This is a genomic window from Idiomarina sp. UBA3176, from assembly GCF_002364295.1.
In the GTDB taxonomy this organism is placed as follows: domain Bacteria; phylum Pseudomonadota; class Gammaproteobacteria; order Enterobacterales; family Alteromonadaceae; genus Idiomarina; species Idiomarina loihiensis.
The window spans coordinates 1-54,385 of the sequence record NZ_DEXU01000007.1; the positions used below are offsets into that span (position 1 = coordinate 1).

Genomic DNA, 54,385 nt, shown 5'->3' on the forward strand with positions numbered 1-54,385 from the left:
TCCAACGCTACCCAGGTTCATAGAAAAAACAATTTAACTTTTACACTGCTGGTTCAAATAAGGTTGACACGCTCCGCCTTGTTGCTTATAGCCACTATTACATGACCAACCTTGTGGCGCGAATTGATTGGAGTGCGCGTTTTTTGGCATGTCTTGAGCTGAGGCTACTCCAGTAGCTAGAATGAGTAAAATAAATGAAAGCCTTTTCATAATCTTAAGTCCCTGTTAGGTTAATATAAAATAATTAATTGTAATTTTCTTTGAATTCTAAGTATTACCAGAATTATTGTCATTCAACTTTTTAATATAACCACTATTACCATATCATTCCTCGACAAAAGCCTCTTTACCCCATGGCTCTTACTCTAATAAGCGCTAGTTATAGGAATGAAACATTACTCGGAATCACTAAATGGTTAAGGGTTTCGAATAGAACTTATCTTATGACTTCCAAAACGGGTATCCGAGATACTACAAAGCTACACCTCTAGACTTAGTATATATTCAGTCCGAGCCGGAACGAAGCTAAGACAGAGATATTTACCTCTATCGAGACGCTTTACACCCCCAAAAAGCGTCATTCTTATACAGGCGAAGTATCCTCTGCGAACTTTGAAAAGGCGTACCTTGAGAATCTACCAACTGTTCTAGTGAAAGCTGGGAGGTCTAGATGGATGTCCGCTCGTCGCTCAAAGCGGACCGATATCTGAGAGCCATAAGTTCAATCGGTAAATGTAATTTTTTCGTTACTAAATGCGCTTACATACTAGGGCACCGCGTTATCTGATACTTGTATATTATTTTATTTAAGCCTGGCCGACTGTAGACGCTCCCGCCAAAGATAGATGTTTTATTCTAGGGTTGCTTTATTGTTGCATAGGAGTAGTTTAGTTGGTTGATAATTAACAAGTCTTCAAGGAAGAAAAATGAAATATTGTCGTGTAATGTTTGCTTTGCTACTGCTCTCTAACGTTGCGTTCGCAAGTGACTTGACCGCTAAAGTAAGCCAGTATTTCGAAGCGCAAGAAGCAGTGGAGCATAAAAACTCAACAAAAAACGATGTTAGTAACTTACTGGCACTGCTCACCGAAGATGCAACATTTGAGCATCCCAAGTTTAATGCCGTGCAATCAAAAGACGAATACAGAAAAGGCCTGCTTGCCTATTTAGGAAAATATGGTGAATGCAATATCCAGGTAAAAAATGTCATTGAAGGACTTAATGCTGTCACCGTCGAATATTTACATCCTTGCACTGATAAAAACGGAAACTCTGAACCTGAAGATAGTAAACAAAAACTGGTTACTTTATTCGAATTCGAAAACGACAAAATAAAACTTATTAGGCACTACTTCTAACGAGCAATTAAATGGCATCTCAAATGAAAAATATCTCAGGTGAGAGTTTATCTGCATTACAGAGCGAGATGAAAAATGCCGGAGTTAGAGAAAACGACAACAGGAGGCAGTTATGCCAGGTGCATTCGCTCACTTAAGTGTTGCTAATGTTGCAAGAGAACTTAAAGGGCTCAAAAATTTAAATATTGATTCAAAAGTTAAAGCGCAACTAGGAAGTCATCTAGAACTCATTGAACTGGGCTCCGTCAGTCCGGATTATCCATATCTGACATTAAAGCTGTTTGGCCGTAATAAGCAAACTGAATGGGCTGACTACATGCATCTCGGTGAGACAAAACGAATTGTTAAAGCTCTTATTGAAAAAACAAAGGCGCTAAGTGACGAGAATAAGTTGTTCGTTTTTCCGTGGTTAGCCGGATACATTTCGCATGTTATTGCTGATGTAACGATTCACCCAGTCGTTGAATGTCGGGTTGGCCCTTACGAGGGTAATGAAAAAGCACATCGAATTTGCGAAATGAATCAAGATACCTACATATGGTTTGAAAGAACGGGGCTGGGTGAACCTGGTTACTGTGAGCGTATTTCTGAGAATTTAACCAAGTACGACGTCGATGAAAAATTTAATCCCACTATTCAAAAAGTTTGGTTGGCTGCACTCAGAGACGTATACCCAGAAGAGTTCGAACAATCGCCGCCGAATATTGAAAGTTGGCACGATGGCTTTAGAAATATTACCGGTACAGCTGAAGAAACGCACAAACTTTTTGAGTGGGCTCGGCATGTTGCAGTGGACTCCGGCAGTGGCTACCCCTTGCGCGAAGAAGTCGACTTTACTTATATCCACAATTTGGAAACCCCAGTTAGCAATAAAGATTACGACGAAATCTTTGACCTGGCAGTTGATAATGTCCGGACGTATTGGGAGTTTTTGGCCGCTGCGGTATTTGATGATGGAGATACCAGTATGTTCAAACACTGGAATTTAGATAACGGTGTCGATAGAGACTCGGGCAAGCAGACTTTATGGGAGAACATACCATGAAACTATTACTGATTATCATAGCTTTATTAATGACTAATGCTTGCGCAGCTGAAAATCAGGCTTTATGCGATACGGAGGACCGTTATGAAGCAGCGTCTCATTTTTCTGATTTTGTGCAAAAAGTGAATTTTAAATATGCACTTGAGGACATTGAAGGTCTGAACAACGAACAAATTATTGAACAGGTTGCACGTACAGACGAAGATTACCGCGCTATTCTCAATAATTTTAACGTTAAATCATACTTTGAAGACGACAATGTGGTGATGTTGATGTGCGAAGGGGATTCGCTGATTATTGAGGACGCTGGGTGTACAGCAAAAGTTGAAAAAGTTTTTGAGTGCGGAGAACGTCCAGCATGTGCTTTATCTACCAATGCTTTTAAAGTTTGTAATTGAGATGAGCTCATTAACAGCACTTTTGAAGTCATCAAAATGATATGACTATTGCCCTCAACTCTTTCTAATTATGTAGACTTTAGTTAAGTATGTCTGGCGTCAAATTTTAGTCTGCTTTGAGCGAAAAGCGGACCATGGACTTTTTGCCTAATTCAACGAGTAACTCGCGTCGCTGTTTTTAATAAGTTTGGATGGCTCGAACCAGATACAGCACACTTATCTCAGCAATAGTGCGCGTTTTATTATTGTGTTGTTTATTCAAGTCGTTTACTGTCAATGGCATAACAAAAAATAAAGGTTAGGTATTGTGCGCTCGGCAGAGTGTAACTGAGCATGCTCAAATTGCCTCTGCTAACTTGTAGACTCTCAAGGCAGGAATGTTAGCTTGTTGAGCTGTATTGCAAGATATACCAAGCAATCAATCAAAAGGAAATTGTAGTGATAAATGAGTTAGAAATATCTGAAGGGGCATATTTCTATAGAAAAAAGCCAAATAAGCAGCTCTCTAACACTGCTGTATCTAAGATATTTAGAGACTTGTCAAAAGATAGGATGACCAGAAGCGTTACACTACAAAAGATTAGAGATGAAGTTGTCATTAACGGACATCCTTCAAAGCTATCAATTTGTGTCTTTAAGATAAAGTCAAAACCTAGTTTCTTCAAAAACTACATCGAAGATGAGCATGAGATAAAATTTTGCTACATTGTTGTTTTCGAATATAGAGACTACATAGTCATAAGCAAAAAAAACGTATCATCTTCAACGGATCTTGATGCATACCTTGATGATGTGGACTATTCAACACTTTCAAGGCTATATGCAGATAGTGACTCCAAATTCCACAAATTGGCACTCGACAACCTGGATGTGTCAGACTCTGCCATAAGAAGTAAATCCTTAGAAGCTAGAGCCCTTGAAGACTCGTACTCTACATTTGGAGCTAATAATTACGCAGTGAGAAATATGCGTATAACTTCTAGAGGACACCTATATAGTTTAACCCTTAGCACTGCGAGAATTAATAGACACAATGGAAAGGTAAGTGTTCAACAGCTTAGAGAGTGGATGGCAGATGTATGCAATGATATTGAAAACTTCTCTGCAACTGATAGTTTTATTGATAGCTTTGCGCTTCCCATTAGCTTTGAAGATCGGATTTGTTCTTTAACGCCAAATGGGATCCTTTTAAAATTAAATTCTTTAGTTGACGCGACTAATGAACAGAGTTTGGTTCGATCATATATCAAAGCAGATCCTCAAGATATTGATTTGGAACTAGGCAGGTACATTACGAAATACGATCAATTTCTTGATATTGAGGCGGACGAAGGCAGATATTTTGCCGTGTCTTCGAGGAATAAATATCTCTTTAATTTAATCGGAATTGAAATAAAGATATTAAAGAAATCGATAAAGATAAAATCGAATGCTTTTAGGTCCATATTACTTGAATTCGCTAGTGGTGAAACTCAATCCTTAGAAGAATATATCAATAAAAACCACTGCTTTGTCATCACATTTGATAATCCTGAAGTAGCATACAATTCGAAAAAGCTTTTTGAAAATACTCAGCTATTATCAAATATCAGCTCGTTCATGAGTATTTTTGAGCCTTGTGAAGAGTTAAGTGACGCAAGCTCTGAAAAAGGCATATTTAGTACTGCTAGCGTTAGCTTTAGTCCTTGTTCGATCTTTAACAAAGTAGAAAATGTAATTGATACAAATTCTACTTATCTATTTTTGGATGATCTTGGTAATGAATGGGCTGACCATATATCAGTGTCAGATGGAATAATTGAGTTTTATCATTCCAAATCTGGCGATGAAGGTCTCTCAGCATCCAAGTTTCAAGATGTCGTCGGACAAGCCCAGAAGAACTTGGGGAATCTTGTTCCTCCCCACCATAGGATCGATGGAAAAAGAACGTTATGGAGTCGAACGTATATCGCTAAAGTTGGAAATCAGAGTGTAGACACAAATATCTCGCGACTAAGAAAATCGCCTGCAGATTTTACTATTGATGACGGCCTTGAGTTTTACAAAAAACAAACACGAAAGCCTAACTTAAGAAAGGCTGTTTACTTAGTAGTTAACTTTATATCCAAGTCAAGGCTTGAAAATAATCTAACTGCATTGCAAATGGGAAACCAAGTAGAACGGCGTAATGAGGTAATACAAATACTATGGTTCATTTCGTCACTAATCTCTTCCTGCAAAGAGCAAGGTACTGAAATTAAAATAATATGCTTGAGATAAATAAGCTACCGCTTCAGCCAGAACTAGAATTTAAGATATGGACGATTATCAAAACCCGAAAGAAGGGAAAACCTACATAAGCCCAAGGTTGGATGCCTTCGGCGACTCTGACAAAAAAGTGCGAATTGCCTCTAAGGTAATTGAATCTCCAGACTCATATGCATTCGTGAAGATCAAAGATGAAGTAGTACTCAGGCATAAAGAGGACGCTAAGTCACATATCACGGCAAAGTTTCTAGAAGATAGTCGAGGAATATTTGTACTTAATATTCAGGGATACACTGTCGCAACAGGGAAGCCTCATAATGCCAGCTTCTCTTTTGTTGGAGAGGAAATTGGAAAACTCCTAGAGTTTATACGAAATATCCAATCGGTAAACTTAGATGATCCTTCAAGAGTCAATATTAATGATGAAGAGCTAAACCGAATTGTATTGAACGACAGGCAGGCAAAAAGTTTGCTACATGAAAACCAAGAACTTTTTGCTGAAGTTCTGAAATCAGAGGTCACTACAGAAGACCTGATTGCAGTCGGTTATAGAAAAAAGCAATTAGATGTGTACGAGAAGCTTCTATCTGATCAAAGCTACTTTGAATCAATTAAGGCTAAGAAAAACACTACTAATGAAGGTTTATGGCAAAAGTATTTTGAAAAGAATCCGTGGATATTTGGTTATGGGCTGGGGTACATATTCTTATCTTCCCTTGATGACAAAAAGTTGGAGCAGGTTGTGCAAGGATATAGTGTTGCTTCGAACGGAAAGCGTGTTGATGCGCTAATGAAAACGAAAGGTGTAATTTCGAACCTTTGCTTTGTTGAAATTAAAACTCACGCTACTGAGCTTCTTGATTCCAAATCATATAGGTCTGGCTGTTGGGCGCCGTCAAAGGAATTGGCTGGGGCTATAGCGCAAGTTCAAGGTACGGTCTCATCTGCTGTTGAAAGCTTATCTAGCAAAATTAACCCTAGTGACAGTGACGGCAATCCTACCGGAGAAGAAATCTTCAATTATCAGCCTAAATCATATCTTGTGATTGGTAGTATGAATGAATTTGTTTCAGATGGCGGGGTAAACAAAGACAAGTTACGGTCATTTGAACTTTTGCGTAAAAATACAACAAACCCAGAGATCATAACTTTTGACGAACTATATGAACGTGCAAAGTTTATCGTGCATAACAATGAAAGCAAATAAGGCGCTTCTATCGGTCAAGTTTTCCCCTGCGCTCCAAATTTTCCGCAGAGAGCGGTGTTAACGTCCGCTCTTGGCACGAAGCGGACTATCAATTCATACTCAAATCAAGTGTTATTAACAACCCTATTTGAAATTTTTATAGCCCTTATAAAGTATTTTAGTTTGAATTAAACACTTTATAGTCCATATAAGGGCTTTTATGTAAATATAATTGCGTGCCTTAAACAGTCTGCTACACTCTATTTATCAGTTTAAAGCCTATTTAAGGTTCGTTATATGAATTCAGAACGCGTTTCAACCATCATTGGTCAGCGAGTCAGGCAGTATCGGCTGAACCAGGATTTAACTCAGGAGGACGTAGCGACCTTAGCGAATGTCTCCCTTAATGCGGTTAAATCCGCCGAGAATGGTAAAAGCACCTTACCCACCTATGTCGCAATTCTTCAGGCGTTAGGGCATATCGACAATTTATTGGCTGCATTCCCGGACGAGGGCGTTTCTCCTGTGCAACTACTCAAAAGTAGCACCAAACAGAAGAAACGAGCGAGCGGGAAAACGCGTGTGAAACCTGCTGACAAAGAGGAGCTGGACTGGTGATTAATACCATTGAAGTTCGCTACAAAGGTGAGCCTGTCGGTGCCTTAAGTTATAACAAAGGCGACACAGCTGCACGGTTCGAGTACTTATCTGAATTTGTCGAAAAAAACATTCCGCTGGCGCCTTTAACCATGCCTGCCGAGAAAGGACGAATTTACTCTTTTCCGGGGTTAAATTGGGATACCTTCAGAGGTCTGCCGGGAATGCTGGCCGACTCTTTGCCCGACGACTTTGGTAATGCGGTACTGAACCAATGGGTTGCGCAACAGCCTGATCGCACCGAGCCTCTGAGCCCGCTTGAGCGGCTTCAGTATACCGGTGAGAGGGGTATGGGCGCTCTTGAGTATCACCCCGCGCGTAAGAACCAAACCAATGCCAAAAACAAAGACATTGAGCTTGAGAGCTTAATGAAATTAGCGCAGGAAGTGCTGGATGCACGAAAGGGCTTTCGTCAGCGCACGCACTTTGATGACGCGGCGGACAAAGAAATGATGCAGGCCTTATTAGCGGTTGGTACCAGCGCCGGTGGCGCAAGGCCAAAAGCGGTTCTGGCGTTTAATAAGGATTTCAGCCAGGTGCGTTCAGGGCAGGGGCTTGTGCCCGAAGGGTTTGAGCATTATCTGCTGAAGTTTGACGGGGTAAAGGAGCGCGACCCATCTCAGCAAACTTTTGGCGATCCGCTCGGTTACGGTGCCATGGAGTATGTGTATTACTTAATGGCCACGCAAGCCGGCATTGATATGATGCCATGCCACCTGCTGGATGAAGGCAACAGACGCCATTTTGTGACCAAACGCTTTGACAGAATAGGCAATGAGAAAAAGCACATTCAAACGCTTACCGCTATTAAGCACGTGAACTATCACGACATTGGCGCGTTTTCTTATGAGGAGCTGTTTCAGGTTGCCCGCCAGCTACGGCTGCCACGGGCGGACGCTATAGACTTGTTTCGCCGTACGGTCTTTAACCACGTAGCCACCAACCATGATGATCACTCCAAGAACTTTGGCTTTATGCTGGAGGACAAGCAATGGCGGTTGAGCCCGGCTTACGACGTTGCCTTTAGCTACAAACCCGGAAACCCCTAGGTAGAGCAGCATTGGATGTCTTTAAATGGCAAGCGCAGCGGCCATACCCGCGCCGATTTTTACGCACTGGCGGACGTTCAGTTACCAAAGGTAGAGCGCAAAGAAATTGATGCCATTATTGATGAGGTGATAAACGCGGTGTCTCAGTGGCGGGAGTTAGCCACTGAAAATGAGGTGCCCAAAGCGCTTGCCGACTCAATAGAGGGTCATCTCAGGCTTAAAGATTTTGCCTGAGAGACGCTTAGGCGTTATCTGACTTAACTTTATGAATGAGCTCGCGCATAACGTTATTGTTGTAAGCATGAACAATTTGTTGTGACTTAAACAATTGCGGCAGCTCGACAATAACAATGCCGAGCAGAACGATAATTCCGACGATAGGAAAGAAAGGCAATAGAACCAAACCTAACAGCATGACGCAAAGGTTGATAAGGCCACGTGGTGTGTTACCTAAATAAAAATGATGCAGACCGGCCATAATGAACCAGTTCAGTACCGCGTAGGTGTCCGGGTCTTTAATTTTCTGACCTTCAAGGCGGTAGTATTCTTTTCGCTGCTCAGGCGTTAGCTCACGTATTTGGTTACGCAGGGCTTCTTCTTCATCACGTAACTGCTCGGAAGACATTTCGTAAGACATAAGGGCTACCTTATTTAGGGAACTGGGTCATGTTTTTTATGAACGCAGTCAGGGTCGTTACAACGCCTCATGCGCGCTACACCAAGCTTTATACCGTGCCAGGTACCGTATTGGCTGATGGCCTGATAAGTATAGTGCGAACAAGACGGCTCAAAATTGCATTCGGTATTAAAGAAGTGGCGCGAACCGCCACGACGCTGATACCAACGAATTGAAGCTAAAATGAGCCGCTTTATCATGCTCGGTTTTATCGACCCAGAGTGACAATGGCCGCTTCACGTGTCCAGAACAGCCAAAAGCGTTTTTGCTCAAGTACCTGAAACACCATTTGCCAGCCGTCGGCAGCTTCCTGGTTCAAAGTCGATTCAATTTTCTTTAACGGCAGACCACTTGAGCCCAGAAGCAAAGTGCCACAGCCACCTTCCGCAATATGAATGACTTTGTATTCCGTAAACTTAGACATGCTTTCTTCCTTGTTTCAATTAAGTTGTAAGTAACTTACGTAAAAAGCTATGTAGCGTCAATTTTTATGAAATTGTGAATGGCACCTAATGAGCGATAGCCCAGAGATTGATAAAGTGGCTCTCCCATAGCCGATGCCTGCAGTTGTAGGGTATTGATGCCAGCGTCCAGTGCGTATTGCTCAAGTAACAGCATGGCGTCTCTGGCTAATCCTTTGCCCCGGTGGTCGTCCAGTACACCCACCTGATGAATGCCCATTTGTTGCTCTTGGGTGAAGGTCATGGCGGTGCCGGCTACTTGCCCCTGATATTTTATAAAGTACAAGCAGGCGCCACCAAGTAACAGGTTTTGAACGGATGACGACTCAACCTCATAACCAAAACATGCGCCGGTGGTATTCGCCCATTGTTGAGCCTGGTTATGTTCTATTGGCTCTAACGTTAGCCTGGGGGCGGGGTCTGAAAGTGCCGACGCACTCAGAGTTTTCACCATCATCTGCTGACTAAAACTGGGTGTTAACTCCGACGGCAGCAGGAGTAACCCCGTTCCGGCCTTTGGTAACAGCATTTCGGGCATGGATAAGATATGAGAGTCAGAGGCTTTTGCACTTAGCTTTGCCACCAGTTGCTCTTTTTCCGCTTCTGAATAATTGCCCGGTTCGCACCATATTCTGCGCGGCCATTGCTCTAGCTTGTAAATTGTAGCGCTAGGGTTGGTGGTAAATTCCTGATAAGGCTGCATGTGCCAAAGCTGATGTAAGTTATAAAGGTTTTGTTGTTGCTCGGTTGTCATTGCCGTGCCCCCATATTAATTAAAAATACCCCGGCGATAAGAAAACAAGCGCCAATTAGGCGGTAGCTGTTAAGTGCAATTGCGGTGTTCCCTAAAAAGCCAAAATGATTGATGATCATGGCACCAATGAGCTGGCCTGCGAGGGCGTAAGCCATGACTTGTCCCACGCCCAGCTTTGGTATTAGAAAGTACATGGTGCCGACACCAAAGCAGGTAAAAATGGCGGCAACTAACCAGAAGTACCAGGGCAGGCTAAAAAACGTAATGCTGGTGCGCTCGCTAAAGCCCCACAGAGCCAAAGCAGAGAATAGCGCGCTAATGGTAAAGGCTATGGTCAGCGACAAGAACGTATTGTGCGCCAGTTGCCCCATCATAGCGTTAATACTGGCCTGAATGGATATTGACATGCCCGCCGCAATAGCCAATACCACAAGTATTGTCTGGGTCATAAAACAACCTTAAACCGCGACAGTGGCTGACGGACTTTTTTCTGAAACTGGGTGGTATCTGCCTCGCTGCGATAGCCCACAGGGCAAGCGAATACGGTGCTAAGGCCGAGTTCTTTCAGTGAGAGGATATTGTCATAGGCGTCATGCTCAATGCCTTCCATTGGACAGCTGTCGACCTCGAGTTCAGCGGCGGCCAGCAAAAACGTACCCAAGCCAATATAGGCCTGACGCACTGCCCACTCTTTACGCGTTGCGGCCGACATTGCCTGTAGCTTTTGCGTGAAATAGTTGCGGGTATTCTCCGCCTCTTCGTTGGTGAGCTGGCGCTGCTGGCTTAATTCGGAAATATAAGGGGCGACAATGTCTGCAACTGTACCTGTTTTCGCCGCAAATATGACCAGCGCTGAGCTGTCCGCGACTTTTTGCTGCCCGAAAGAGTGATTAACCAACTGCTCACGCAGGCCTTTGTCGCGAACAACCAGTGTGCAGTAAGGTTGCAGGCCGTAAGACGAGGCCGTTAAGCGGGTGGCGTTTAAGAGTTTATCGAGAACGGCGTCAGTGATGTCGGCGCCAGAGAAGTCAGCGGTGGCGTAACGCCATTGTTGTAATTTTTCCAAGTACATTTAGAGCTCCTGTTAGCTTCTATTGCTGCAAGTGAGCTCTATTATTCAGAGACCCGGGAAGGGCCGCATTAACATAGTTTAATAAGTGGAAAATTACTTGGGGTTTTGTAACTGCTTGCGTAATCGTGACAGTTGCACCGGCGTTATACCCAGGTGAGAGGCAATGTGGTATTGAGGCACCCGGCTAACAAGATGTGGAAGTTGTTCTACAAAAGTTTCGTAACGCTTACTTGCCGTAGTTTGACCAAAGGCATTGTCGCGCTCGTCTTTTTCCAGCAGCCAGTTTTTTTCTAAATAGAGGATGTGATAACGCATTAAGTCAGGGTTTTGCTCCAGCAACTGCCGATAACCACGAAAGTCAATTTTCAGCACAGCCGAGTTTTCTAAGCACTCAACACTTAATGCCGAAGGCGTAGTCGTTAATAGCGAGCTCATGCAGGCGGGAAACTCACCTTCACTAAAAAACCGCTTATTGTACTCCTGACCGTTTTCATCCAAATGAAACACCCGCGCTAAGCCTTTATGGATAAAGCTAAAGCTGTCGGGATGCTCACCCACAGAATAAATTAAGTCGCCACGAGCGTATTCGTGATAACTCAGCAGGCTCTGAAACTTCTGCCAACAGCCTTCCGTAATGACATGATAGCTGTCCATGCGGGCACGTAGGTGCTTGAGGGCGTCGTTTGGTATCTTTGGCGTTATGTCGGCTAGGCTGCTCTGAATTGTCATAAGCTATAGTCGTCTGACTTGTCGGTTTTTGGCTTATCGAGTTTAACCTTAACGAACCCATAAATTATAGAAGCCTGGTGTCGGTGAGTTCGATCTTTTTAGAATAACAACATAAAAGTAGTCTTTATATTGATTTACAATTTAAATGTTGTATATTGAGTTTAAGTACAATTTATAAGTTGTTTTATGAAAAAGATACAAGACATTGCAGAACGATTGATTGCAGAGCGAAAAAAGCAGAACTTATCTCAAAAAGATATGCGGATGCTTATTGGTATGTCGCAGCAACAATATCAACGAGTTGAGTCTGGTCAGGATCTTAAAGTCTCGACTTTACTGCGTATTCTGGCAGGTCTGGGGCTTGAATTATCGATTACTGATCCAGAACAAACAGAGAGCAGCCAAATAGCTGAACCGTCCCGCCCGGCTGATGATTTTTGGTCAAATAAGCATAAGCATTTAGAGGACTAAAAATTATGGCTGTATGGCTGAGGCTCATAAAAAGATAGTAAGAACTCATTGGCGGAATCTACAACCAGATTTTCGTATTCAATAAGTCATTAACTGTTATTCCGACCATACAGCGTATTCATTCCCACTTGGACAGGTAAACTGAAAACGCCGACCACCGGGAAAATCAAATATAGGCTTGAGGATTTTACCGCCTGCGTCCTCAACGCTTTTCAGGCTTTGCTCAAGGTCTTTGCTGTATAACACCACCAGCGCACTGCCGCTCGACGTTTGAGCAACTAAGTCGGATTGGTAAAAGCCACCATCGAGCCCCGCATTTTGAATAGCCGCGTATTCCGAACCATAGTCTACAAACTCCCAGCCAAAGGCTTGTTGAAAGAAGCGCTTGGTTGCCTCAAGGCTCCGAGCCGGAAGTTCAATGTAATTAATTTTAGTTGAGTTCATGGTGTGCCTCGCCTAGGGCTTTTTGAGAAACGATTTTACCTTTAGTTCCAGTTTAACCTAACGCTGATTTTTATCAGTATTATTGCTCATTTATTGTTGTATCGGCACAATATAGATAGATGCTATATGAATCCCAAAAATGGCCAAAATGAATAGCAAGATCCTCCGTGCCAACAAAGCGATAGAAGAATCGGGAATTCTGATTAAACTCAACGCATATTCGCCGGAAGTTGTTAGTACGATATTTGTTTCTCTGGATACGAAGGAAAGCGACATCGATATCGTTTGTACGTACCAGGAGCAAGAAGCGTTTATCGAGGCATTTGAGTCGGCATATTCCGGCTATGAAGCATACAGCATACGCCCACGCAAAGATCACGCTTTAGGTCAGTTTCACTGTAATCAATTTTTAATTGAAGTCTATGCGTCAAAAACTCCAGTGGAGTCGCAGGATGCATTTCGCCATTATCAAGTGATGAAACGCCTTGTAAAAATCGGGGGCAATGAGTTCATCGACAGGATACGGCAGCTTAAAGAGAGCGGTCTCAAAACAGAACCTGCTATTTGCCAGTTAATGGGAATTTCTGGAGACCCCTACGCTGCAGTTCTTGACCTGGAACACTGGTCCGAAAAGGAGCTTACCAAGTTGCTTAATTTCGCTCAGGCATCCCTTTAGCCGAGCGTTAGTTCTTCCCACAGATACCTTGCTTGCTTTCAAGTCCTATTGTACTCTTTGATGTACATTAAAAAGTACTAAGGTAATTTCCATGTCAAGGGTTCGAGTAGATGAAGATATCCGCCCTCTGTCTGAATTTCGTGCAGGGGTAGCCACATTCGTAAAGCAGCTCCATGAAACCCGTCGTCCTATAGTGCTGACACAAAGAGGTCGAGGCGTTGCAGTACTGGTGGATGTTCACGAATATGAGAAGATGCAACAACGTCTGGAAATACTAGAAGAGGTGTACAAGGCGGAAGAACAGATTGCTTCCGGGAACGGTATTTCGCATGAAGATGCGAAGGCTCGGGTTTTGAGTAGGCTTGCTCAATGAAGATTATCTGATCCCCGCTTGCGCTGGATCGTATCGGGTTATTTACAGCATCAAAGATCAGGTTGATATTCTGACTGTGCGTCGCAGTAGTCAGCTATTGCGGATGTCCGAGCTTGGTGAGGAGTAAGTGGGATGAAAACCGATGATATTGGCTCTAACTCCGATTACGCGGAAGAAGCGTTTACCTTTGAACAAACTGGCGAGTTATCCGGTAACGTTGTACTTGAGTTTGGCGCGCCCTGGTGTGGACATTGTCAGGCGGCAAATTCCGCGATAAAAGAAGCAATAACTGAACGTGCAGGGCTACGTCATATTAAAATATACGACGGCAAGGGCAAACCGCTGGGGCGCGCATTCAAAGTAAAGCTTTGGCCGACTCTGATACTCTTGCACAATGGCAATGAAGTGGCTCGTCTAGTGAGGCCATTACGTTCTGACGAGGTTCGTGAATTCATTTCGAAAGTCGACTAGAATCTGCTAACAAGTGAAGGCATCGGACGCTGTAAACTGAGCCGCTGTTTAAAGAGCATTACATGTATATAGGATAAAAAGTGGGCTGGATACATTTTCTTGAAGCATATTTCTCAGTCACCTATGTTGGGATGGCGGTGGGTGTATTGTATTCAATTTACGCAGCCTATTTCAGCGCGAATTCTCGGACAGGAAGCCTTCTATTAAAAGTAAAGCCACCGCTGTCCGTAGTTTACGAATGCGTTGTTAACGCCTTTCGATTCGGGTTCTACACCTTATTAGGGCTCGTGGCCCTGGGCTTTATTGCCAGCATAGTCTTATCCTTGTGGGCAATAGTAAAAGAGATAAGCATTTAGCAAACATGGCATCAAATGACATGAATTATGATTAGAACGGAAAGACTGATACTTCGGCAATGGGATGACGAAGACCTCCTGCCCTTTTCGCATATGTGCAGTGATAAGGACGTGATGGAGTTTTTTCCGAAGCTTTTAACGGAGGAAGAAAGTTACAGCGGGGGAAGACGAATTCAGTCTCTCATTGCTGATCGAGGCTGGAGCTTCTGGGCTGTAGAGCTCCCTGGTCAGAGTAAATTTATTGGATTTGTCGGGCTGCATACCCCCAAAGAAAATATGCCGTTCTCACCATGTGTTGAAGTTGGCTGGCGCCTGGCGAAACCATATTGGGGAAAGGGTTATGCGACTGAAGCAGCTAAAGCGTCACTGCACTATGCTTTTACTCACTTGGGTTTAGAAGAGGTGGTCTCTTTTACAACAGCGCACAACATGCGTTCTCAAGCCGTCATGAAAAAAATTGGAATGTCCTATGCCTGTAATTTTAAGCATCCGGACTTAGAACCTTCTCACCCGCTTTGCGAGCATGTTTTGTATAAGATAAACAGAGAGCAGTGGGAGCAACATTCCTTATAATTTAGCCTGTACGGTGACGTTTATTTTCGTCTCCACTTCGCTGACGCATTTTTAAAAGTAGCAGTAGGGAGGATAATAAATTGGAAGTCATTAGAAGTAAGCAATTCACAGCAGATAAGGCATGGGGTGCAAAAGATATTGCCAACATGAACGGCGTTACCACTCGATTGCACTGGACAGATCAACCTTATAAGTGGCACGTAAATGACGGCGAAGAGGTTTTCGCTGTAATGGATGGCACTGTAGAAATGCTGTACAAAGAAAATAACGAAGTGAAATCTGCGACACTAAACGCTGGGGACATTTTCTTTGCTTCAATTGGTACCGAGCATGTTGCTCACCCCAAAGGCCAGGCTCGAATTCTGGTGGTAGAACGTGAAGGCAGCGTATAACCAAGCGTTTACTAAGTATGCCGGGGCGCTATACATTTAATGAAACCCAAATATTGGAGTAACAATACTACTACTGTTTTCGTATGGAACACTTCAGCAAAAAGAAGAAGGCATAATAAGCGCTAACATTGCAAGACTCCCATTTTGAATATATGATTCGTATACAAATCATATATTCAGGGGCTGCTATGGGAATTGTCAAAATTGATGACGAACTGCATGGGGAAATTCGCAAGGCGAGTGCAGTTATGGTTCGCTCTATTAATGCTCAGGCCGAGTATTGGATAAAAGTAGGTATGCTTGCTGAGGCGAACCCCAACATGTCTTTTTCGGATATCATGCGCGACCAAATGAAGTTGGCCGACGTAGACATAAGGAAGGCTGTTGGTGGCTAGTGTAAAGCTGAAAAGTACTGACGAATTAAATGTCATGCGTGAGTCAGGCCGTCTTCTTGCAATGGTTTTTGACCATCACTGGCACTGTTAAACTTCGAAGAGACATAAATTTGGATTCCTTAACTAACCAACAATTGCAGGCGGGTATTGCAGAACTTGACCATGCGATTTATCTCCATGATCAGTGGTACAAAAATTTGCTGCGTGTATTGGTTTCTCGGGTATCACCCGAGCAATCAGATTTGATGCCAGATGCACATCTAAAATGCGCTTTCGGGAAATGGTATGAAGACCACTCTGAAAGTTTTTTTATTGAAAGTCAGCAGCTTAAATCACTTTTTGAAGCACATAAAAAAGTACATAGTGGTGCGCGACATTTATTTCAGCGGATTTCGAATGGTTTAGTTATTCCTGTTGATGACTGGGACAATTTCGAAAGTGGTCGAGAAAGAATGCGGCGAGAAATTTGGGCGGCACGACATGAGTTTGCTGAAACCCTTAAAAATAGAGACTCACTGACCGAAGCTCAAACCCGAACCGGCCTGCTTGCAGACCTTCGAAAACAGCACTCTCTTGTTCTTAGGGGAAAGCAAACGTATGCACTGGCTATGTTGGATTTTGATCATTTCAAGAGGATCAACGATTCATACGGCCATGCTGCTGGTGATACGGTGCTAGCCTCAACCGTACAATGCGTAAAGTCCCACCTTCGGCCATACGACAGAATTTATAGATATGGCGGTGAGGAGTTTATTATCTGCATGCCCAGCACAACCCTAGAGCAAGCCGGTGAGATGATGGAGCGACTGCGCTTGGCTATCTCAGAACAGCATTTTGAATTTGGTGATATTCAGGTGACGGCATCCTTTGGGGTCACAGTTCTGAGGGAATCTCAAACCGTTAAAGAGTCAATAAACTGTGCTGATAAAGCGATGTATGAAGCAAAGAGCGCCGGCCGAGATCGTGTGGTGCTCGATGTTTAACATCGCTGTCATGACTTAATCAGGCATTACTATAATTCATTGGCAAAGCGTTCTACAGCGTTGACCACCTGCTTAGCTCCTTCCCGAATCTCGACAATGACGGCTCCCGACTGGTTGGCTAATTCCAGGCCTTGTTCTGCCTCCTCTCGGGTACTGGACATTTGACGCATCACCTCATCAGAGAGAGTTTGGTTTTTCTCGACTACTCTTACAATCTCTTCTGTGGCTTTACTGGTGCGGGCAGCCAGATTCCGAACCTCGTCGGCAACCACGGCAAACCCGCGCCCTTGTTCACCGGCTCTGGCGGCCTCAATAGCGGCGTTTAGTGCCAGCAGGTTTGTCTGCTCTGCGATGCCACCGATGGTTTGTACTATGGCGTTTATCTGCAGGGACTGTTTACCCAGCGCTTCAATGCTTTCGCTCGTCCCTTGCATTTGTCTGGCTATCTGCTGCATGGTTTCGACCGTCTTCTGAACCACAGCGGAGCCTTTTTGAGCGCTTACATCAGTTTGTTGTGAAACGTCGTAGGCGACGCTTGCACCTTCTCTTACCTGAGCTTCCCGTTCCACTTGGTCGGTGACCACGCTGGCAAATTTCACAACCTTAGATAAGTTGTCCTCGGCGTCGTACACCGGGTTATAAGTTGCTTCAAGCCAGACTTCTTGACCTCGGCTGTCGACTCGCTTGAAGCGGTCCGCTACGTACTCACCGTTGTTTAGTTTTTTCCAGAAGGCGGCGTATTCGGGCGACTGAACCTCTTCTGGTGTACAGAATATACGGTGGTGTTTGCCTGCAATTTGTTCGAGCCGATAGCCCATGGCCTGCTGAAACTGTTCGTTTGCGGTAATTACGGTGCCATCAAGGTTGAACTGAATAACCGCAGTGGAGAGGATCAGTGCATCAATGAATGCTTCACTCTCTTTTTTGCCTTCAATTGTTTTGGTTACATCGCGGCCATATCCCTGCACATGGGATAGTTTGCCGTCCGGGTTCTGTATCGGAAGCCAACTGATACGAAGCCAGGCAAGGGAGTCATCAGCGCGCAAGTAGCGGTAGTCATCGCTTATTGGTGCGAGCTTTGCAACGGCCTGATTAAAGTCTCGAAAACAAGCTAGTTTCGGGACGTAAGCTGGTACAATCTCTGACATGGGTCGCCCTAACAGCTGTTCGCGCTGGTAGCCTAGAACATCGGCAAAGCTTTGGTTTACGGCAGATATGCAGAAGTCGGAGTTCAGTGTGATGGACAGCATGCCACGATCCATCTGGCTAGCCAGTTGGCGGAGCATTGCTAATTCTTTACGCTGATCTTCGAGTTCATTTTTGAGGCGGCGATTAAACATCTGGATATTCCAGTCAACAATAATCCATCTTTATCGGCAGGTCTAACCAGCTCTTGAGCTTACGGGCAAGAAAACGCATGAGTATGTAGCCTTTATTGTAAAAGATGTTGCTACTGCGCAGATGACTGCGTACTTTAAAATATTTGAAAATCGGCTACACGGTGTCGAGACCTTATTATGAAACGACTGACAATTTTGACAGCTCTGGCCTCTTTATTGCTCGCTGGTTGCGGGCATTACAACTATGCCGTAAAGCGGGATGGGTCACCTGTTCCCTATAAAAATAAGTATGCTGACAATGATGACAACCCGTACGAGTTTTACAGCACTCTTTATAAAGTAAACGCAGACAGTCGGTTTAGCGATTTGGTCGAGATTACGCATTTGAACGATGTGTACAATAGTCATCAAGGAACGCCAGAGTCGACCCGGAGAAAGTCATTTTTAAGCTTCAACTTGAGTGATGAGTCCGGCGTAGAGCTTATACCCGAGTCGGTGGTTCTGGAGCACTATTCTGAATCGGGTGAACGCATCATACCGTCAAAGGTTGAGTCCACTGTATCTAAATGCGCGGGTAAGGTGGGTTGCCGGGAGTCTGTTGTTATGCACTACGAAAAAGGTATGCCTGAAAAGCTCCTGGAAAAAGTCAGTTTTAAGCTCATCGTTAATGGAAAAGAAAAGACGGTGTCTTATACGCTTCCACTGGAGTACAAATATCAATATTCGTTTTGGGACGTTATGATGGGAGTTTAAATGGGTATGAATGACGTTATTATTTAAACCGCTTACCCGAATACACACCGAAATTGCCCATGCTGGCTTTCGTTGAGGAGTAACAGGTTGCCACCCTGCGATAGCATAAGAGAGCGAGCGAGAGGCAAGCCGATGCCGGTACCGTCTGATTTGGTAGTGAAGAAAGGCACGAAGATGCTGGCGGCGGCTTGTTCGCTGATACCTGAGCCGTTATCGATGATATCAAGACAGGCAATCTGATCGATGTGTTGTGCGACTAATCTGATTTGTCGGCGAGCCTGACCCAAGGTGGCTTCGCTGGCGTTCTTAATAAGGTTTATCAGTACTTGCTCGAACAGTCCCGGGTCTACCATTACCTCGAAGGTTGGAGAAATATCAATACTCACTTCGATGTTGGCGCAGTCCTCTTGCATTAACAGTAAAACCTCTTCCACTTGAGATCGTAAATAGGTTGCTTCTAGCCTCGTGTTAACCGGTGTGCTGAGGGCTTTAAACGATTGAATAAATTGTGTCAGATGCTGGCCACGTCGACTCACGGTGGCCAGTGCTTCTACCAAGTCTTCACTGCCTTTGACACCGTTGTTGAGCATGTCAGCACTGATGCCTTCTGCACTTTGAGTCAGTGACACCATGGGGGCAATGGAGTTTGCAATTTCGTGAGTAAGCACTTTAACCAGTTGCTGGTGGGCTTTCACCTCGTGCGCAACTAGCTGCTTTTCAATACTCTGCAGAGTGAGTAGGGTGCGTTGCTTACCTTGATTAAAGCTCTGAATAAGAGTGTAGATAAAGGTTTCTTTGTGGTTGGGATAGTGCCAGATGAGTTCACCGCGGCTGCTTGCTTTATGCTGCTGCAGAAGCTTGCGCAGATTGCCGATATTGTGCTGCTCTTGAGTTTGCTCTGCATCTTGGTGGGCTGCTTGCGTTGACACTGAGTTTTCAGTGGTCGATATGCCATTGCCGGAAAGTGTTTCTTGCCAGGCACGAATAAAGCTTAACCCGAGTAAACGCTCTGCTGCTGGATTAGATTGGTCTATGTAGCCTTCGTCAGTGACTTCAAGTACCGCAATATCCAGTTGTGCAATCAGAGCCTTGAGGTAATTGGCCTGAATTTCAGCAGCATTCCGACTGCGGGCCAGTTCTTCCTGTACTTCTGTTAGTAAAGGCTGAATGTTCGGTGCGCTGGCATGGCTCAGACTGGTATCCCGGTTAATTAATGATTTCAGCACCTGGACTATCTGGCTATGCTGTGTGGTAAATTGACGCCGAATCATCATTATTGATGTCAGTGCGATGATTACAAATAACATCATTACAGCCGGGCCTGGCAGAAACCACTGAGTAAACAGTTGGTTTGGCTCGGCTAATGAATCATTAAGCTGGTTGTGTAGCCAATTTGCTATGACTCCTGAGACAAACAAGCCAACGGAAATAATGAGCGTCATCAACCATATTATTATGGTCTTCATAAGCCGTATTTCTCCATCCGTCGGTACATAGCGCCACGAGTAAGGCCGAGTGCTTTAGCTGTGTGACTGATATTCCCCCGATAGAACTGTAGTGCTTGCTGAATGGTTTTACGCTCAACGTACTCAAGCAGGAATGGGTTGGCTTCGGCGTCGTCGGTAGCTAAAGGTAGGCTATCGTTGGTTTTTGTATTGCCCGCTAAGGGGGCGAACTCAAGATACTTTTCATCGGCGAGTACCACGGCGCGTTCAATGCTATGCGCTAGTTCACGTACATTGCCAGGCCACTGGTAGCTGCGCAGCCATTTGCGATCCGAATCTTTAATATTCAGCTCGCTGCGACCGTAGTGGGCGGTATAATGGTCGCAATACCAGTCGAGCAGTAAGTCAATATCGCTGCCGCGTTCACGCAGCGGTGGTAGCTGTATTTCCACCGTGTTGATGCGGTAGAACAGATCCTGACGAAACAAGCCATCGGCGACCTGTTGGTGCAGGTTTTCGTTGGTTGCGCTAATCAAACGGATATCAATAGGTGTTGGCGTGCTGGCACCCAATGCAGTAACGGAGCGATTTTGCAGCGCGGTGAGCAGTTTACCTTGCTGAACCAAAGGCAAATTACCCAGCTCATCGAGAAACAACGTGCTCTGACTGGCATGCACCAGACGTCCGGGACTGTCCTGCGTGGCACCGGTAAAAGCGCCTTTTTTATACCCAAACAACTCACTCTCAAACAAGTTATCGGGCAGGGTTCCCATATCGACACTGACAAAACGCTGTTTACTGCGCTGAGACAGGTAGTGGATTTGCTGCGCGACCACTTCTTTACCCGTTCCACTTTCTCCCAGAATCAGTACATTAGCGTCACTGCCTGCCACTTTTTCGATCATTTTCTTAACGGCACGCATCGGCTCGCTGTTCCCAATCAATGGAGTTTCATCGTTGGTAGGCGTGGAGGACGAAGATGAATTATCAACGGTTTGAGAATGGGCGCTTTTAAGCGCACTCTCTACCGACGTAATCAATTGCTGGTTATCCCAGGGTTTGGCAATAAAGTCTTTTGCGCCAAGGTGCATAGCTCTAACTGCCAGACTGACATCAGCGTAAGCCGTCATCATTATTACTGGCAACTGAGGGTGAGCTGCTAGGATCTGCTTTAAGTAGAAAATACCTTCTTCGCCACTGCTGGAATCTCGGGTGAAGTTCATGTCGAGCAGTACCAAATCAATTTCATTGACTTTAAGTACGCCCATCAATTCTGTCGGGTTCGCTAAAGTTAGCACGTCATCGACATGGTGTTTTAGACACAGCCGACACGCCGTAAGAATATCCCGATTGTCATCAACCACTAGTACGCGAGGCATACAGACCCTTATCTTTGACCCTTTTTATAAAGAGTTATCTAAGCGGAAATCAGCCAGCGGGTCAAAGAAAGATTTACAGGTATCCATGAATGGACACCTGGGTGTGTCATCAGTGGACACTTGAAATTCGATAAAATATTAACTTGTTGATTTTTATAAGGTATTTAATTGGCACGAAATTAGTATAACTCACGGCATGGTATAACCGCGAGATAGGCTATGGACAAACAGTTAAAGAAGAAACGATTCCCTCTTAAGATGCTTGGCATGACGGGTCTCATCCTGGTTTTGAGTGTTGCCGTCGCGTGGCAGCTCAACTCTTCAGAAAGCCGTTTACGCAGCACTCTCACGATGCAGGACATTAGTCTTGCTACTGCCAAGCCTCGTGTATTACGTGAAAGTATCAGCCTGCGTGCCAGTGCCGTACCACAGCAAACCGTGTTTTTAGATATCACCGATGGTGGACGAGTAGAAGAGCGGTTTGTGGAGCAGGGCAGTTACGTAAAGAAGGGGGAACCTTTGGTACAACTGAGCAATACTAATTTGCAGTTAGATCTGATTAGCCGGGAGGCTCAGGTCACTGAACAGATGAATTTTCTGCGTAACACCCAAATGACCATGGAAACCAACCGCCTCAACTTACAGCGCGATATTCTGGATTTGAAGTATCAAATTCAGACGCTAAAACGGCATATTGCTCAAAGCGAAGAATTACACGCTCAGTCGATGGTGTCAGTTGAAGATCTGACCAGCCTGCGAGAAAAACTGGATTATCAGCAAAGCCTGCTCGAACTGGCTCGTCAGCGCCAAACCACAGAAGAAAAGATTCGCGAACTGCAATTAAACCAGCTAGAAGACAGTGTCGAAATGCTGACTCGGAATCTGGAATTTGCCCGCCAGAATGTCAATAACTTACTGATTCGTGCGCCTATTAGTGGCTATTTGAGTGAATTTAACGTGGAAAAGGGTGAAGCTCGAGAAGCGGGCAGCCGTCTTGGTCAGATTGACTTGCCTGAACGTTACAAGCTTGTCGCCAGCATTGACGAGTTTTACCTCAACCGGGTGCAACTGGGGATGTCTGCCAGCGCAGAGGTTGGAGGAAAAACACTGGATTTACAGGTGGATCGTATCGACAGTCGGGTCACCAGTAGCCAGTTTCAAATCGAGTTTAACCTCACCGACGACATTCAGATGACCCGCGGCCAGTCTTTTAATTTGACGTTGCACCTGGAAAAAGACGAGCAGCAGCGCTTGGCTATTCCGCGCGGCCCGTTTTTACAGGAAGGTGGTGGGCACTTTGTTTACGTGTTTGATGAAGAATCGCTTAGCGCAGTGCGGACTCCAGTACGCCTGGGGCGTCAGACTCCGCAATGGGTCGAAGTTTTAGAGGGTGTGTCTGAGGGCACCAAAATCATTACATCAAGCTATCGTAACTTCCAACAAGCCGATAGTATTCAGTTACAACAATAAGGATAACCGCCATGAAAGATTCACTCATCAGCCTGAATAAAGTGTCTCGTGTATTTCGTACGGAACAGCTTGAAACCACGGCGTTGAATGCCATTAACCTGAATATCCAGGCCGGTGACTTTGTCGCCATTATGGGCCCTTCAGGTTGTGGTAAGTCGACTCTGCTGAGTATCTTAGGCATGCTGGATTCTCCAACCTCTGGTGCGTATCAGTTTAAAGGCACCGACATTGCTGCTTACAATGAGCGTAAACTGGCAGATTTGCGTAAATCTGCGCTTGGCTTTGTGTTCCAGAGCTTCAATCTGATTGACGAACTGAGCGTACGTGAGAACGTTGAGTTGCCACTGCAATATCTTGGTCAGGCCAGGCAACAGCGACGCGCCCGTGCTGAGGAAATTCTTAAGCGAATGAACATTGATCATCGTGCTGACCATAGGCCGATTCAGCTCTCCGGTGGTCAGCAACAGCGGGTGGCCGTAGCGCGGGCTTTGGTGATTAACCCTGCGGTTATTCTCGCCGATGAACCAACCGGGAACCTTGACTCGAAAAATAGCGACGATGTGATGCAGCTATTACGTCAGCTCAATAAAGAAGGCACCACCATTGTCATGGTGACTCACTCCGAGCATGAAGCCCGCTATGCCAGCCGCATTGTGCGTATGCTGGATGGACGTATTGTCTCTGAAAACGTGAGTGACAACGTGAACCACAGCAACAATGAAGCTGCTGGTGAGGTGAGCCATGCGTGAGAAAATTTCTATGTTCGCCAGTTATATAAAAACTGGCTTACGCGCGCTGTTGCGCCAAAAAGTTCACCTTGCACTGAATTTAATTGGGCTATCGGTAGGCTTAGCCGTTGCTGTATTGATATTGCTTTATGTGCAGTTTGAGCGCGGTTATGACCAGATGCACCCACAGGCTGAACAAACCTACCGGGTTGAACAATTCTTTGTGCCGTTAGAGCAGCGCTTTCCTATTAGCAGCCCGGCCATCATTGATGAGTTTCAGGCGTTTGACTCGCGCATTGAAGGCACCCGAATTTTTAAAGATTCGGTGAATGTACGTCCGCAAAACGCACGCTTGCCATTAGAACTTGAGTCCTTAGCCATAGAGCCTAACTTTATCGACTATTTTACCTTTGAAACTATCGCTGGTGATCTTGATAGGGTGCTCAGCGACCCTGGTTATATCGCTTTGTCGCTTGAGCAGTCTCGCCGTTTATTTGGGCGTAGCGACAGTGTTGGCGAGATACTGACCAGTGAGAATCGAGTGTTCACGGTAGCCGCTATTATTGAGTTTCCAGAGCAAAGTCACTTCCATGTGGACTCTTTACGTTTAGTCTCTGAGGAGAGTCTGGGCGAACCTTTGAGCCTGAACAACGCTTATGTGTATGTGCGGATTCCGGCTGATGTTCATCTTGAACGGCTACTGGGAAGTGTCTCACAGGCGCTGAATGATAAGGCCTATAACGGTCAGACGATGTCGCATATTCGCTTACGCGCCCTCACCGACATTCACCTGCATTCGCAACTGGCGCATGAATTTAAAACCAACGGTTCGCAGGCGACCTTGCTAACGGCGTCAGTGCTGGCGGGTTTATTACTCTTGGTAGCGAGTATTAATTTTATCAACATGAGTATTGCTCGCTCGGGGAGCCGCGCTAAAGAGGTTGGTGTAAGAAAAACGTTAGGGGCTAGCCGCTGGCAGTTATTTAGTCAGTTTATGGTTGAGTCGCTGATGGTGACCTTCATTGCAGGTTTTATTGCCGCAGTAATAGTAGAGCTCAGTGTTGGTGCCTTTAGTGGGTTGGTAAACCGACCCATTAATCTTGAGTATTTGGGGAGTTTCGGTGCGCTGTTGTTGCTTTGCAGTACCATGATTGGTTTGTTAGCGGGTATTTATCCGGCGCTGTTTATCTCGGCGTTTAATGCCAAACGGGTATTGAGTGGCGATTTGCAGCGTGGTACTACCGCGGTGTGGGTGCGCAAAGGGTTGTTGGTGGCGCAGGGGGCTATTACCGTTGCTCTGCTAATTGGTAGCGCGATACTTCAGCAGCAGCTTGATATTTTGCTCAATCAGGACACGGGTTATCAAACCGAAGCACGACTGATGGTGCATGGTATTAATAATGAGCAACTGTTGTGGTCAGATAATCAAAGCTTGATGACAGATATTGCCGCTGTGCCCGGCGTGCTTGCTGCCAGCGCCATAGATATTGACCTTACGGATACCTACTCACAGATAGCAACATTGCGAATTCCGGGGCAGACTGAAGCTGATCGTCTGCCGCCGGTTGCGAGTTTTGGTGCGGGCTATAACATTGTTAAAGCCACCGGTTTAAACTTACGTGCCGGACGAGATTTTGATCCGAACCGGCAGGCCGACTGGTTTAGCATGGGCGAAGTGCGAGGTACCGCGTCGGCAATTATCACGACGTCACTGGCGCGTCAGGCTGGCTACAATAACCTGAATGAAGTGATTGGTGAGCACTGGATGGTTGACGACATGATGCCGACAGAGCTTCACATTGTCGGCGTTGTTGATGACTTTCAGGTTGGTACTGCGCTGCGGCGCATGGAACCCGCGGTTATTATTGCCGGGCGTTCACCGATGGCATTTGGCAATATGATCATTCACTTGGAGCCCGCCACGGCGCTGAGTACACGCGCGGAAATAGAAGCCATGTTGCAGCAACGACTCAACCGCATGGACATACGTACCTCCTGGCTCGGTGCTGATTTCACTGCCATGTACCACAACCAGCAGCGGCAGCGCACCATCATTATGCTATTTGCAGGCTTAGCGATACTACTCACCTGTGTTGGACTGTTTGGTCTTGCAGCATTTAGCGCAGAGCAACGCAGCAAAGAAGTTGCGATGAGAAAAGTACTTGGTGCTAAGCGTATGCAAATCGTTAATACGTTAGCTAAAGAGTATATGGTGCTTATGGGCATTAGCGTTCTAGTTGCGTTGCCTGGTACCTACTTTTTAGTTGAGTGGTGGCTCTCTGGGTTTAATGTGCGTGCAAGTCAAAGCGCATTTTTATATATAGGTGCTGCGGCGCTTACTTTTGCTATTTGCTGGCTTACCGTAGCAGGCATTAGTATGCGGGTTGCAAGCCGTAAGCCCGGATTGGTCTTGCGACAGTTTTAATGGTGGTTATTAAGCCGCAGAAATGCGGCTCTTTAGCAGTTTCAATTTAAAAAAATTGTTAATTTTCATTTTTTAACTAAATCTATTAACTGAGCATAAAACCTGAATTAGGGAAATAACCATGCAAGCGCGCACAAGAGTATTGATGGCTTTATTTTTTCTTATGGCTGCTGTTGCCTGTTACATTTTTGGAATGAACGCTGGTGGCTTCGCATTTATTTTAGTCGGACTGGTTTTTGAAGTATTGTTCTGGGTTGGTGTTTTTACACGAAAAGAGAACTTAAGTTCCGCTATACAACTGTAAGATCAAGCTTTTGAACCTTATCTAAACTTAAGTTTTTTCCGGCATGCCATAAGTCGTATGCATCCTGCATCGCTAACCAACTCTCCGGGCTTCTGCCCAAAGCTTTGGATAAACGCAACGCCATTTCAGGGCTTATACCACTTTGGCATTTCAAAACTCTGTTTAAAGTGGATGGAGAAACATTTAACTTTGTAGCTAAATACCGGCAACTCAAGCCAAAAGGCTGCATATAAGTTGCTAGAATAAATTCGCCTGGGTGGGCTGGGTTAAACATAATAGACATCAGTGATAATCCTCGTAATTAAGTAGATATACATGACCATCACGAAACTCGAAGGTTAAACGCCAGTTGCCACTAACCGCTATCGACCAAATATTTTTTCGACTACCTTTTAACGGGTGCAGTTTGTATCCCGGAATGTCGAGATCTGAAACTTTCATAGCTGTATTTAATGCAACTAACTGCATGCGTAACCTTGCTGCATGGTTCGCTTGAATTCCACGAGTACTTCCAATTTCGAAGTAAAGCCTCAGTCCTTTGTGCTTGAAAGTTTTGATCATGAGCTCTTAGTGTAGCGTGTTGCGCAACGTTGTCAATTCGTGGTTTCTTTGTATTTTTCGCATACGCACCGTGTCTAAAAGCTTATTCACCCTCTACAACCTCCCTAATTCGTAAAAAGCTGGCAAAGCGTGGCACGCCATTACTGGTGTAGCCGTGATACTTGTAGGTAATGATACTGCCGACAGGCGGAGGGTTATCGCGTTCGGCGTCGGTGAAGCCGGTGCCAATAGAAAATTCAATGCCTTGCTGATTGCGCACGCGCAGCGCGCCGAGCATGTCGGTGTATTTACCTTTGCCGGGTAAATGCGCGATGACCTCGGCCTCATCGTCGAAATAGGGTTTTAATTTTAATAAAGCATCGCTTCTGCCCGACTGATGAAGCGCCGTTGCTAAGTGCAGCATTAGGCCTTCTGCGCCATGCTCAACCATAGCTTTCAGGTGTTCGCTTAACTCATGATTGGAATGAAACCGTTGCTGCTTAACCGGCCTAATATGCTCAGCGTTTATTTGCTCAATTAAGCTTGAATAATTTTTGTATCGCTCCTCGAAAGGCAGTTGCGCGTCAGGCATATCAAACACCATATATTTCACTTGCCGCCAACGGTTATTCTTTGGTGTTTGGGTTCGCACAATAGAACTTAATTCCTCAAAATTCTGGCGTTTTGTCCACAGCTCACCGTCAAGCCAAACGGCGGGTAGTGGTGCAGTAAACCATTCCGGAGCTGATATCAGATTGCCTTGTCGGGTCAGTAGTTGCGATCCTGTCCAAATGGCCCGGATACCATCGTATTTTTCACTTACTAAGTAGTTGCTAATGGGGATGGTATTGTCCTGTTCATACACTTTTGCGAGCTGGGTTTGCGTTGAGTTCTGCCATGCGGCTGCAGGCAAGGTACAAAAGGCAGCGATAAAAAATACCACTAAATAAACAAGATGAATTCTAGAGAGTTTTGGCATCCTTGCCTCTTATTTTGGAGCGAGTTGCAGCGCGTCTGCGCCAAGTGTCATAAAGAGACTAGCACTGCTTACTAAGGCTGGCTGCATGGCAATGTCGCATTATGAGCTAAGCAAAATGGTTATTGTTTTTACAATGCAGTCGAAGCCAGAAAGACCAGAAGTGCTGCTATGCAGGGGAACAGCAGAAACCACTGCGGCCGCAGTAATATGCCAAGAGCTGTGCTGACATAAAAAAGAAGCCATAAAGCCCATTGGCTTTCTGAGAAAATGCCGGACAACGCAATAAGTAACACGCCTGCCAGCGCTTTAACAAACGCATAAATAATGCTTTTAATCAGCTGAACTGACTGCTTCTCCGGCAAGCAGGCTAAATACAATTGATAGTGTTTTCTAAGTGCCTGTGTTCCAAACAAACTACTTGCCAACAACAGGGCGCTGACAAAACTAACTAAATTAAGAAAGTAAGGCTGCACTTCGAGTGTCATTTGAGAGGCGCTAAGGCGAGTGATTGCTATAAGCAGCAGCAAAGTCACCAGTCTTAACTTCTCTCCGTTGGGGGATGCAATGTCGGCTTGTAAAAGCAGCCGAAACAGTCCTTTCGGCCATTTACCGAGTGCTATTGAGAAAGTCGGTATAAACCGCTCAACCAGAATTGCGGCGCTCCACAGTAGCAGCCATTCGGGTTTGGTTAATTCCCAGGGCAATGCAAAAGCAAGAAATGGAAAAAGCAGCAAGCTGAACCAGGGAAGTCTGTTGTTAACGGAAACAAAACCGTAATAAGCAGCGAAGACCACGACACCCGTTAAAGGAATTAGCTCAAACCAAAGCTGCTCGTCGCCGGACAACAGCCTTCCATTTTGCTGAAACGCCACAATAAGCAGTAAAGCCAGCGGCCCCAGAATAAAAAAGTTTGCTCCGTACAGTATTAACCCCAAGTTACTGAAGGATTTGACGAGCGGCCTGGTCGGCAATGATTTTATATAAATCTGGTAGTGGGTGGCGCAAATACCGTCCCGCTGAAAACTCATCCAGCTATACAGCAACAACAAATAGCCCCATAGGGTGTTCAGATAAACCGATGCGCTGGTTTCCGGGCTGGCCATAATGCCTATCGACAAAAGCGGCAGCATAATAAGCACCGGCAGGGCGAGAGGAAATAGAGCCACCAGTCCCATGCTAATTTGTCTCAGGCTGTCCAACCACTGCTTCAGAGACTCATGGTAAATTCTGATTCGAAATAACCAGTAACTCACACCGCACCATCAATGATATTTTCCAGAGCGATGTGCTGCACGTCGGTATTTTCCGCAAATACAACCTCATGGCTGGCGACAATAATCTGACCCGGATAATTGCTCAAAACTTTTTCCAGTACCGCGCGGGTTTGGTCATCAAGTCCATTACCGGGTTCATCCAGTAGTAGTAACTCCGGCTGGTGCATCAAGGCGGTAATTAAACTCAGCTTTTTATAATTACCCAGCGAGAGGTTGGACACTTTAGTTGCCAGGTATGGCTCCAGCCCAAACTCGCTAGTCCAGTTGTTAGCAGGGCAGTTAAATTGCAGCGCGTGAAATTTAAGTAACTCCTTCACCGTCATAAATGCCGGTAGGGCAACTTTGCTGGCGCTTATGCCTATGTTGTTTTTACTGCTTGCCAGAAGAACATTTTGCTTCTGATAGGTAATTTCCCCTTCTCGCGGGGAGATAAGCCCTGCCGCTAATAAAAGCAGAGTGGTTTTGCCAATGCCATTGGGGCCGGTAATGCAAACGCGGGGCGCATCAACAGTTAAGGATAAATGACGGAAAATACACCGATGCCCGTTAAACTGGCTGACCTTGTCGAAAACTAACAACTGCTGAGGTTCCTTAGCTGATGAATGGTTTATGTTTTTGTTATAGAGACTTAACTTTATACCATTGATGACCAGCGGGGAAAATAAGCCTTAGGCATTTGCAAACCGATTTTCGCATTACATTATGAGTCAAATACGCAAAAACAGCGTATAAGAAGGTGTAATTCGCAAAACGGTGGTTCTAATGTCAGAGCAAAGTTCGAAACTTGTTATCTTCTTCGACGGTGGATGTCCGTTATGCGTGAAAGAAATGCGCCACTTAAGAAAACTGGATGAACAACGAAACATCCAGTTTGAGAATATTAACGAGCCGGATTTTAATCAGCGCTATCCTGCAGTAGACGTTGCTAAGGCTAACCAGTATTTACACGGGCAGACCCGTTCAGGTGAAATGATCTATGGTCTGGATGTAACCTACGCAGCCTGGTCGCAGGTGGGTAAGGGCTGGATGATTGCGCCTTTACGCTGGCCTGTCATTCGTTGGTTTGCCGATAAAGCCTACTTGTTTTTCGCGCGTTACCGTAACCGCATTTCTAAATTGCTAACAGGGAAAGAGCGCTGCTCGCAGTGCTCTATTGACTGATATATTCTAACCAAAGAGATGATAACAAGAGTACTTTCGACATGAAGAAACAATATCTGGTGTTATTGCTGGCGCCAATGATAAGCGTGGCAGCCGATGATCCTCCGAAAGTTAGTGCGCAAGAGTTTGTGAATTTACAGCAGGGAGAAACCGCCCATGAAGGCTTTCGGCGTGCTCACGCAAAAGGTATTTGCCTCAGTGGTGAGTTTCGTTCAAACGGGCAGTTAGCCGGCTATTCAAAAGCGGCACTATTTGAAACGGGCTCTATGCCGTTTATCGGCCGATTTTCGGTAGCCGGTAATAACCCAACAGCGCCTGACTTAAAAGCACCGGTGCGAAGTTTAGCTCTGAGCTTTGCCATGAGTTCGACCGAGCAATGGCGTATTGCAATGAATACACCGCCCGTTATGGCGGTTAAAGATCCGCATACTTTTTATCAGCAAATTCAGGCGATTCAGGCAGGCCCCAAAGCAATACAAACGTTTTTTGCCGAACACCCGGAGAGCAGTGACTTTTTAAGCTGGAAAGCGCAATATCAACCCGGCGGAAGCTTTGCTGCCGAGACTTATAACAGTATTAACGCGTTTTATCTGGTGAATTCAAACGGTGAAAAGCAAGCCGTGCGCTGGACTATGCAGCCGACGGTTTCAGTTTCTGCTGACAACTTAGAGGGTGTGGATGCTCTGCACCAGGAAATTACCAACCGGGTAGCGAAAGAAAATATCATTTTCGACTGGGTTTTTACTTTGGCAAATGAGAAAGATGATGAGAACAATCCAGCAAAAGCATGGCCGGACAGCCGTGAGAAGATTACAGCGGGACAAATTGTTATTACCGGGGTAACGCCGCAGTTACAGGGTGAATGCCACGGTATAAATTACGATCCTCTGGTGTTACCAGCCGGTATTGAGGCAACCCGAGATCCCATACTACGGGCTCGTTCCGCGGCTTATGCTGAGTCTTATAGGCGCAGAGCAAAAGAAGCGTTAATGGGCGAGCGGGAGGACCAGGGTAATGAATAACACACAACAGTTTTCCTTGTCGATGCGCTTGTTCCACTGGGCTATGGCGGCTTTGGTTATTTCGATGCTGGCGGCTGGTCTATTGATGGTTCGTTCTTTAGAACCTTGGCAGTTAAGCATTTTAACCGTGCACAAAGCCTTTGGTGTTGTGGCGGCCGCACTGGTTATTGCACGTTTAATGAATCGTTTGTTCCATCAAATTCCGGCATTACCCGGAGACTTATCAAGCTTGCAGACATTTGTCGCCAAGGCTTCTCACTGGCTGCTTTATTTGCTGTTGTTCGCCATGCCAATTTCAGGGTACTTAATGCAGTACTTTGCCGGGCGGCCAATTGACGTATTTGGCTGGTTCCGCTTACCGTCGGCACTTACTGTCAATATTGAGAACTATGCCATATTCCGGGAACTGCACGGCTGGCTGGCAATAGCTCTTATGGCACTGGTTGCTTTGCATGTTGCAGCTGCCTTGCATCATCACTTTATTCGCAAGGACACGGTTCTGAAAAGTATGCTTTAGTAGGTTATTGCCTAACGCTGTTTATATTGTGTTGGGCAGTAGCCGCGCGACACTTCCGCGGGGCGCAGTTTACGATGTTTAGTATTGCGCCCCGATACACGTTCCCGCCACAAGCGGAAGCTGCCCGGCTTAAGTTGCGAACGCATAAACTTAATAACCTGCTTTTCCTGCAGGCCAAATTGTTCTTCAATAGCTTCAAATGGCGTGCGGTCTTCCCACGCCATTTCAATAACGCGTGATACTTCAGATTCAGTCAGGTTCATAAACAGGCTACTTAATGTCTTTTACTGAATTACGTTAGCCTTTGTGGATCAGATCTTTACGGCTACACCGACTCTATTCTACAAACCGTAAAGATGCCCCGCGTATCTTTATTTTAAGATGTGCTGTACTACACTTGATAATGAAGAAGTTGAGAAAACGCACTGACATTTTAACGATTAAGGAGGCTTTATGACTGGGCCAATGAATCCGAAAATTAAAAAAGACGAGCAAGATCTTAGCGAAGAAGAAAAGCGGAAGCTGCAATCACAGCAGGACAAAGAAAACCAGAGCCGTGAAGACCACCGTCGGCCAAATTCAACTCATGACACTCACTCGCAGAAAGATAAGCAGATAGCCCCAGAGCAACGTGGCCGGGACTCTCAGTAATTAACGACTGACTGAGAAAGGAGGCAACCATGCCAGACGTTTGGCGCGACAAAGACGAGCGTATGTATCAGCATATTAAGCAGTCTCAGCTGGATGACGGAAAAAGTGAAGATGAAGCAGAGGAAATTGCCAGTCGCACTGTGAATAAGCAGCGACGCGAAGAGGGGCTTACCGATAACACCACTACTCAGGGGACAGGTAACCCCAATACCTGGCTGGAAGAGCGCACCAAAGATGAGTTATACAATAGGGCGCAACAGCTTGATATTGATAACCGCAGCCAAATGAGTAAAGAAGAATTGATTGAGGCTATAAGAGAAAAGCAGTAGAGCTTTTAAGCTGACGTCTGACTGCTTTGGTGGTTTAATGAAAGCATTGTGACCGAATGAAGAAATGCCGACTATGCTAGAGTGCTTGGTGAAGACACAAAGCTCAAGGATGAGGGATAAAGCGTGAACGACAAGCAAATTCAAATATTTGAGAGCCAGGATGGGCAAGCACAACTGGAAGTGGCTTTGGAACAGGATACAGTTTGGCTGAACCAAGCTCAGATGTCATTACTATTCGATACCTCGACCGATAACATCGGTTTGCACCTGAAGAATATTTACAGGGAAGATGAACTGGAAGCAATGGCAACTACCGAGGATTTCTCGGTAGTTCGGCAAGAAGGTAAACGACAAGTCCGCCGTCGTGTAAAACATTACAACCTTGATGCCATTATTTCTGTGGGCTACCGCGTGAGCTCCAAACGCGCGACACAGTTCCGCCAATGGGCAACCCGAATATTAAAAGAGCACCTGGTTGAAGGCTACACTTTAAACCAACGTCGGCTGCAAGAGCGGGGCGTTGAGTTTGAACAGGCTCTGAATCTACTCAGTCGTACACTGAGCAACCAAGGCTTGGTATCTGAAGCTGGTGAAGCCGTTGCTCAGGTTATAAGTGAGTACGCTCGTTCCTGGTCACTGCTGCAAGGTTATGACGAGCAAGTTTTAGCGGAAATAGGCACCAGACAAAATGGTATGCAGGCTCTGGATCCAGATAATGCAGCCGATGCCATTCAACAGCTTAGAAAAACACTTATAGCTAAAGGCGAAGCCACTGAATTATTCGGACAGGTTCGTGGCAATGGACTTTCCTCGGCATTAGCGACGATAGAACAAGGTTTTGCAGATGAGTTGTTTTACCCCAACATAGCAAGCCGAGCTGCCCATCTGTTGTACTTTGTTATCAAGAATCATCCCTTAGCCGACGGTAATAAACGCTCGGGTTCTTTCCTATTTTTGTGGTATCTGCGATTAAATCAGCATTTATTAGCTAAGCCTGTTGAGCGGTTGATTAACGACAACACTCTCGTGGCTCTGGCACTACTGGTAGCTGAGAGCTTACCAAATCAAAAAGAGCTGATGATTCGTTTGATCGAACACTTTATTCTGCTGAAGGAGCCAGCCGATAACTAAGGGTTAAAGCTGACGGATGTCTGCTTTGATGGTTTAATATAGCCCCTTATTTGCAAGGAAAAGTAGTCAAATTGTCATGGCCGACACGCAGTACATAACCAAAAATCGTCTTTCGCAAGAAGTGAATAAAGCCCGCGTATGGGTCGCTATTATTGGCGCGCCTATTGCGGGTTTTTTAATGTACAAATTACCAAATTTCTGGTGGATTGTCGGACTAATTTACCTCTTCAGCATTATTGGAGCAGCATCCACTAAGCGTTCGGGCGCCAGAGGCGAATTAAAAACACTGCAGCTTTTAGAGAAACTCCCCGATAACTATGTTTTGTTTAACCAGATTGATGTACCCAATTCGCGAGCAAAACGCGGCTTCACGGAGCTGGATTTAATTGTTGTGGGCCCTAACGGCGTGTTTGTAGTCGAAGTGAAGAACAACAACTCTAAAGTAACGGGAGATGAGCAATCTTCTAATTGGGTAGCCCATAAAGTAGGTCGTAAAGGTGGCCGATATACAGCGAAAGTTCGCAATCCAATAAAACAGTTAAAAAAACAAATTCATGTTTTGGCTGAGCATTTGAAGAAAAACCGCGCATCTATATGGATAGACGGCGTTGTGTTTTTCTCACACCGCAGCGCACGGGTTAAGCTGTCTTCACCTCCCAGCGTTCCCGTTCTTGAACGTAAAGGATTGGTCGAGTATATTTTGAATTATCAGCCCAAACGGGCACCGTCAAATGTTGAGAAAGTCGTTCAACAATTAATAGAACTTAAACAAATGACGAGCTGAAAGATGTATAAAGAACAAACCGTTAGGGCGAGGCTGGCCCGGAAAACCAAAGGCATTCCTGCTTGGCTCTGGTTATTAACCATTTACCTTAGTTACTTTATGGTCTTGCACTTTATCGGCCAGGGATTTGCAGTTTTGTTCGTAGCCGTAATCGTTGCCTCTGCGTCGCTCATTAGCCCCAGAGATCGAGAGCAGAACAAAGTTAAAAATATCATGACTTTGTTGGATGTTAATGGTGAAAAGTTACGTGTTGGGTTGGAACAAGTCCCCAATAAAAAGCTGAAACGCGTAGCGGTGGGCGAATACGACGAGGAATACGCTATTTTACAGTTCCCTTTTAATTATCAAGTCTCGAGTGACCATCTATTCCCCATTCAGCAGCTCGGTTCAGTCCGCGAATTTTTCAAAACGCATTATCCGCAAGTTGAATTGCTCACCTAATTCTTCACACCTTCGCCATCATTTGTTAACAAAAGCGTAACAAAGTTCTTTTAATGTGGCCTGGTGTGTGGTACTTATGAGTTGTGGTTTTTTTGTTAACAAACAGATTAACTGCAGCGCTAAATACCATAATTAAAAAAGTTGTATCAAAAAAGCAGAGGGTCATAACATGGATCATTCAGAAGAACTGCAAAAGGTTAATGACAAGTCTGGTAAGGGTCGCGCGGCAAAACGTAAATGGCGTGAAATAGAACAACTAAAAGAGAAGTACCGGTTGCGGGAAGAACTCTCTGATATGGATTACTCGCTTGAACTCGATTTAGAAGAAATCGAACTATAAAAAAGAACGCCGTCTGGGTTAGCTCAGACGGCGTTTTGCTTTTGGGCTTACTGCTCTTGTTTTTAGAAAGAGCTTAGCGAATTTGTGCCAGCATTTGTTTTAATGCTTTTGGCGCACCGGCTGCTATATTGCCCGACTGAATGTAGTTGTGGCCACCCTGAAAGTCACTGACTATGCCACCGGCTTCGCGAACCAATAATTCGCCAGCCAACATATCCCAGGGCTTAAGACCCATTTCCCAGAATGCATCGTGGCGTGCTGCCGCAACATAAGCTAAATCTAGTGCTGCTGCGCCTGCGCGACGAACGTCGGCACAGTGCTCAAACAACTTGCTGAACATTTCCAGGTATTCCGGTAAACGGTTTTTCATTTTGAACGGGAAACCCGTTGCTAAAATAGCGCCTTTTAATTCCACTTTAGGTGAAATACGTAAACGACGACCATTTAGCTGCGCACCGGCGCCGCGGGTAGCGGTAAATAATTCTTCGCGCATAGGATCATAAACAACGGCCTGTTGAACAGAGCCTTTGTGAAGCAACGCTATAGAGATACAAAAATGGGGGATACCGCGCATGTAATTGGTCGTGCCGTCTAGCGGATCAATAACCCACTGGAAGTCGTTTTCTTTTCCAGCCTGAGTACCGCTTTCTTCTGCGATGATGCCGTGATCAGGGTAAGACTTTTTGATGGTGTTGATAATAGCCTGCTCTGCGGCTTTATCCATATCAGTAACCCAGTCGTTCAAACCTTTTGATTCGGCTTCAACAGGACTGCCCTGGTCGAAATTTTTAACTAAAATTTTGCCGGCCGCACGCGCTGCGCGCACCGCAATATTTAACATCGGATGCATACCAATTACCTGTGCTGTAAAAGAACAATTTTCGGTCGCGGATCATACCAGTGTTACGGTATCATGCCAAACTTTTCCATAAGCCGAGAAAAACTCAAGGGAAACGCCATGCTTGATAACATTCGTATTGTTCTGGTGAATACGTCTCATACCGGAAACATAGGCTCTGTCGCCCGTGCCATGAAGACTATGGGGTTGTCTAAACTAACCTTAGTTGACCCTGTGCAGGAGCCTGACAGTCACGCATCGGCGTTGGCCGCTGGCGCAACCGATATTCTGGCGTCGGCGACTATTGTGGATACTTTGCAGGAGGCGATTGCCGACTGTGGTCTGGTTATTGCCACCAGTGCCCGGAATCGAACTTTAGACTGGCCGCTGCTAGGCCCGCGAGAGTGTGCGGCAAAAGTATTGGAGGAGACCAGCCAGCATCAGGTTGCTCTGGTATTTGGCCGTGAAAACAGTGGATTAACCAACGAAGAGCTACAGCAAAGTCAGTTTCACTTACACATACCAACTAACCCCGATTACAGTTCACTGAATCTGGCTATGGCGGTGCAGACTGTGAGTTATGAATTACGCATGCAGTGGCTTGAATCGAAACAACGCGCTCCGGAAAATTTACCGGAGTACCCGCGCGCTGAAGATTTAGAACGGTTTTATGAGCATCTTGAAAAGACTCTGGGTCAGACTGGGTTCATTGTTCCTCAGCACCCCGGACAAGTCATGACGAAATTGCGTCGTTTATTTAACCGAGCCCGCCCGGAAGAAAATGAAATTAATATTTTACGTGGCATCTTAGCCTCTGTGGACAAATCAACGGGTAATACTTGACTAAAATAGTCGGGAATGTAGAATCTCAATACATTAACGATGAATTAAACAGCAGAGGAAACCACCATGCGCCTGACGTCAAAAGGTCGATACGCAGTAACAGCTATGCTGGACGTTGCGCTTTTTACGGCAAATGGTCCCGTGCCGTTAGCGGATATTTCTGAGCGTCAGGGAATATCTCTGTCGTATTTAGAGCAGTTGTTTTCGCGCTTACGTAAGCATGGGTTGGTGGACAGTGTGCGAGGTCCCGGTGGTGGTTATCGTCTGGGCTGTGCCGCAAACGATATTTCTGTTGGTGCCGTTATTCACGCGGTAGACGAGTCAATTGATGCAACACGTTGTCAGGGTAAAGCTAACTGTCAGGGCGGCGAACGTTGTTTGACCCACTCTTTGTGGGAAGGGTTAAGCGACAGAATATCCGACTTTCTGGACGGTATTACGCTGGCCGAGTTGATGAAGAAAGAGGACGTCGGTGACGTTCTGAATAGGCAGAATGCGTTGCATAACCACAGTGAAGAAGAGATTAAGTTAAACTCTCACCTATAATATTGCCTTTAAGTTGTCAGGAGCAAGCAAGTGTCTAAGTTACCTCTTTATTTTGATTATGCTGCAACCACGCCGGTAGACCCTGTTGTAGCAGAAAAAATGATGGGATGTTTAACGCAGGATGGCTTGTTTGGTAACCCGGCATCGCGTTCGCATAAGTACGGCTGGCAGGCAGAAGAAGCTGTCGATATTGCCCGGAATCAGGTTGCTGACCTTATTAATGCCGACGCGCGCGAAATTGTTTTTACCTCAGGTGCGACTGAGTCAGATAACCTCGCCATAAAAGGCGCAGCTCAGTATTACTCAGATAAAGGCAAACACGTTATTACACTTAAAACCGAGCACAAAGCGGTTTTAGATACCTGTGCGCAGCTGGAAAAAGAAGGCTTTGAAGTGACGTATCTGGATGTCGGAACAGACGGCTTGCTGGATATGGATTTGTTCCGCTCAGCCTTGCGCGAAGATACGGTGTTAGTGAGCGTAATGCTGGTTAATAACGAAATAGGTGTGCTTCAGGATATAACCACTATAGGTCAATTGTGCCGTGAAAATGGCACAATATTTCATGTTGATGCTGCACAGGCCGCCGGAAAACTTCCGATGAATATGGTCACGTTACCTGTTGATTTAATGTCACTTTCTGCGCACAAGATGTATGGCCCTAAAGGTATTGGCGCATTGTATGTACGCCGCACTCCGCGAGTTCGGCTGCTGGCGCAAATGCATGGCGGGGGTCATGAGCGTGGCATGCGCTCAGGCACGTTACCAACTCACCAAATTGTCGGTATGGGTGTAGCGGCGGAACTGGCTCTTAACGAGCTGGAACTGGAGCCCGCACGAATTGAAAACTTGCGTCAGCGACTATGGAAAGGGGTTAGCCAGTTAGAAGGTGTAACTTTGAATGGCTCTGACCAGCAACGGGTTCCGCATATTACTAACATCAGTTTTGCCGGAGTTGATGGTGAACTGTTGCTAATGGCGTTAAAAGATCTTGCGCTCTCATCGGGCTCGGCCTGTACGTCGGCCAGTGTTGAACCCTCGTATGTGTTAAGAGCATTAGGCGTTGAACATGAGCTGGCAATGAGTTCATTGCGCTTTAGTATTGGGCGTTACACGTCCGAAGCAGATATCGATAGTGCGGTAGAGCTTATCCACCGCACTATCGGAACCTTAAGAGGCGCTGCTTAGTCCTTAAGCAGGCCAGCAAAGGTTTTACGGAACTTAGCCAGCTTCGGTGAAATTACCGCCTGACAATACGGGTTTTCCGGGTTTCTGGCGTAGTAGTTTTCGTGGTAATTCTCTGCCGGGTAAAAAGTCCCTAACTCAGTCACTTCCGTTACGATAGGAGCTGCAAATGCTGCATCGGCTTCAAGTTCCGCAATAATACTTTCCGCTTCACGTTTTTGCGCGTCGTTATGATAAAAAATTGATGTGCGATATTGAGTACCCACATCGTTACCCTGACGATTCACCTGAGTTGGATCGTGCAAAGTGAAAAAGATTTCTAAGATTTGACGGTAAGAGATCTGCTCTGGATCGTACTGGAGTTGTGCAACTTCGGCATGTCCTGTTTCGCCACTGCAAACCTGCTCGTAAGTTGGATCGATGGTATGCCCGCCAGTGTAGCCCGATTTAACCGACTGAATGCCTTTTACCTGAAGGAAGGCTGACTCAACACACCAGAAGCAACCCCCACCAAGAGTGGCTTGTTCATATTCATTGTTCGCCATGTCAGAACTCCTTATCGTCAAATAGACGTCTATATGGCTATATAAGTTCTCTCATCCTAGCTGAGAATGAATGAAAAAACAATCACTGGGTATTCGATTTCTGCGCCGATCTCACGTATAATCCGCGCGACTGATTTATCCCTTAATTTTATTGGAGTTTATAACCATGGCTTTAGAGCGCACTCTATCAATTATCAAGCCTGATGCAGTTGCAAAAAACTTAATCGGCGCTATCTATAACCGTTTTGAATCTGCTGGTCTTCGCATTGTTGGTGCTAAAATGATGCACTTAAGCAAAGAACAGGCAGAAGGTTTCTACGCAGAACACAAAGAACGTCCTTTCTTTGGCGCTTTGGTTGAATTCATGACTTCAGGCCCTATCGTTGTTCAGGTTCTTGAAGGTGAAGACGCTGTACGTAAGAACCGCGACATCATGGGTGCTACGAATCCTGCAGAAGCACTGGCAGGAACTATTCGTGCCGACTATGCTGAAACTATAGACGAAAATGCGGTACATGGTTCAGATGCAACTGAATCTGCTGCACGTGAAATCTCTTACTTCTTCAGCGACGAAGAAGTTTGCCAGCGCACTCGCTAAGACTGTATTCGAATGTAGCCTGATGCTATTGCATCAGGTGATAGCCTGACGGAAACGTCAGGCTGCATCAGAAAACCGGAGCTTTATGACCAACGCAATAGATAAAAAAGTGAACTTACTCGACCTGAATCGTGAGGGAATTAAAGAGTTCTTTCGTGAAATGGGTGAGAAACCATTTCGTGCTGAACAAGTAATGAAGTGGCTGTATCACTTTTGTGTCGATGACTTTGATGAGATGACCAATCTTAATAAAGCCTTGCGTGAAAAGCTCAAGCAAGTCGCTGAAATACGCGCGCCTGAAGTTCGCGAACAGCAGCAGTCATCGGACGGTACGATTAAGTTCGCCATGACCCTGTTTGACGGTCAGGACGTGGAAACAGTATGGATACCCGAGGGTGATCGCGCTACTTTGTGCGTGTCTTCTCAGGTTGGTTGTGCATTAGAATGCACTTTCTGCTCAACCGGGGCTCAAGGCTTTAACCGTAACCTCAGTGTGGCAGAAATCATCGGTCAGGTATGGCGGGTGAATCAGCTGTTAGGGGCTTATGGCAAGACCGGAATTAAACCCGTAACGAACGTGGTTATGATGGGCATGGGGGAACCTTTGCTTAACTTAAACAATGTAGTTCCGGCAATGGAGCTAATGTTAGATGACCTGGGTTTCGGTTTATCCAAACGCCGCGTTACGTTAAGTACTTCAGGTGTTGTTCCTGCGTTGGAAAAACTGCGTGAACGCATTGATGTGATGTTGGCTATTTCGTTGCACGCGCCAGACGATGAGTTGCGCAACGAGATTGTACCTATTAATAAGAAGTACAATATTGAAGAATTTCTGGCATCCAGCCGTCGTTATGTTGAGCAGTCAAAAGCTCAGCGTAAAGTAACGGTAGAGTATGTCATGCTGGACCATGTGAACGATTCAACCGATCAGGCACATGCGCTGGCAAAAACCTTAAAAGATACCCCGAGTAAAATTAATCTTATTCCATTTAATCCTTTCCCGGGTTCGGACTACGGACGCTCCAGTAACTCGCGAATTGACCGTTTTGCCAAAGTGCTTATGGAGTACGGTTTGACGGTAATGGTACGGAAGACTCGTGGGGATGATATCGATGCAGCTTGCGGGCAATTAGTGGGCGATGTCATCGATCGTACAAAACGTATACTGAAACGTCAGCAGAAACAGCGTGGTGGGGAAGCAATAGCTGTAAAGACCACGTAAATTAACAGAATCGCAGGCACAAGGAGTGTGATAATGCGAACCGCTTTATTATTGATAGCCGCAGCGCTATATGGTTGTACCGCTAACCCTGAACAGTCGGTATCTGTGGGTAATGATGTACGGTTGCAGCTTGGACTTGCTTATTTGGCGCAAGGGAAATTGAAGCTTGCGCATCCGCATTTGCAAACCGCATTGACGAACAATCCCCGGTCTCTGGATGCCAATCTTGCCTTAGGGCAATGGTATTTAGCGACAAATGACGTTGATTCTGCTTTGTCACTTTACCAACAGACATTATCATGGCAACCTATGAGCGGTGCATTGTACAATAACTATGCGGTTGCACTGTGTGTGGCTGGTGACTGGGAAAAAGCACTCAGGTATTTTGATAAAGTGACATTGGATCCAGTGTATCCACATCATGCCAGAGCTGAGGCCAATAAAGCCGAATGTCTGGCTCGGGTAGGTCACGACGCAGCTCAACCATAACAGGGAAACCCCTTACAATCATGACTGCTGAAAATGAATCAACACAAGATAACAAAAAGCCAGAATCGGAAGCGGCACAAGAAACAGAGCAAAAGCCGAGTAAAGGTCCTGGTGAAATTCTGAGAGAAGCCCGTGAAGCTAAAGGTTTAGAGCAACGCGAGGTTGCAGACCAGTTGCGTTTGCGAAAGCAGATTATTGAATTACTGGAAGCCGATGATTATTCAACTTTCTCTACGGCAACCTTTATTAAAGGTTATTTACGCTCTTACGCCAAACTGCTTGATTTAGACGATACCGAGCTGTTTGAGGCTTATAAAGCCAGAGGCTATAAAGAAGTTGAAAGCAGCCAGATGCAGAGCTTCTCAAGACGTAAAAAGCACGAGGAAAGTGACAACCGCTTAATGTTAATTACTTATGTCGTTATCATTATTGTCGTTGCCTTGGTTATTTGGTGGTGGCAAGAGCCGGATCTTGGTTTTAGTGAAGGCGAAACTGGCACACAGGAAAGTTCAGAAGTTTCTCCGGTAAATACTGATGATGAAACTGATAACGTCGGTGATATTGAAATTTCAAACCAGCCGACGGAGCCACAAATTGAGCCGAATGAAGATGAAGCCGTATTAGAGTCGGAAGTTGAAACCGATGATACGAATGTTGCGGTCGAGTCTGTACAAGAACCCGTTAGTGAAAACGGCGCGAATGATAACGAGAACAACGACGAGAATACCAGCGAGAATATCAGCCAGAATAACGACGAATCGCAAGCCGATAATTCTGAGTCTGCGGCTAATGATACCCAAGAGTTACCAACTGAAACTGCTGAGCCGACAGATAACGAAGTTGAAACTCCGACTGAGTCCGCGCCTGTTGAGCCGTCGTCGCAATCAGAAACTGTTTCAGCCAGTCTGGTGTTAGAGTTTAATGAAGAATGCTGGGTTAAAATTGATGATGCTTCCGGTGAAACTCAGGCGGTTGGTGTAAAAGCTGCAGGCTACCGTATGCCAGTTCCTGGCGAAGCGCCTTTTTCAGTAACACTGTGTAAACCTGAAGCTGTTAATGTCAGCTTTAACGGTGAAGCCTTCAGCATGGACCAGTTCCGGACTGGTCGTGTCGCGCGCTTCACCGTACCGTCAGAAGAGCAGTAGAGGTCAATTTAAGGTTATGATGCACGAAAATCCAATTAAACGCCGTCCTTCACGCCGATTGTATGTAGGCAATGTGCCTATTGGTGATGGCGCACCGATTGCTGTGCAGTCCATGACAAATACCGAAACAACCGATGTTGATGCGACCGTTGCGCAAATAGAAGCGCTGGCTCAGGCTGGTGCTGATATTGTTCGTGTGTCTGTACCAACAATGGAAGCTGCCGAAGCTTTTAAGCAAATAAAGCTACGCAGTCCTGTCCCCTTGGTTACTGACATTCACTTTGATTACCGCATTGCGCTTAAAGTTGCCGAATATGGTGCTGACTGTTTACGTATCAACCCGGGCAATATAGGCCACGAAGACAGAATAAAAGCTGTAGTAGATGCAGCACGTGAGCGTAACATTCCAATTCGTATTGGAGTTAATGGCGGTTCGTTAGAAAAAGATCTACAAGAAAAGTATGGGGAACCCACAGCCGAGGCGTTAGTCGAGTCTGCAATGCGGCATGTCAATATTCTCTACAAGCTGGACTTCTACGACTTTAAAGTCAGTGTTAAAGCGTCAGACGTTTTTCTAGCGGTTGAATCCTATCGTTTATTGGCGAAAGAAATTGATCAACCACTGCACTTAGGTATTACCGAAGCTGGCGGTAAGCGTAGCGGTGCGGTTAAGTCCTCAGTTGGTTTAGGCATGTTGCTGGCAGAGGGTATTGGTGACACGCTGCGAGTTTCGCTCGCTGCCGACCCTGTTGAAGAAATTAAAGTTGGCTTTGATATATTAAAGTCACTGCGTATTCGTGCACGGGGCATTAATTTTATTGCCTGCCCAAGTTGTTCCAGACAAGAGTTCGATGTTATCAACACCGTTAATGCCTTAGAGGAACGTCTGGAAGATATTACTATTCCCATGGATGTTTCAATTATAGGCTGTGTGGTTAATGGTCCGGGCGAGGCTCTGGTATCGCATGTAGGTCTTGCTGGCGCAAAAAACAAAAGTGGCCTGTACATTGGCGGAGCACGTCAAAAACTCCGGCTGGATAACCAAAATTTAGTGGATGAGCTGGAAGCTCAAATTCGCGAACAGGTTAAGTTCATAGAAGCTAATAAAATTGACGTAAAAGAAATTAACGGTTGATTTTACCCGCATCGACAAAGTCCCTATAATACCCGCTTATTTTCTGTATCGATAACCAGACGAGAAGGTTCCGTGGCGAATACAATCCAAGCAATTCGTGGCATGAATGATTTGTTGCCAGAGCAGAGTCCGGCCTGGCAGCAGGTTGAAGCAGTAATACGACGTGTTGCTGCAAGCTACGGATATAGCGAAATCCGTATGCCAGTGCTGGAAAGCACACAACTGTTTAAACGCTCTATTGGTGAAGTTACCGATATTGTCGAAAAAGAAATGTATACCTTTGATGACCGCAATGGCGAAAGTGTGACCTTGCGCCCTGAAGGGACAGCGAGCTGCGTGCGTGCGGGTAATCAGCACGGTTTGTTGTACAACCAAATTCAGCGTTTGTGGTACATGGGGCCTATGTTCCGTTACGAACGTCCGCAAAAAGGTCGTTATCGTCAGTTTCATCAGTTTGGTATTGAAACCTTTGGTTTAGAAAGCGCCGATGCCGACGCGGAAGTCATTCTGCTTTCGGCTAGATTATGGCGCGAGTTTGGTATTGCTGATCAGGTCGAGCTGCAACTGAACTCTCTGGGATCTAATGAAGCTCGGGCGAATTACCGTGATGCGTTAAAAGCTTACTTGTCTGACTATGAAAGCGAGCTGGATGACGACAGTAAACGCCGGCTTGAAAGCAATCCGTTGCGTATTCTGGATAGTAAAGACGAAAAGACTCAGAAGATTCTGGAAGGTGCGCCTAGTCTATCCGAATACTGGGACGCTGAATCGAAAGAGCACTTTGAGCAATTAACGGCTCGTCTGGAAGCGGCTGGTATTTCATATACTTTAAACGAACGTTTGGTTCGTGGTCTGGATTATTACAACCGTACCGTGTTTGAATGGGTCACCACGGCTCTGGGCGCTCAGGGTACCGTTTGTGCCGGTGGTCGTTATGACGGTCTGGTTGAACAATTAGGCGGTAAGGCTACGCCTGCAGTCGGTTTTGCCATGGGCATGGAACGTTTGGTGCTGTTGCTACAGGAACAAGGTAAGCTCACCCCAAGACGAGTGGTTGATGCTTACTTAATGCCGCTAGGCGAAGAAGCGGAACTAAATGCCCCGCGAATTGCCGAACAGCTGAGAAATGAATTACCGGAACTGCGACTGGTAAGCCACTGTGGTGGCGGTTCTATGAAGAAACAAATGAAAAAAGCCGATAAGTCGGGTGCACAAGTGGCACTCATTATCGGTGCAGATGAAATCGCTCAGCAGCTGGTAACCGTAAAACCGTTACGCACTGCTGAAGAACAACAAACTCTGGGCTGGCAGGCACTTATTGAGTTTCTGCAGCCGCTGACAAGAGGGTAGTCAGGTGGATAATACCGAAGAACAACAAGTAGAACGTTTAAAAGAGTTTTGGAAAGAACACGGTAAAGGTATTGTTGCCGGCGTGGTTATTGGCTTTGGTTTGTTTTATGGCTGGCGTTATTATGACCAGCATACGCTGGAAACTCAGCAGCGTGCTTCAGCAAATTACGAGCAATTGACGGCCGAACTCTCTGAAGGTAGCGAGAACGCGGTACTGGAAGCGCAAGAGTTTGTCAGCGAGAACCCCAAAAATGTTTACGCGCAGTTGGTGGCTTTGCAGTTGGCTCAGCACTCGGTGGAGCGCGCTGACTTAGCAACAGCGGTTACTGCGTTACAGTCGGTAGTCGACAGCGCTGAAGACGAAAACATGTCGGCCTTAGCCAGTATCCGGTTAGCTCGGGTATTAATTGCTCAGGAACAGCTTGACGCTGCTTTAAGTCTGGTTAAGAAACCGTTGCCAGAAGCTTATGCGGGCTTTGCCGCAGAGCTTGAAGGCGACATTTTGGCTGAGCAGGGTAATACCGAAGAAGCTCGTGCCGCATACGAACGCGCATTGCAGGCTGGTGAGTCATTGACTCCGGCGCTGCAAATGAAACTCAACAGCCTGGTTAAGTCATAATGCAATTGATTAAACGCTTTACCAAAGGCAGTTTGTTATTGACTGCTGCAGTTCTTGTTAGTGGTTGCTCTATATTCGGCGACGATGATGAAGAGCCTAAGTTTGCTGTACTTCAGCCTATTTCCGAGCAAGTACAAGCAAAAGTTTTATGGGACGCCTCAGTTGGAAGCGGTATAGGTGAGCACTTCTCCCGACTGAATCCTGTGGTTGAATATGGCAAGGTTTTCGCCGCCGACCGAAATGGCATCGTCAGCGCATTTGATAAGTCCACAGGTGAACGCCTTTGGCGAATTGATTTGCGTCAGCGTATTACATTTGATGAAGCTACGGATGAAGGTTGGTTCAGCGGCTTATTTGCTAGCCCTTTCCCGGCGCGCATATCTGGTGGCTTAGTTGCTCAGTATGATCGTGTCTTTTTGGGCACTGAAAATGGTGATGTTGTTGCTCTGGATGCTGAAACTGGCGATCTTGTTTGGCATACCGAGGTGAACAACGAGGTCATGTCAGACCCAGCCGTCGGCGAAGGCCGTGTCGTCGTTCACACTGGTGGTGGGAAAGTTATTAGTCTGGACGCCGAAACCGGTGAAGAGCAATGGGAATATGAATATCAGACACCCATGCTGACTGTTCGTGGTGCCTCCGCTCCGGCGATTATTAGTGGTGGTGTTGTCGTTGGTGATAGCAACGGTTCTGGTATGGTACTAATTGCAGACAGTGGGCAGCAAGCCTGGAGTCAGCCTATTGGTAAGCCCAGTGGAAGTACAGAACTGGAACGTTTAGCCGACGTTGACGCAAAACCCGCTACGCAGGGAACTACCCTGTATATGGTTGCGTTTAACGGAGAGCTGGTCGCGCTTGAACTCATGAGTGGCGAAGTACGCTGGAAACGCGACTACAAAGCATTTGAAAACATGTTGGTGACTAGTGGCCGAATTTTCTTAACCGATGTGAACAGCCACGTTTACTCACTTGACCAGAGCGGTGGTATTGAGCGTTGGAGTAACACCGAGCTGTTTGGGCGTAAGCTAAGCGCGCCCGCATGGCATCGCGGTAATATTGTTGTTGGTGACTTTGATGGCTACTTGCATTGGCTGGACAGTGAAACCGGCAACATTGTTGGTCGTTACGACGTTGGCGGCGATGGAGTCTATGTTGCTCCTGTCGTGGATAACAACATTATGTATGTACAAACTCGGGACGGTGATATCATCGCGCTCGATACTCAATCAGGAAATGAATAAGAGATGTTACCTGTTGTCGCGCTCGTCGGGCGCCCAAATGTGGGGAAATCCACGCTTTTTAATCGTTTAACGCGAACTCGCGACGCACTGGTAGCGGACTTTCCCGGGTTAACCCGGGATCGTAAATACGGTCAGGCAAATTACGACGGTTATCAATTTATTGTTATTGATACCGGTGGTATTCATGGTGATGAAGAAGGCATTGACGAAGAAATGGCAAAGCAGTCGCTGCTTGCTGTTGACGAAGCCGATGTGGTTCTTTTCATGGTGGACGCGCGTGACGGTGTTACCGTTGGTGATCAAGCCATTGCTGACCATTTGCGTAAGCAGAATAAGAAAGTTTACCTGGTCTGTAACAAAATTGACGGTATTGATGCCCATTCGGCAATGGCCGACTTCTATTCGTTATCTTTAGGCGAACTTTACGGTATTGCGGCGGCTCATGGCCGTGGTGTTGAGCAGTTACTGGAAATTTGCTTTAAGCCAATAGCGGAAGAATACCCCGATGTTATCGTGCCCAAGGAGGTTGAGTCTGAAGAGCTGGAGCATGATGAAATTGACTACGATAAGCTGCCACTTAAACTGGCTATTGTTGGTCGTCCGAACGTCGGTAAATCAACTTTAATCAATCGCATATTAGGTGAAGAGCGGGTTGTCGTTTATGACATGCCAGGCACTACTCGCGATTCCGTGTATATTCCTATGCAGCGGAACGAGCGGGAATATGTTCTGATTGATACCGCAGGAGTCCGTCGTCGTGGGCGTATTGGTGAGGCTATCGAGAAGTTTTCGGTGGTTAAGACCCTGCAGGCAATTGAGGACGCAAACGTTGTCCTTATTGTGGTTGATGCACGTGAAACTATCAGTGATCAGGATCTCAACTTAATTGGCTTTGCATTAAATGCCGGTCGTTCAATTGTTATTGCGGTGAATAAGTGGGATGGTTTGCAAAACGACCACAAAGAAGAGATAAAGCGCGAGCTGGATAGACGCTTAGGCTTCGTTGACTTCGCCCGTTTGCATTTTATTTCCGCGCTGCACGGTACAGGTGTTGGTCATTTATTTGAGTCGGTTGAAGAGGCTTATGCCAGCGCAACGCAACGCATTAGTACCTCTAAGCTGACGAAAATAATGGAAATGGCGCAGGAAGAGCATCAGCCGCCACTGGTAAGCGGTCGCCGGGTGAAACTTAAATATGCGCACGCAGGTGGCTATAATCCACCACGTATTATTATTCACGGCAACCAGGTAAAGGATTTACCGGGGGCTTATCAGCGCTATTTAATTAACTACTTCCGGAAATCTCTGGGCGTTATGGGTACGCCAATAAAAGTAGAATTCCGTGAACCGGTTAACCCTTATGAAGGTAAGAAAAACCAACTTACTTTGTCGCAGCAGCGAAAACGCAGACGCTTGATGAAGTTTCTGAAGAAGAAAAAATAGTTTTAAACGAGAAAGCCTGCTAATTGAGCAGGCTTTTCTTTATCTATTAATTAAAGTCTGAGGGGCTAAAACGGTACTCGGTCAGGCAGTAATCACAGGTCATCATAATTTCGCCTTCCTCGGCTAAAATTTCCTGAATTTCTTCCGGGCTTACTGAGGCCAGTGCCTCCAGCGTGCGCTCACGTGAACAGCCGCAAACAAAAGTGACTTCCTGTGACGGATACAGATGCACTTGCTCTTCATGATAAAGACGATGCAATAGCTCTTCAGCCGGTAGTGTGAAAATTTCTTTGGCTGTAATGGTGTTGGTTAAAGTGGCCAGATGTTCGAACCCGGTTAAGTCCATGCCGGTTGCAGGCAGGCGCTGTAACAGCATTCCTGCTGCATGTTCGCCGTCGGCGTGCAGCCAGACCCGGGTGTGTAGCTGTTCTGACTGTTCAAAATAGTCTTCCAGCATGGCTGCAATTGAATCGGCGCTGGCACTGACAACGCCCTGATAACGCTCACCGGTATCGGGAGTCAGGGTTATAATGAGTTGGCCTTTGCCTATCATTGATTGCAAATCAGCGCTGTCAATTTCGGCTCTTAACCGGGCTATACCCCGAAGTTCCTGATTATGGTTGCCATTAACTGCTATAAAGTTAAGTGGTCCATCGCCCTGAAGTTGCACTGCAATATGACCTTCAAATTTTAAAGTGGCAGTTAATAATGATACTGCAGCCATCATTTGCCCAAGCAACTCCTGAACTGGCGCAGGATAGTCATGGCCACGGAGCAAAGTTTGGTAGCTGCTGGTCAATTGAACGAGCTCACCCCGCACATCGTGCTCTTCAAAGGTGTAGCGTGACAATTGATCAGTTGGGTATTCCATGGGCACTCCTGTTTATCGACAACAAGCGGTTTACTCACCGCTGTCTTTCATTCTGATAAGTTGACGGCGCTGCTTTTTGTCTGGCCGTCCATCCGGGTGCGGATTATACAACGCATTAAGCTTTCTTGCTTCCGCATTTTTTTCGCGCTTTTCTATGCTCTCAGGGGTTTCCCTATAGAGTAATTGCGCCTCGCTGGCACCGCGGCGTTGTTCACTTAATTCCATGACTTCAACTTCTTTTGTATCGAAGCCCTGACGCAAAGTGATAATAGCGCCAAGCTGAACAACCTTAGAAGGCTTGCTACGCTGCCCATCATAATGTACTTTGCCTGACTGAATCATTTGTCGGGCAAGTGCTCTGGTTTTGTAGAATCTTGCAGCCCACAGCCATTTATCCAGACGAATGGGACTTTCTTTTCGAGTTTTTGTCATAAAACCGCAACGAATTCGTTATAAACTTTGTGTTAACCGATTGTTGACTCATGTCGCCTGCGCTAGAATGCATGAATCGCCTTTTGTCAGTGTAACAAGAATAAGAATAAAGTGACTGCCCGACTCCAACAAATATTTAAAGATACTCAAATGTGGCGCCGCTTAATGCAAGCGCTAACGGCTTTCGCATGGTTTTTGGTTGCGGTATTGCTGGCTCGGTTTACCTGGTCACTGATTAACCCTGCAGAGCCCGACGACAGCGCGGTGTTACCTATAGTTACGGTTGATTCTACTGCAACTGGCTCGATGAATTTAGAGACTTTAACGACGCTGAATCTTTTCGGAGCAGCAGAGCGGGGGAACCGTCCTAAAAGCGTTCAAAATGCGCCGAAAACATCATTAAACGTCCGTCTGATAGGCGTCTCTGCCAGCTCTAACCCTGAACGTTCAGCAGCTATTATTCAGCAAGGCAGCAAGCAACAAACCTACATTATTGGTGAGAGCCTGGGCAGTTCATCGGTGACTGTAGAAGAGATTCATGCCGATCGCGTTATTCTTGATAATAACGGCCGATTAGAAACGTTGAAAATGGAAGACATTGGTGAGGACAGGCCTGCACTGTCTTTAATTGTAGGTGACTCAGATAACTCTGGTGCGCTGGTACCTGTCGATAGTGATGACAGCAATCCGGTTAATGATGATGCGACTGTTGAACAACAGTTGGCCCAGGTTGCTGATAATCCTTCGTCGTTACTCGATTACGTGAATATTTCGCCAGTACAAATTAATGGCGAGTTAAAAGGATACAAACTGAATTCAGGCAAGAACCCCGAGTTATTTCGGGATGCTGGATTCCAGAATGGTGATCTTGCAGTGGCTATTAACGGCTACGATTTGACCGACATGGAGCAGGCCATGCTTGCTAGTCAGGAACTGTCGGAACAAGAGCGAGTCACCATAGAAATTGAGCGCGGCGGTGAAAGGATGGAACTGTCGTTTGAGCTACCGGTAAAACAGGATAATTGATATGACAGTGGCAAAGAGTGGCTTAAAAGCATGGTTGGGAGCTCTCGGTTTGGCATTAACACTGATGAGTTCACCATTAAGCAGCGAAGAATATGCCGCCAGTTTTAAAAATACTGATATTAACGAGTTTATTCAGGTTGTCGGCCGAAACTTAGGTAAAACCATCATTATCGACCCTAACGTGCGGGGCAAAATAGATGTGCGCAGCTATGATGTGATGGATGAAGAGCAGTACTATCAGTTTTTTCTTAATGTTCTTGAGGTCTACGGATTTGCCACTGTTGAAATGGAGTCCGGTGTCCTGAAAGTCATTCGTGATAAAGACGCAAAAACCTCTTCGTTGCCTGTTATTGGTAGTGACACAAAAATGCTGGGCGACACAATGGTGACCCGGGTTGTGCCGGTAGAGAATGTCTCCGTAAGGGAGCTTGCTCCTTTATTGCGTCAGCTAAATGACCAAAGCGGTGGCGGTATGGTCGTCAGTTATGACCCATCAAATGTGATCATGATGACCGGGCGCGCTGAAACCGTGCAGCGTTTAGTAGAGATTATTGAGCGGGTGGATCGGGCTGGCGATCAAGATGTTGATATGATTAGTCTGGAGTATGCGTCAGCCAGTGAAATTGTTCGTATAGCTCAGTCGCTGTTCGAGAAAAATAATGAAGGCGTACCGGCGTTACTTATTCCTAAAATTGTTGCTGATGAGCGCAGTAATAGCGTTATTGTTAGCGGTGAGCCCCGTGCCCGTGCCCGCGTCGTTAAGTTGATTAAACAGCTTGATCAGGACTTAAAAACCGAAGGTAACACTCGTGTTTTCTACTTAAAATATGCGAAAGCACCTGAAGTAGTTGAGGTGTTGAAAGATGTCAGCCGTTCTATTCAGGCCGAAGTCGAGCAACAGTCCGGTACCGGTAATGCAACTCAGCGCCGTCGTACCGGAGGTGATGAAACGGTCAGTATCAGCCCGCATGAGCCGACAAACTCGGTGGTCATTACCGCTCAAAAAGACATGCTGGCGTCGCTGGAAAAAGTGATTAGGGACTTAGACATTCGCCGTGCTCAGGTTCAGGTTGAAGCTATTATTGTCGAAATTATGGAAGGCGATAACGTTGACTTTGGCGTGCAGTGGATCAGTGAAGACGGCGGTATGGTTCAATATAATAATGGTAATCAGGTACCTATCGGGAGTTTGGCCGCGGGTGCTTATCAAGCACGTGAAAGGGAAGGTACAACGACGACCCGGATAACAGATGGAGGAGTCGAGGTGACGACGACAGAACCGGATGAGCCTGGTGATGTCTCGTTGCTGGCGAATTTACTGGGCTCGGTAAACGGCATGATGTTCGGCACCATTCAGAACGACTGGGCAGCGGTGGTTCAGGCCGTTACTCAGGATACTCGCTCAAATATTCTGGCCACGCCAAGTATTGTTACCGTCGACAACGAAGAAGCGAGCTTCCTGGTCGGTCAGGAAGTCCCTACGATTAGTGGCTCTACTACGGGGGATAACAATGACAACCCTTTTCAGACGGTTGATCGCACCGAGATAGGTATTAAGTTAAAGGTAACGCCTCAAATTAACGAGGGGGACGCCGTGCAAATGACGATAGAACAGGAAGTGTCCAGTTTAAGCGGTGCCACTGCGGTTGACGTGATTATTAATAAGCGGGAACTGAAAACCACGGTTATGGCTGACGACGGCGAGACCATTGTACTGGGCGGTCTAATTGACGAAGACGTGCAGGAGTCGGTCTCTAAAGTTCCTTTATTAGGCGACATACCAATTTTAGGTAAATTATTCAGCTCTACGTCAACCTCTAAACAAAAGCGCAACCTGATGGTTTTTATCCGTCCAACCATAGTCCGTGACGGTAACCGTATGCGTGAGTTAAGTTCGGCAAAGTACAATTATATGCGGGCACTGCAATTGGATGAACGTTCGCGCGGTATCTCTCTAATGCCTTCTGAGGATTCACCGTTGCTTAACGACTGGGACAGTGAACTGACGTTACCGCCGGGCTTTGACGAATATCTGAAAAAACAAGGTAGCGAGAAGAGCGACAAGAAGAATAGCGAAGAAAGCGATAAAGAAATCGGCGAACAAAATGAAGAGCAGCAAAATGACTGAAGCCAGTGCCATTGCAACAGCTCGCCTTCCTTTCAGCTTTGCTAAACGCTTTGGCGTGGTGGTTGAGCAGGGTGAGCCGTTAATTTTGCATTGCCGTGCAGGTATTTCGGCTGCTGCGTTAAAAGAAGTTAGGCGCGCGTTGGGTCAACCTGTCACTCTTCAGGAGCATGCCGCAAGCGACTTTGAAAGCCTGTTAACTCGTGCTTATCAACGAGACTCATCGGAAGCCCAGCAGTTAATGGAAGACATTGGCAATGAGTCCGATTTATTCTCTCTTGCTGATGAGCTGCCGCAGACCGAAGATTTGCTCGAAAGCGAAGACGACGCGCCTATTATTAAGCTAATTAATGCGATGTTGAGTGAAGCGATAAAAGAAGGCGCCTCAGATATTCATATTGAGACTTTTGAGAAAGCTTTGCTTATACGTTTTCGCATAGATGGTGTTTTACGTGAAGTGTTACGACCAAACCGTAAGTTGTCATCGCTGCTGGTGTCGCGCATAAAAGTAATGGCGCAGCTGGATATCGCCGAAAAGCGTGTTCCACAGGATGGTCGTATTTCTTTGTTGATTGCCGGTCGGGCAGTGGATGTACGGGTTTCTACCATGCCGTCTAATCATGGCGAGCGGGTGGTACTGCGTTTGCTGGATAAGAACAACGCAAGGCTTAACTTGACTGAACTGGGAATGACTGACGGGAACCGAAAAATTTTCCAGGAACTGATTTACAAACCCCACGGCATTATTTTGGTAACCGGCCCGACGGGCTCAGGTAAAAGTACGACGTTGTATGCCGGGCTTAGCGAAATTAATTCTAAGGACCGTAATATTCTGACCGTCGAAGACCCTATAGAATACGCCATTGATGGCATTGGGCAGACTCAGGTTAACCCTCGGGTGGATATGACCTTCGCCCGCGGCTTACGCGCTATTTTGCGCCAGGACCCGGACG

66 protein-coding genes (1 of these 66 cut by a window edge) are annotated in these 54,385 nt (G+C 46.0%); 45 read left to right on the plus strand and 21 right to left on the minus strand.

Features of this window, described 5'->3' with window-relative positions; genetic code table 11:
• Nucleotides 1-926: 926 nt before the first annotated feature.
• From B2U97_RS03070 to B2U97_RS03105, 8 genes are all read left to right on the plus strand, one after another.
• Entirely contained in the window at nucleotides 927-1,358 is a 432-nt protein-coding gene (locus tag B2U97_RS03070) for a nuclear transport factor 2 family protein (RefSeq protein ID WP_233399210.1), read from the plus strand.
• Nucleotides 1,359-1,470: 112 nt separating this feature from the next.
• Nucleotides 1,471-2,403 (plus strand): zinc dependent phospholipase C family protein, encoded by a 933-nt coding sequence (locus B2U97_RS03075; protein WP_110014097.1) that lies wholly within the window; start codon nucleotides 1,471-1,473, stop codon nucleotides 2,401-2,403.
• Nucleotides 2,400-2,801 carry a hypothetical protein gene (locus B2U97_RS03080; protein WP_133566298.1) on the plus strand — a complete coding sequence of 134 codons (402 nt, stop codon included), beginning with the start codon at nucleotides 2,400-2,402 and terminating at the stop codon, nucleotides 2,799-2,801. The genes B2U97_RS03075 and B2U97_RS03080 overlap by 4 nt, the downstream gene beginning before the upstream one ends.
• A 438-nt stretch (nucleotides 2,802-3,239) precedes the next feature.
• Nucleotides 3,240-5,060: a hypothetical protein gene (locus tag B2U97_RS03085; RefSeq protein WP_286823061.1), complete on the plus strand. Its 1,821-nt coding sequence runs from the start codon at nucleotides 3,240-3,242 to the stop codon at nucleotides 5,058-5,060.
• A 37-nt stretch (nucleotides 5,061-5,097) separates the two neighbouring features.
• On the plus strand, nucleotides 5,098-6,255 hold the full coding sequence (locus B2U97_RS03090) for a Shedu immune nuclease family protein (RefSeq protein WP_286823062.1): 1,158 nt from the start codon (nucleotides 5,098-5,100) through the stop codon (nucleotides 6,253-6,255).
• 276 nt (nucleotides 6,256-6,531) lie between these two features.
• On the plus strand, nucleotides 6,532-6,852 hold the full coding sequence (locus tag B2U97_RS03095; protein ID WP_110014094.1) for a helix-turn-helix domain-containing protein: 321 nt from the start codon (nucleotides 6,532-6,534) through the stop codon (nucleotides 6,850-6,852).
• A complete protein-coding gene (locus B2U97_RS03100; RefSeq protein ID WP_286823063.1) occupies nucleotides 6,849-7,940 on the plus strand; it encodes a type II toxin-antitoxin system HipA family toxin in 1,092 nt (363 codons plus the stop codon). Before B2U97_RS03095 ends, B2U97_RS03100 begins: the two co-directional genes overlap by 4 nt.
• 15 nt (nucleotides 7,941-7,955) lie before the next feature.
• The gene (locus B2U97_RS03105; protein WP_286823064.1) at nucleotides 7,956-8,174 is read left to right on the plus strand and encodes a hypothetical protein; all 219 of its coding nucleotides are present in this window, start codon (nucleotides 7,956-7,958) and stop codon (nucleotides 8,172-8,174) included.
• Between the two features lie 7 nt (nucleotides 8,175-8,181).
• Here the strand turns inward: B2U97_RS03105 and B2U97_RS03110 are convergent, their stop codons facing one another.
• The 7 genes from B2U97_RS03110 to B2U97_RS03140 all read right to left on the minus strand — a co-directional run bounded on the left by B2U97_RS03110 (nucleotide 8,182) and on the right by B2U97_RS03140 (nucleotide 11,632).
• Complete coding sequence (locus tag B2U97_RS03110) at nucleotides 8,182-8,577, minus strand: TM2 domain-containing protein (protein ID WP_373560814.1); 396 nt, start codon at nucleotides 8,575-8,577, stop codon at nucleotides 8,182-8,184.
• A 14-nt stretch (nucleotides 8,578-8,591) separates the two neighbouring features.
• On the minus strand, nucleotides 8,592-8,816 hold the full coding sequence (yidD, locus tag B2U97_RS03115; protein WP_110014092.1) for a membrane protein insertion efficiency factor YidD: 225 nt from the start codon (nucleotides 8,814-8,816) through the stop codon (nucleotides 8,592-8,594).
• 8 nt (nucleotides 8,817-8,824) lie between these two features.
• Complete coding sequence (locus B2U97_RS03120) at nucleotides 8,825-9,040, minus strand: DUF4177 domain-containing protein (protein ID WP_011235308.1); 216 nt, start codon at nucleotides 9,038-9,040, stop codon at nucleotides 8,825-8,827.
• Nucleotides 9,041-9,087: 47 nt separating this feature from the next.
• Nucleotides 9,088-9,831 (minus strand): GNAT family N-acetyltransferase, encoded by a 744-nt coding sequence (locus tag B2U97_RS03125; RefSeq protein ID WP_110014091.1) that lies wholly within the window; start codon nucleotides 9,829-9,831, stop codon nucleotides 9,088-9,090.
• Nucleotides 9,828-10,280: a DMT family transporter gene (locus B2U97_RS03130; RefSeq protein ID WP_286823065.1), complete on the minus strand. Its 453-nt coding sequence runs from the start codon at nucleotides 10,278-10,280 to the stop codon at nucleotides 9,828-9,830. Before B2U97_RS03130 ends, B2U97_RS03125 begins: the two co-directional genes overlap by 4 nt.
• Nucleotides 10,277-10,903, minus strand: coding sequence for a nitroreductase family protein (locus tag B2U97_RS03135; protein WP_286823066.1), 627 nt, complete (start codon nucleotides 10,901-10,903; stop codon nucleotides 10,277-10,279). Before B2U97_RS03135 ends, B2U97_RS03130 begins: the two co-directional genes overlap by 4 nt.
• Before the next feature lie 93 nt (nucleotides 10,904-10,996).
• Complete coding sequence (locus B2U97_RS03140; protein WP_286823067.1) at nucleotides 10,997-11,632, minus strand: Crp/Fnr family transcriptional regulator; 636 nt, start codon at nucleotides 11,630-11,632, stop codon at nucleotides 10,997-10,999.
• Nucleotides 11,633-11,818: 186 nt separating this feature from the next.
• Here B2U97_RS03140 and B2U97_RS03145 point away from each other — a divergent pair, with 186 nt between their 5' ends.
• The gene (locus tag B2U97_RS03145; protein WP_286823068.1) at nucleotides 11,819-12,103 is read left to right on the plus strand and encodes a helix-turn-helix domain-containing protein; all 285 of its coding nucleotides are present in this window, start codon (nucleotides 11,819-11,821) and stop codon (nucleotides 12,101-12,103) included.
• A 96-nt stretch (nucleotides 12,104-12,199) separates the two neighbouring features.
• Here the strand turns inward: B2U97_RS03145 and B2U97_RS03150 are convergent, their stop codons facing one another.
• The gene (locus tag B2U97_RS03150; RefSeq protein WP_286823069.1) at nucleotides 12,200-12,547 is read right to left on the minus strand and encodes a VOC family protein; all 348 of its coding nucleotides are present in this window, start codon (nucleotides 12,545-12,547) and stop codon (nucleotides 12,200-12,202) included.
• A 139-nt stretch (nucleotides 12,548-12,686) separates the two neighbouring features.
• Here B2U97_RS03150 and B2U97_RS03155 point away from each other — a divergent pair, with 139 nt between their 5' ends.
• The 7 genes from B2U97_RS03155 to B2U97_RS03185 all read left to right on the plus strand — a co-directional run bounded on the left by B2U97_RS03155 (nucleotide 12,687) and on the right by B2U97_RS03185 (nucleotide 16,766).
• Nucleotides 12,687-13,223, plus strand: coding sequence for a DUF4269 domain-containing protein (locus B2U97_RS03155; protein ID WP_286823070.1), 537 nt, complete (start codon nucleotides 12,687-12,689; stop codon nucleotides 13,221-13,223).
• A 91-nt stretch (nucleotides 13,224-13,314) separates the two neighbouring features.
• Nucleotides 13,315-13,596: a type II toxin-antitoxin system Phd/YefM family antitoxin gene (locus B2U97_RS03160; protein ID WP_011235298.1), complete on the plus strand. Its 282-nt coding sequence runs from the start codon at nucleotides 13,315-13,317 to the stop codon at nucleotides 13,594-13,596.
• Nucleotides 13,597-13,728: 132 nt separating this feature from the next.
• Entirely contained in the window at nucleotides 13,729-14,067 is a 339-nt protein-coding gene (locus B2U97_RS03165) for a thioredoxin family protein (protein ID WP_153849653.1), read from the plus strand.
• Between the two features lie 383 nt (nucleotides 14,068-14,450).
• Entirely contained in the window at nucleotides 14,451-14,996 is a 546-nt protein-coding gene (locus B2U97_RS03170; protein WP_286823071.1) for a GNAT family N-acetyltransferase, read from the plus strand.
• A gap of 80 nt (nucleotides 14,997-15,076) precedes the next feature.
• A complete protein-coding gene (locus tag B2U97_RS03175) occupies nucleotides 15,077-15,388 on the plus strand; it encodes a cupin (RefSeq protein ID WP_034822333.1) in 312 nt (103 codons plus the stop codon).
• A 188-nt stretch (nucleotides 15,389-15,576) separates the two neighbouring features.
• Nucleotides 15,577-15,783, plus strand: a complete 207-nt coding sequence (locus B2U97_RS03180) for a ParD-like family protein (protein ID WP_011235294.1) — start codon at nucleotides 15,577-15,579, stop codon at nucleotides 15,781-15,783.
• A 56-nt stretch (nucleotides 15,784-15,839) separates the two neighbouring features.
• Nucleotides 15,840-16,766, plus strand: coding sequence for a diguanylate cyclase (locus B2U97_RS03185; protein WP_231378589.1), 927 nt, complete (start codon nucleotides 15,840-15,842; stop codon nucleotides 16,764-16,766).
• A gap of 29 nt (nucleotides 16,767-16,795) precedes the next feature.
• On the opposite strand, the gene B2U97_RS03190 is transcribed toward B2U97_RS03185, so the two are convergent.
• Complete coding sequence (locus B2U97_RS03190) at nucleotides 16,796-18,112, minus strand: methyl-accepting chemotaxis protein (RefSeq protein WP_414653836.1); 1,317 nt, start codon at nucleotides 18,110-18,112, stop codon at nucleotides 16,796-16,798.
• A gap of 171 nt (nucleotides 18,113-18,283) precedes the next feature.
• Here B2U97_RS03190 and B2U97_RS03195 point away from each other — a divergent pair, with 171 nt between their 5' ends.
• Nucleotides 18,284-18,859 carry a hypothetical protein gene (locus B2U97_RS03195; RefSeq protein ID WP_011235291.1) on the plus strand — a complete coding sequence of 192 codons (576 nt, stop codon included), beginning with the start codon at nucleotides 18,284-18,286 and terminating at the stop codon, nucleotides 18,857-18,859.
• A gap of 32 nt (nucleotides 18,860-18,891) precedes the next feature.
• Here B2U97_RS03195 and B2U97_RS03200 read toward each other — a convergent pair whose 3' ends face one another.
• Nucleotides 18,892-20,325, minus strand: coding sequence for a sensor histidine kinase (locus B2U97_RS03200; RefSeq protein ID WP_286830231.1), 1,434 nt, complete (start codon nucleotides 20,323-20,325; stop codon nucleotides 18,892-18,894).
• Complete coding sequence (locus tag B2U97_RS03205; protein WP_286830233.1) at nucleotides 20,322-21,683, minus strand: sigma-54-dependent transcriptional regulator; 1,362 nt, start codon at nucleotides 21,681-21,683, stop codon at nucleotides 20,322-20,324. Before B2U97_RS03205 ends, B2U97_RS03200 begins: the two co-directional genes overlap by 4 nt.
• 219 nt (nucleotides 21,684-21,902) lie before the next feature.
• On the opposite strand from B2U97_RS03205, the gene B2U97_RS03210 reads away from it, so the two are divergent.
• From B2U97_RS03210 to B2U97_RS03225, 4 genes are all read left to right on the plus strand, one after another.
• On the plus strand, nucleotides 21,903-23,153 hold the full coding sequence (locus tag B2U97_RS03210; RefSeq protein WP_286830235.1) for an efflux RND transporter periplasmic adaptor subunit: 1,251 nt from the start codon (nucleotides 21,903-21,905) through the stop codon (nucleotides 23,151-23,153).
• Nucleotides 23,154-23,164: 11 nt separating this feature from the next.
• Nucleotides 23,165-23,902: an ABC transporter ATP-binding protein gene (locus B2U97_RS03215; protein ID WP_286823045.1), complete on the plus strand. Its 738-nt coding sequence runs from the start codon at nucleotides 23,165-23,167 to the stop codon at nucleotides 23,900-23,902.
• Nucleotides 23,895-26,306: an ABC transporter permease gene (locus tag B2U97_RS03220; protein WP_286823044.1), complete on the plus strand. Its 2,412-nt coding sequence runs from the start codon at nucleotides 23,895-23,897 to the stop codon at nucleotides 26,304-26,306. The genes B2U97_RS03215 and B2U97_RS03220 overlap by 8 nt, the downstream gene beginning before the upstream one ends.
• Nucleotides 26,307-26,427: 121 nt before the next feature.
• Entirely contained in the window at nucleotides 26,428-26,610 is a 183-nt protein-coding gene (locus B2U97_RS03225) for a hypothetical protein (RefSeq protein ID WP_286823043.1), read from the plus strand.
• Here the strand turns inward: B2U97_RS03225 and B2U97_RS03230 are convergent.
• The 5 genes from B2U97_RS03230 to B2U97_RS03250 form a co-directional block, all read right to left on the minus strand.
• Nucleotides 26,597-26,893: a HigA family addiction module antitoxin gene (locus B2U97_RS03230; protein WP_110013915.1), complete on the minus strand. Its 297-nt coding sequence runs from the start codon at nucleotides 26,891-26,893 to the stop codon at nucleotides 26,597-26,599. The genes B2U97_RS03225 and B2U97_RS03230 overlap by 14 nt on opposite strands.
• The gene (locus B2U97_RS03235) at nucleotides 26,893-27,171 is read right to left on the minus strand and encodes a type II toxin-antitoxin system RelE/ParE family toxin (protein WP_011235283.1); all 279 of its coding nucleotides are present in this window, start codon (nucleotides 27,169-27,171) and stop codon (nucleotides 26,893-26,895) included. The genes B2U97_RS03230 and B2U97_RS03235 overlap by 1 nt, the downstream gene beginning before the upstream one ends.
• Nucleotides 27,172-27,253: 82 nt before the next feature.
• Nucleotides 27,254-28,129, minus strand: coding sequence for a DNA ligase (locus B2U97_RS03240; protein WP_286823042.1), 876 nt, complete (start codon nucleotides 28,127-28,129; stop codon nucleotides 27,254-27,256).
• Between the two features lie 128 nt (nucleotides 28,130-28,257).
• A complete protein-coding gene (locus tag B2U97_RS03245; protein ID WP_286823041.1) occupies nucleotides 28,258-29,382 on the minus strand; it encodes a DUF6136 family protein in 1,125 nt (374 codons plus the stop codon).
• Entirely contained in the window at nucleotides 29,379-29,981 is a 603-nt protein-coding gene (locus B2U97_RS03250; protein ID WP_286823040.1) for an ABC transporter ATP-binding protein, read from the minus strand. The genes B2U97_RS03245 and B2U97_RS03250 overlap by 4 nt, the downstream gene beginning before the upstream one ends.
• Before the next feature lie 184 nt (nucleotides 29,982-30,165).
• On the opposite strand from B2U97_RS03250, the gene B2U97_RS03255 reads away from it, so the two are divergent.
• From B2U97_RS03255 to B2U97_RS03265, 3 genes are read left to right on the plus strand one after another with little or no spacing between them, the layout of a single operon-like run.
• The gene (locus B2U97_RS03255) at nucleotides 30,166-30,564 is read left to right on the plus strand and encodes a thiol-disulfide oxidoreductase DCC family protein (protein ID WP_286823039.1); all 399 of its coding nucleotides are present in this window, start codon (nucleotides 30,166-30,168) and stop codon (nucleotides 30,562-30,564) included.
• Between the two features lie 41 nt (nucleotides 30,565-30,605).
• Nucleotides 30,606-31,586: a catalase family peroxidase gene (locus tag B2U97_RS03260; protein WP_286823038.1), complete on the plus strand. Its 981-nt coding sequence runs from the start codon at nucleotides 30,606-30,608 to the stop codon at nucleotides 31,584-31,586.
• A complete protein-coding gene (locus B2U97_RS03265; protein ID WP_011235279.1) occupies nucleotides 31,579-32,103 on the plus strand; it encodes a cytochrome b in 525 nt (174 codons plus the stop codon). The genes B2U97_RS03260 and B2U97_RS03265 overlap by 8 nt, the downstream gene beginning before the upstream one ends.
• A gap of 11 nt (nucleotides 32,104-32,114) precedes the next feature.
• Here B2U97_RS03265 and B2U97_RS03270 read toward each other — a convergent pair whose 3' ends face one another.
• Complete coding sequence (locus B2U97_RS03270) at nucleotides 32,115-32,366, minus strand: TIGR03643 family protein (RefSeq protein WP_011235278.1); 252 nt, start codon at nucleotides 32,364-32,366, stop codon at nucleotides 32,115-32,117.
• A gap of 190 nt (nucleotides 32,367-32,556) precedes the next feature.
• Here B2U97_RS03270 and B2U97_RS03275 point away from each other — a divergent pair, with 190 nt between their 5' ends.
• The 6 genes from B2U97_RS03275 (at nucleotide 32,557) to B2U97_RS03300 (ending at nucleotide 35,779) form a co-directional block, all read left to right on the plus strand.
• Nucleotides 32,557-32,754 (plus strand): hypothetical protein, encoded by a 198-nt coding sequence (locus tag B2U97_RS03275; protein ID WP_011235277.1) that lies wholly within the window; start codon nucleotides 32,557-32,559, stop codon nucleotides 32,752-32,754.
• Nucleotides 32,755-32,783: 29 nt separating this feature from the next.
• Nucleotides 32,784-33,083 carry a Rho termination factor N-terminal domain-containing protein gene (locus B2U97_RS03280; RefSeq protein WP_272990880.1) on the plus strand — a complete coding sequence of 100 codons (300 nt, stop codon included), beginning with the start codon at nucleotides 32,784-32,786 and terminating at the stop codon, nucleotides 33,081-33,083.
• 123 nt (nucleotides 33,084-33,206) lie between these two features.
• On the plus strand, nucleotides 33,207-34,214 hold the full coding sequence (gene rhuM / locus B2U97_RS03285) for a virulence protein RhuM/Fic/DOC family protein (protein ID WP_114982211.1): 1,008 nt from the start codon (nucleotides 33,207-33,209) through the stop codon (nucleotides 34,212-34,214).
• Nucleotides 34,215-34,290: 76 nt separating this feature from the next.
• Entirely contained in the window at nucleotides 34,291-34,998 is a 708-nt protein-coding gene (locus B2U97_RS03290) for a nuclease-related domain-containing protein (protein ID WP_272990878.1), read from the plus strand.
• Between the two features lie 3 nt (nucleotides 34,999-35,001).
• Nucleotides 35,002-35,439, plus strand: coding sequence for a hypothetical protein (locus tag B2U97_RS03295; RefSeq protein WP_011235273.1), 438 nt, complete (start codon nucleotides 35,002-35,004; stop codon nucleotides 35,437-35,439).
• A 169-nt stretch (nucleotides 35,440-35,608) separates the two neighbouring features.
• Entirely contained in the window at nucleotides 35,609-35,779 is a 171-nt protein-coding gene (locus tag B2U97_RS03300; protein WP_011235272.1) for a DUF3545 family protein, read from the plus strand.
• 73 nt (nucleotides 35,780-35,852) lie between these two features.
• Here B2U97_RS03300 and suhB read toward each other — a convergent pair whose 3' ends face one another.
• A complete protein-coding gene (gene suhB, locus B2U97_RS03305; RefSeq protein ID WP_011235271.1) occupies nucleotides 35,853-36,629 on the minus strand; it encodes an inositol-1-monophosphatase in 777 nt (258 codons plus the stop codon).
• A gap of 108 nt (nucleotides 36,630-36,737) precedes the next feature.
• Here suhB and trmJ point away from each other — a divergent pair, with 108 nt between their 5' ends.
• The 3 genes from trmJ to B2U97_RS03320 all read left to right on the plus strand — a co-directional run bounded on the left by trmJ (nucleotide 36,738) and on the right by B2U97_RS03320 (nucleotide 39,194).
• Nucleotides 36,738-37,460: a tRNA (cytosine(32)/uridine(32)-2'-O)-methyltransferase TrmJ gene (trmJ, locus tag B2U97_RS03310; RefSeq protein ID WP_011235270.1), complete on the plus strand. Its 723-nt coding sequence runs from the start codon at nucleotides 36,738-36,740 to the stop codon at nucleotides 37,458-37,460.
• A 66-nt stretch (nucleotides 37,461-37,526) separates the two neighbouring features.
• Nucleotides 37,527-38,006, plus strand: coding sequence for a Fe-S cluster assembly transcriptional regulator IscR (gene iscR, locus B2U97_RS03315; RefSeq protein WP_011235269.1), 480 nt, complete (start codon nucleotides 37,527-37,529; stop codon nucleotides 38,004-38,006).
• Nucleotides 38,007-38,036: 30 nt separating this feature from the next.
• Complete coding sequence (locus B2U97_RS03320) at nucleotides 38,037-39,194, plus strand: IscS subfamily cysteine desulfurase (RefSeq protein WP_011235268.1); 1,158 nt, start codon at nucleotides 38,037-38,039, stop codon at nucleotides 39,192-39,194.
• Here B2U97_RS03320 and msrA read toward each other — a convergent pair.
• Nucleotides 39,191-39,736: a peptide-methionine (S)-S-oxide reductase MsrA gene (gene msrA / locus B2U97_RS03325; protein WP_011235267.1), complete on the minus strand. Its 546-nt coding sequence runs from the start codon at nucleotides 39,734-39,736 to the stop codon at nucleotides 39,191-39,193. The genes B2U97_RS03320 and msrA overlap by 4 nt on opposite strands.
• Nucleotides 39,737-39,902: 166 nt before the next feature.
• Between msrA and ndk the strand changes: the two genes are divergently transcribed.
• The 9 genes from ndk to der all read left to right on the plus strand — a co-directional run bounded on the left by ndk (nucleotide 39,903) and on the right by der (nucleotide 48,978).
• Nucleotides 39,903-40,334 (plus strand): nucleoside-diphosphate kinase, encoded by a 432-nt coding sequence (gene ndk, locus B2U97_RS03330; RefSeq protein WP_011235266.1) that lies wholly within the window; start codon nucleotides 39,903-39,905, stop codon nucleotides 40,332-40,334.
• Nucleotides 40,335-40,419: 85 nt separating this feature from the next.
• The gene (locus tag B2U97_RS03335; RefSeq protein ID WP_011235265.1) at nucleotides 40,420-41,556 is read left to right on the plus strand and encodes a bifunctional tRNA (adenosine(37)-C2)-methyltransferase TrmG/ribosomal RNA large subunit methyltransferase RlmN; all 1,137 of its coding nucleotides are present in this window, start codon (nucleotides 40,420-40,422) and stop codon (nucleotides 41,554-41,556) included.
• A 33-nt stretch (nucleotides 41,557-41,589) separates the two neighbouring features.
• A complete protein-coding gene (locus tag B2U97_RS03340) occupies nucleotides 41,590-42,045 on the plus strand; it encodes a tetratricopeptide repeat protein (RefSeq protein ID WP_011235264.1) in 456 nt (151 codons plus the stop codon).
• Between the two features lie 20 nt (nucleotides 42,046-42,065).
• Entirely contained in the window at nucleotides 42,066-43,190 is a 1,125-nt protein-coding gene (locus B2U97_RS03345; protein ID WP_286823033.1) for a RodZ domain-containing protein, read from the plus strand.
• Between the two features lie 16 nt (nucleotides 43,191-43,206).
• Complete coding sequence (gene ispG / locus B2U97_RS03350) at nucleotides 43,207-44,325, plus strand: flavodoxin-dependent (E)-4-hydroxy-3-methylbut-2-enyl-diphosphate synthase (RefSeq protein WP_034822376.1); 1,119 nt, start codon at nucleotides 43,207-43,209, stop codon at nucleotides 44,323-44,325.
• Between the two features lie 72 nt (nucleotides 44,326-44,397).
• Complete coding sequence (gene hisS, locus B2U97_RS03355; protein WP_286823032.1) at nucleotides 44,398-45,675, plus strand: histidine--tRNA ligase; 1,278 nt, start codon at nucleotides 44,398-44,400, stop codon at nucleotides 45,673-45,675.
• 4 nt (nucleotides 45,676-45,679) lie between these two features.
• Entirely contained in the window at nucleotides 45,680-46,294 is a 615-nt protein-coding gene (locus B2U97_RS03360) for a YfgM family protein (protein ID WP_011235260.1), read from the plus strand.
• Nucleotides 46,294-47,535, plus strand: coding sequence for an outer membrane protein assembly factor BamB (gene bamB / locus B2U97_RS03365; protein WP_011235259.1), 1,242 nt, complete (start codon nucleotides 46,294-46,296; stop codon nucleotides 47,533-47,535). The genes B2U97_RS03360 and bamB overlap by 1 nt, the downstream gene beginning before the upstream one ends.
• Before the next feature lie 3 nt (nucleotides 47,536-47,538).
• Nucleotides 47,539-48,978 (plus strand): ribosome biogenesis GTPase Der, encoded by a 1,440-nt coding sequence (gene der, locus B2U97_RS03370; protein WP_272990861.1) that lies wholly within the window; start codon nucleotides 47,539-47,541, stop codon nucleotides 48,976-48,978.
• A 46-nt stretch (nucleotides 48,979-49,024) separates the two neighbouring features.
• Here der and hslO read toward each other — a convergent pair whose 3' ends face one another.
• Nucleotides 49,025-49,849, minus strand: coding sequence for an Hsp33 family molecular chaperone HslO (gene hslO, locus B2U97_RS03375; protein WP_011235257.1), 825 nt, complete (start codon nucleotides 49,847-49,849; stop codon nucleotides 49,025-49,027).
• 30 nt (nucleotides 49,850-49,879) lie between these two features.
• Nucleotides 49,880-50,281 carry a ribosome-associated heat shock protein Hsp15 gene (hslR, locus tag B2U97_RS03380; RefSeq protein WP_011235256.1) on the minus strand — a complete coding sequence of 134 codons (402 nt, stop codon included), beginning with the start codon at nucleotides 50,279-50,281 and terminating at the stop codon, nucleotides 49,880-49,882.
• A gap of 150 nt (nucleotides 50,282-50,431) precedes the next feature.
• On the opposite strand from hslR, the gene gspC reads away from it, so the two are divergent.
• The 3 genes in view from gspC to gspE are tightly spaced (at most 1 nt apart) and all read left to right on the plus strand, a layout consistent with a single transcriptional unit that may run on beyond the window.
• The gene (gspC, locus tag B2U97_RS03385; protein WP_011235255.1) at nucleotides 50,432-51,307 is read left to right on the plus strand and encodes a type II secretion system protein GspC; all 876 of its coding nucleotides are present in this window, start codon (nucleotides 50,432-50,434) and stop codon (nucleotides 51,305-51,307) included.
• 1 nt (nucleotide 51,308) lies between these two features.
• Nucleotides 51,309-53,435 (plus strand): type II secretion system secretin GspD, encoded by a 2,127-nt coding sequence (gspD, locus tag B2U97_RS03390; RefSeq protein WP_011235254.1) that lies wholly within the window; start codon nucleotides 51,309-51,311, stop codon nucleotides 53,433-53,435.
• Nucleotides 53,428-54,385: the 5' portion of a type II secretion system ATPase GspE gene (gene gspE / locus B2U97_RS03395; protein ID WP_011235253.1), read on the plus strand. Its footprint extends 527 nt past the window's final position; only the first 958 of its 1,485 coding nucleotides appear in the window; it begins with the start codon at nucleotides 53,428-53,430; the stop codon falls past the right edge of the window. Before gspD ends, gspE begins: the two co-directional genes overlap by 8 nt.

Excerpts from the sequence above, each read along its gene's own strand:
- B2U97_RS03070 (WP_233399210.1), top strand. The coding sequence starts at position 927 with ATGAAATATTGTCGTGTAATGTTTGCTTTGCTACTGCTCTCTAACGTT.
- B2U97_RS03075 (WP_110014097.1), top strand. The coding sequence starts at position 1,471 with ATGCCAGGTGCATTCGCTCACTTAAGTGTTGCTAATGTTGCAAGAGAA.
- B2U97_RS03080 (WP_133566298.1), top strand. The coding sequence starts at position 2,400 with ATGAAACTATTACTGATTATCATAGCTTTATTAATGACTAATGCTTGC.
- B2U97_RS03090 (WP_286823062.1), top strand. The coding sequence starts at position 5,098 with ATGGACGATTATCAAAACCCGAAAGAAGGGAAAACCTACATAAGCCCA.
- B2U97_RS03095 (WP_110014094.1), top strand. The coding sequence starts at position 6,532 with ATGAATTCAGAACGCGTTTCAACCATCATTGGTCAGCGAGTCAGGCAG.
- B2U97_RS03105 (WP_286823064.1), top strand. The coding sequence starts at position 7,956 with ATGTCTTTAAATGGCAAGCGCAGCGGCCATACCCGCGCCGATTTTTAC.
- B2U97_RS03110 (WP_373560814.1), bottom strand. The coding sequence starts at position 8,577 with ATGTCTTACGAAATGTCTTCCGAGCAGTTACGTGATGAAGAAGAAGCC.
- yidD (WP_110014092.1), bottom strand. The coding sequence starts at position 8,816 with ATGATAAAGCGGCTCATTTTAGCTTCAATTCGTTGGTATCAGCGTCGT.
- B2U97_RS03120 (WP_011235308.1), bottom strand. The coding sequence starts at position 9,040 with ATGTCTAAGTTTACGGAATACAAAGTCATTCATATTGCGGAAGGTGGC.
- B2U97_RS03125 (WP_110014091.1), bottom strand. The coding sequence starts at position 9,831 with ATGACAACCGAGCAACAACAAAACCTTTATAACTTACATCAGCTTTGG.
- B2U97_RS03130 (WP_286823065.1), bottom strand. The coding sequence starts at position 10,280 with ATGACCCAGACAATACTTGTGGTATTGGCTATTGCGGCGGGCATGTCA.
- B2U97_RS03135 (WP_286823066.1), bottom strand. The coding sequence starts at position 10,903 with ATGTACTTGGAAAAATTACAACAATGGCGTTACGCCACCGCTGACTTC.
- B2U97_RS03140 (WP_286823067.1), bottom strand. The coding sequence starts at position 11,632 with ATGACAATTCAGAGCAGCCTAGCCGACATAACGCCAAAGATACCAAAC.
- B2U97_RS03145 (WP_286823068.1), top strand. The coding sequence starts at position 11,819 with ATGAAAAAGATACAAGACATTGCAGAACGATTGATTGCAGAGCGAAAA.
- B2U97_RS03150 (WP_286823069.1), bottom strand. The coding sequence starts at position 12,547 with ATGAACTCAACTAAAATTAATTACATTGAACTTCCGGCTCGGAGCCTT.
- B2U97_RS03155 (WP_286823070.1), top strand. The coding sequence starts at position 12,687 with ATGGCCAAAATGAATAGCAAGATCCTCCGTGCCAACAAAGCGATAGAA.
- B2U97_RS03160 (WP_011235298.1), top strand. The coding sequence starts at position 13,315 with ATGTCAAGGGTTCGAGTAGATGAAGATATCCGCCCTCTGTCTGAATTT.
- B2U97_RS03165 (WP_153849653.1), top strand. The coding sequence starts at position 13,729 with ATGAAAACCGATGATATTGGCTCTAACTCCGATTACGCGGAAGAAGCG.
- B2U97_RS03170 (WP_286823071.1), top strand. The coding sequence starts at position 14,451 with ATGATTAGAACGGAAAGACTGATACTTCGGCAATGGGATGACGAAGAC.
- B2U97_RS03180 (WP_011235294.1), top strand. The coding sequence starts at position 15,577 with ATGGGAATTGTCAAAATTGATGACGAACTGCATGGGGAAATTCGCAAG.
- B2U97_RS03195 (WP_011235291.1), top strand. The coding sequence starts at position 18,284 with ATGAAACGACTGACAATTTTGACAGCTCTGGCCTCTTTATTGCTCGCT.
- B2U97_RS03200 (WP_286830231.1), bottom strand. The coding sequence starts at position 20,325 with ATGAAGACCATAATAATATGGTTGATGACGCTCATTATTTCCGTTGGC.
- B2U97_RS03205 (WP_286830233.1), bottom strand. The coding sequence starts at position 21,683 with ATGCCTCGCGTACTAGTGGTTGATGACAATCGGGATATTCTTACGGCG.
- B2U97_RS03210 (WP_286830235.1), top strand. The coding sequence starts at position 21,903 with ATGGACAAACAGTTAAAGAAGAAACGATTCCCTCTTAAGATGCTTGGC.
- B2U97_RS03215 (WP_286823045.1), top strand. The coding sequence starts at position 23,165 with ATGAAAGATTCACTCATCAGCCTGAATAAAGTGTCTCGTGTATTTCGT.
- B2U97_RS03220 (WP_286823044.1), top strand. The coding sequence starts at position 23,895 with ATGCGTGAGAAAATTTCTATGTTCGCCAGTTATATAAAAACTGGCTTA.
- B2U97_RS03225 (WP_286823043.1), top strand. The coding sequence starts at position 26,428 with ATGCAAGCGCGCACAAGAGTATTGATGGCTTTATTTTTTCTTATGGCT.
- B2U97_RS03230 (WP_110013915.1), bottom strand. The coding sequence starts at position 26,893 with ATGTCTATTATGTTTAACCCAGCCCACCCAGGCGAATTTATTCTAGCA.
- B2U97_RS03235 (WP_011235283.1), bottom strand. The coding sequence starts at position 27,171 with ATGATCAAAACTTTCAAGCACAAAGGACTGAGGCTTTACTTCGAAATT.
- B2U97_RS03240 (WP_286823042.1), bottom strand. The coding sequence starts at position 28,129 with ATGCCAAAACTCTCTAGAATTCATCTTGTTTATTTAGTGGTATTTTTT.
- B2U97_RS03255 (WP_286823039.1), top strand. The coding sequence starts at position 30,166 with ATGTCAGAGCAAAGTTCGAAACTTGTTATCTTCTTCGACGGTGGATGT.
- B2U97_RS03260 (WP_286823038.1), top strand. The coding sequence starts at position 30,606 with ATGAAGAAACAATATCTGGTGTTATTGCTGGCGCCAATGATAAGCGTG.
- B2U97_RS03265 (WP_011235279.1), top strand. The coding sequence starts at position 31,579 with ATGAATAACACACAACAGTTTTCCTTGTCGATGCGCTTGTTCCACTGG.
- B2U97_RS03270 (WP_011235278.1), bottom strand. The coding sequence starts at position 32,366 with ATGAACCTGACTGAATCTGAAGTATCACGCGTTATTGAAATGGCGTGG.
- B2U97_RS03275 (WP_011235277.1), top strand. The coding sequence starts at position 32,557 with ATGACTGGGCCAATGAATCCGAAAATTAAAAAAGACGAGCAAGATCTT.
- B2U97_RS03280 (WP_272990880.1), top strand. The coding sequence starts at position 32,784 with ATGCCAGACGTTTGGCGCGACAAAGACGAGCGTATGTATCAGCATATT.
- B2U97_RS03290 (WP_272990878.1), top strand. The coding sequence starts at position 34,291 with ATGGCCGACACGCAGTACATAACCAAAAATCGTCTTTCGCAAGAAGTG.
- B2U97_RS03295 (WP_011235273.1), top strand. The coding sequence starts at position 35,002 with ATGTATAAAGAACAAACCGTTAGGGCGAGGCTGGCCCGGAAAACCAAA.
- B2U97_RS03300 (WP_011235272.1), top strand. The coding sequence starts at position 35,609 with ATGGATCATTCAGAAGAACTGCAAAAGGTTAATGACAAGTCTGGTAAG.
- suhB (WP_011235271.1), bottom strand. The coding sequence starts at position 36,629 with ATGCATCCGATGTTAAATATTGCGGTGCGCGCAGCGCGTGCGGCCGGC.
- trmJ (WP_011235270.1), top strand. The coding sequence starts at position 36,738 with ATGCTTGATAACATTCGTATTGTTCTGGTGAATACGTCTCATACCGGA.
- iscR (WP_011235269.1), top strand. The coding sequence starts at position 37,527 with ATGCGCCTGACGTCAAAAGGTCGATACGCAGTAACAGCTATGCTGGAC.
- msrA (WP_011235267.1), bottom strand. The coding sequence starts at position 39,736 with ATGGCGAACAATGAATATGAACAAGCCACTCTTGGTGGGGGTTGCTTC.
- ndk (WP_011235266.1), top strand. The coding sequence starts at position 39,903 with ATGGCTTTAGAGCGCACTCTATCAATTATCAAGCCTGATGCAGTTGCA.
- B2U97_RS03335 (WP_011235265.1), top strand. The coding sequence starts at position 40,420 with ATGACCAACGCAATAGATAAAAAAGTGAACTTACTCGACCTGAATCGT.
- B2U97_RS03340 (WP_011235264.1), top strand. The coding sequence starts at position 41,590 with ATGCGAACCGCTTTATTATTGATAGCCGCAGCGCTATATGGTTGTACC.
- B2U97_RS03345 (WP_286823033.1), top strand. The coding sequence starts at position 42,066 with ATGACTGCTGAAAATGAATCAACACAAGATAACAAAAAGCCAGAATCG.
- ispG (WP_034822376.1), top strand. The coding sequence starts at position 43,207 with ATGATGCACGAAAATCCAATTAAACGCCGTCCTTCACGCCGATTGTAT.
- bamB (WP_011235259.1), top strand. The coding sequence starts at position 46,294 with ATGCAATTGATTAAACGCTTTACCAAAGGCAGTTTGTTATTGACTGCT.
- der (WP_272990861.1), top strand. The coding sequence starts at position 47,539 with ATGTTACCTGTTGTCGCGCTCGTCGGGCGCCCAAATGTGGGGAAATCC.
- hslO (WP_011235257.1), bottom strand. The coding sequence starts at position 49,849 with ATGGAATACCCAACTGATCAATTGTCACGCTACACCTTTGAAGAGCAC.
- hslR (WP_011235256.1), bottom strand. The coding sequence starts at position 50,281 with ATGACAAAAACTCGAAAAGAAAGTCCCATTCGTCTGGATAAATGGCTG.
- gspC (WP_011235255.1), top strand. The coding sequence starts at position 50,432 with ATGTGGCGCCGCTTAATGCAAGCGCTAACGGCTTTCGCATGGTTTTTG.
- gspD (WP_011235254.1), top strand. The coding sequence starts at position 51,309 with ATGACAGTGGCAAAGAGTGGCTTAAAAGCATGGTTGGGAGCTCTCGGT.